At 68.3% G+C, this 55784-nt stretch carries 53 protein-coding genes and 4 tRNA genes (1 of these 57 running past the window's edge); 37 read left to right on the forward strand and 20 right to left on the reverse strand.

Features of this window, described 5'->3' with window-relative positions; translation table 11 throughout:
- Window positions 1–1201 precede the first annotated feature (1201 nt).
- From IFU19_RS07440 to IFU19_RS07450, 3 genes are all read right to left on the reverse strand, one after another.
- Window positions 1202–1274: transfer RNA gene (locus IFU19_RS07440), tRNA-Phe, on the reverse strand.
- Window positions 1275–1338: 64 nt separating this feature from the next.
- Window positions 1339–1412 (reverse strand) — tRNA-Asp (locus IFU19_RS07445).
- A 28-nt stretch (window positions 1413–1440) separates the two neighbouring features.
- A tRNA-Glu gene (locus IFU19_RS07450) sits at window positions 1441–1513 on the reverse strand.
- 214 nt (window positions 1514–1727) lie between these two features.
- Between IFU19_RS07450 and IFU19_RS07455 the strand changes: the two genes are divergently transcribed.
- A complete protein-coding gene (locus IFU19_RS07455) occupies window positions 1728–3173 on the forward strand; it encodes a peptidoglycan DD-metalloendopeptidase family protein (protein ID WP_192013358.1) in 1446 nt (481 codons plus the stop codon).
- Between the two features lie 72 nt (window positions 3174–3245).
- Here IFU19_RS07455 and IFU19_RS07460 read toward each other — a convergent pair whose 3' ends face one another.
- Complete coding sequence (locus IFU19_RS07460; protein WP_055833321.1) at window positions 3246–3779, reverse strand: inorganic diphosphatase; 534 nt, start codon at window positions 3777–3779, stop codon at window positions 3246–3248.
- Window positions 3780–3960: 181 nt separating this feature from the next.
- Here IFU19_RS07460 and tilS point away from each other — a divergent pair, with 181 nt between their 5' ends.
- The 13 genes from tilS to lysS all read left to right on the forward strand — a co-directional run bounded on the left by tilS (window position 3961) and on the right by lysS (window position 16058).
- Complete coding sequence (tilS, locus tag IFU19_RS07465) at window positions 3961–4962, forward strand: tRNA lysidine(34) synthetase TilS (protein ID WP_191916771.1); 1002 nt, start codon at window positions 3961–3963, stop codon at window positions 4960–4962.
- A gap of 22 nt (window positions 4963–4984) precedes the next feature.
- On the forward strand, window positions 4985–5536 hold the full coding sequence (gene hpt, locus IFU19_RS07470) for a hypoxanthine phosphoribosyltransferase (RefSeq protein ID WP_055833327.1): 552 nt from the start codon (window positions 4985–4987) through the stop codon (window positions 5534–5536).
- A 120-nt stretch (window positions 5537–5656) separates the two neighbouring features.
- Window positions 5657–7660: an ATP-dependent zinc metalloprotease FtsH gene (gene ftsH, locus IFU19_RS07475; protein ID WP_191916772.1), complete on the forward strand. Its 2004-nt coding sequence runs from the start codon at window positions 5657–5659 to the stop codon at window positions 7658–7660.
- A 6-nt stretch (window positions 7661–7666) separates the two neighbouring features.
- Entirely contained in the window at window positions 7667–8254 is a 588-nt protein-coding gene (gene folE, locus IFU19_RS07480; RefSeq protein WP_191916773.1) for a GTP cyclohydrolase I FolE, read from the forward strand.
- On the forward strand, window positions 8251–9054 hold the full coding sequence (folP, locus tag IFU19_RS07485) for a dihydropteroate synthase (protein ID WP_192013359.1): 804 nt from the start codon (window positions 8251–8253) through the stop codon (window positions 9052–9054). The genes folE and folP overlap by 4 nt, the downstream gene beginning before the upstream one ends.
- Window positions 9054–9422 (forward strand): dihydroneopterin aldolase, encoded by a 369-nt coding sequence (gene folB, locus IFU19_RS07490; RefSeq protein WP_191927015.1) that lies wholly within the window; start codon window positions 9054–9056, stop codon window positions 9420–9422. Before folP ends, folB begins: the two co-directional genes overlap by 1 nt.
- Window positions 9419–9943, forward strand: coding sequence for a 2-amino-4-hydroxy-6-hydroxymethyldihydropteridine diphosphokinase (folK, locus tag IFU19_RS07495; protein WP_055935735.1), 525 nt, complete (start codon window positions 9419–9421; stop codon window positions 9941–9943). Before folB ends, folK begins: the two co-directional genes overlap by 4 nt.
- Window positions 9940–10425, forward strand: a complete 486-nt coding sequence (locus IFU19_RS07500; protein WP_055833345.1) for a DUF3180 family protein — start codon at window positions 9940–9942, stop codon at window positions 10423–10425. The genes folK and IFU19_RS07500 overlap by 4 nt, the downstream gene beginning before the upstream one ends.
- Window positions 10379–11026 carry a PH domain-containing protein gene (locus tag IFU19_RS07505; protein WP_083285755.1) on the forward strand — a complete coding sequence of 216 codons (648 nt, stop codon included), beginning with the start codon at window positions 10379–10381 and terminating at the stop codon, window positions 11024–11026. Before IFU19_RS07500 ends, IFU19_RS07505 begins: the two co-directional genes overlap by 47 nt.
- Entirely contained in the window at window positions 11023–12717 is a 1695-nt protein-coding gene (locus IFU19_RS07510; protein ID WP_342343391.1) for a PH domain-containing protein, read from the forward strand. The genes IFU19_RS07505 and IFU19_RS07510 overlap by 4 nt, the downstream gene beginning before the upstream one ends.
- Window positions 12714–13436 carry a DUF2520 domain-containing protein gene (locus tag IFU19_RS07515; protein ID WP_191916778.1) on the forward strand — a complete coding sequence of 241 codons (723 nt, stop codon included), beginning with the start codon at window positions 12714–12716 and terminating at the stop codon, window positions 13434–13436. The genes IFU19_RS07510 and IFU19_RS07515 overlap by 4 nt, the downstream gene beginning before the upstream one ends.
- Entirely contained in the window at window positions 13433–14287 is an 855-nt protein-coding gene (gene panC, locus IFU19_RS07520; protein WP_191916779.1) for a pantoate--beta-alanine ligase, read from the forward strand. The genes IFU19_RS07515 and panC overlap by 4 nt, the downstream gene beginning before the upstream one ends.
- A gap of 250 nt (window positions 14288–14537) precedes the next feature.
- A complete protein-coding gene (gene lysS / locus IFU19_RS07525) occupies window positions 14538–16058 on the forward strand; it encodes a lysine--tRNA ligase (RefSeq protein WP_192013360.1) in 1521 nt (506 codons plus the stop codon).
- Here the strand turns inward: lysS and IFU19_RS07530 are convergent.
- Entirely contained in the window at window positions 16009–17169 is a 1161-nt protein-coding gene (locus IFU19_RS07530; protein ID WP_192013361.1) for a DUF4192 family protein, read from the reverse strand. The genes lysS and IFU19_RS07530 overlap by 50 nt on opposite strands.
- 134 nt (window positions 17170–17303) lie before the next feature.
- Here IFU19_RS07530 and IFU19_RS07535 point away from each other — a divergent pair, with 134 nt between their 5' ends.
- From IFU19_RS07535 to IFU19_RS07545, 3 genes are all read left to right on the forward strand, one after another.
- Window positions 17304–17501: a hypothetical protein gene (locus tag IFU19_RS07535; protein WP_055833357.1), complete on the forward strand. Its 198-nt coding sequence runs from the start codon at window positions 17304–17306 to the stop codon at window positions 17499–17501.
- Between the two features lie 64 nt (window positions 17502–17565).
- Entirely contained in the window at window positions 17566–19032 is a 1467-nt protein-coding gene (gene cls / locus IFU19_RS07540; protein ID WP_192013362.1) for a cardiolipin synthase, read from the forward strand.
- Between the two features lie 77 nt (window positions 19033–19109).
- Entirely contained in the window at window positions 19110–19847 is a 738-nt protein-coding gene (locus tag IFU19_RS07545; RefSeq protein WP_192013363.1) for a hypothetical protein, read from the forward strand.
- A gap of 9 nt (window positions 19848–19856) precedes the next feature.
- On the opposite strand, the gene IFU19_RS07550 is transcribed toward IFU19_RS07545, so the two are convergent.
- From IFU19_RS07550 to IFU19_RS07560, 3 genes are read right to left on the reverse strand one after another with little or no spacing between them, the layout of a single operon-like run.
- Window positions 19857–20090 carry a helix-turn-helix domain-containing protein gene (locus IFU19_RS07550; RefSeq protein WP_070408658.1) on the reverse strand — a complete coding sequence of 78 codons (234 nt, stop codon included), beginning with the start codon at window positions 20088–20090 and terminating at the stop codon, window positions 19857–19859.
- A complete protein-coding gene (locus tag IFU19_RS07555; RefSeq protein ID WP_156458687.1) occupies window positions 20087–20701 on the reverse strand; it encodes a hypothetical protein in 615 nt (204 codons plus the stop codon). Before IFU19_RS07555 ends, IFU19_RS07550 begins: the two co-directional genes overlap by 4 nt.
- A complete protein-coding gene (locus IFU19_RS07560; protein ID WP_192013364.1) occupies window positions 20701–21327 on the reverse strand; it encodes a hypothetical protein in 627 nt (208 codons plus the stop codon). Before IFU19_RS07560 ends, IFU19_RS07555 begins: the two co-directional genes overlap by 1 nt.
- Window positions 21328–21517: 190 nt before the next feature.
- Here IFU19_RS07560 and IFU19_RS07565 point away from each other — a divergent pair, with 190 nt between their 5' ends.
- The 3 genes from IFU19_RS07565 (at window position 21518) to IFU19_RS07575 (ending at window position 25331) form a co-directional block, all read left to right on the forward strand.
- On the forward strand, window positions 21518–24043 hold the full coding sequence (locus tag IFU19_RS07565; RefSeq protein ID WP_055833379.1) for an ATP-dependent Clp protease ATP-binding subunit: 2526 nt from the start codon (window positions 21518–21520) through the stop codon (window positions 24041–24043).
- Window positions 24044–24113: 70 nt separating this feature from the next.
- The gene (locus tag IFU19_RS07570; RefSeq protein ID WP_055937627.1) at window positions 24114–24623 is read left to right on the forward strand and encodes an amino-acid N-acetyltransferase; all 510 of its coding nucleotides are present in this window, start codon (window positions 24114–24116) and stop codon (window positions 24621–24623) included.
- A gap of 45 nt (window positions 24624–24668) precedes the next feature.
- Entirely contained in the window at window positions 24669–25331 is a 663-nt protein-coding gene (locus tag IFU19_RS07575; protein ID WP_192013365.1) for a hypothetical protein, read from the forward strand.
- Between the two features lie 61 nt (window positions 25332–25392).
- Here the strand turns inward: IFU19_RS07575 and IFU19_RS07580 are convergent, their stop codons facing one another.
- Complete coding sequence (locus IFU19_RS07580) at window positions 25393–26934, reverse strand: amino acid permease (protein WP_192013366.1); 1542 nt, start codon at window positions 26932–26934, stop codon at window positions 25393–25395.
- 147 nt (window positions 26935–27081) lie between these two features.
- On the opposite strand from IFU19_RS07580, the gene IFU19_RS07585 reads away from it, so the two are divergent.
- The 6 genes from IFU19_RS07585 (at window position 27082) to IFU19_RS07610 (ending at window position 32671) form a co-directional block, all read left to right on the forward strand.
- Complete coding sequence (locus IFU19_RS07585) at window positions 27082–28437, forward strand: glutamine synthetase family protein (protein ID WP_192013367.1); 1356 nt, start codon at window positions 27082–27084, stop codon at window positions 28435–28437.
- The gene (locus tag IFU19_RS07590) at window positions 28418–29212 is read left to right on the forward strand and encodes a gamma-glutamyl-gamma-aminobutyrate hydrolase family protein (RefSeq protein WP_192013368.1); all 795 of its coding nucleotides are present in this window, start codon (window positions 28418–28420) and stop codon (window positions 29210–29212) included. The genes IFU19_RS07585 and IFU19_RS07590 overlap by 20 nt, the downstream gene beginning before the upstream one ends.
- Entirely contained in the window at window positions 29209–30564 is a 1356-nt protein-coding gene (locus tag IFU19_RS07595; RefSeq protein ID WP_192013369.1) for an aldehyde dehydrogenase family protein, read from the forward strand. The genes IFU19_RS07590 and IFU19_RS07595 overlap by 4 nt, the downstream gene beginning before the upstream one ends.
- Before the next feature lie 81 nt (window positions 30565–30645).
- A complete protein-coding gene (locus IFU19_RS07600) occupies window positions 30646–31425 on the forward strand; it encodes a 3-oxoacyl-ACP reductase (RefSeq protein WP_192013370.1) in 780 nt (259 codons plus the stop codon).
- A gap of 25 nt (window positions 31426–31450) precedes the next feature.
- The gene (locus IFU19_RS07605) at window positions 31451–32167 is read left to right on the forward strand and encodes a FadR/GntR family transcriptional regulator (RefSeq protein ID WP_055833396.1); all 717 of its coding nucleotides are present in this window, start codon (window positions 31451–31453) and stop codon (window positions 32165–32167) included.
- A gap of 93 nt (window positions 32168–32260) precedes the next feature.
- Window positions 32261–32671: a hypothetical protein gene (locus tag IFU19_RS07610; protein ID WP_055833399.1), complete on the forward strand. Its 411-nt coding sequence runs from the start codon at window positions 32261–32263 to the stop codon at window positions 32669–32671.
- Between the two features lie 412 nt (window positions 32672–33083).
- Here the strand turns inward: IFU19_RS07610 and radA are convergent, their stop codons facing one another.
- Both radA and IFU19_RS07620 read right to left on the reverse strand, forming a co-directional pair.
- On the reverse strand, window positions 33084–34451 hold the full coding sequence (gene radA, locus IFU19_RS07615; protein WP_191916753.1) for a DNA repair protein RadA: 1368 nt from the start codon (window positions 34449–34451) through the stop codon (window positions 33084–33086).
- Between the two features lie 455 nt (window positions 34452–34906).
- Window positions 34907–35860, reverse strand: coding sequence for an L-lactate dehydrogenase (locus tag IFU19_RS07620; RefSeq protein ID WP_055833405.1), 954 nt, complete (start codon window positions 35858–35860; stop codon window positions 34907–34909).
- A gap of 258 nt (window positions 35861–36118) precedes the next feature.
- Between IFU19_RS07620 and IFU19_RS07625 the strand changes: the two genes are divergently transcribed.
- A tRNA-Ser gene (locus IFU19_RS07625) sits at window positions 36119–36208 on the forward strand.
- A gap of 545 nt (window positions 36209–36753) precedes the next feature.
- Here IFU19_RS07625 and IFU19_RS07630 read toward each other — a convergent pair.
- Window positions 36754–37392 carry an isochorismatase family protein gene (locus IFU19_RS07630; protein WP_192013371.1) on the reverse strand — a complete coding sequence of 213 codons (639 nt, stop codon included), beginning with the start codon at window positions 37390–37392 and terminating at the stop codon, window positions 36754–36756.
- A 128-nt stretch (window positions 37393–37520) separates the two neighbouring features.
- Here IFU19_RS07630 and IFU19_RS07635 point away from each other — a divergent pair, with 128 nt between their 5' ends.
- The gene (locus IFU19_RS07635; RefSeq protein WP_192013372.1) at window positions 37521–38492 is read left to right on the forward strand and encodes a GlxA family transcriptional regulator; all 972 of its coding nucleotides are present in this window, start codon (window positions 37521–37523) and stop codon (window positions 38490–38492) included.
- A 26-nt stretch (window positions 38493–38518) separates the two neighbouring features.
- Here the strand turns inward: IFU19_RS07635 and IFU19_RS07640 are convergent, their stop codons facing one another.
- Window positions 38519–39292, reverse strand: coding sequence for a DsbA family protein (locus IFU19_RS07640; protein ID WP_192013373.1), 774 nt, complete (start codon window positions 39290–39292; stop codon window positions 38519–38521).
- A 114-nt stretch (window positions 39293–39406) separates the two neighbouring features.
- Complete coding sequence (locus IFU19_RS07645; protein WP_191916758.1) at window positions 39407–40237, reverse strand: SDR family oxidoreductase; 831 nt, start codon at window positions 40235–40237, stop codon at window positions 39407–39409.
- Window positions 40238–40294: 57 nt separating this feature from the next.
- Here IFU19_RS07645 and IFU19_RS07650 point away from each other — a divergent pair, with 57 nt between their 5' ends.
- A complete protein-coding gene (locus tag IFU19_RS07650) occupies window positions 40295–40663 on the forward strand; it encodes a winged helix-turn-helix transcriptional regulator (RefSeq protein WP_191916759.1) in 369 nt (122 codons plus the stop codon).
- Here the strand turns inward: IFU19_RS07650 and IFU19_RS17000 are convergent.
- Entirely contained in the window at window positions 40640–41449 is an 810-nt protein-coding gene (locus IFU19_RS17000) for a M48 family metalloprotease (RefSeq protein ID WP_192013374.1), read from the reverse strand. The genes IFU19_RS07650 and IFU19_RS17000 overlap by 24 nt on opposite strands.
- Window positions 41446–41823 carry a BlaI/MecI/CopY family transcriptional regulator gene (locus tag IFU19_RS07660; protein WP_192013375.1) on the reverse strand — a complete coding sequence of 126 codons (378 nt, stop codon included), beginning with the start codon at window positions 41821–41823 and terminating at the stop codon, window positions 41446–41448. Before IFU19_RS07660 ends, IFU19_RS17000 begins: the two co-directional genes overlap by 4 nt.
- A 122-nt stretch (window positions 41824–41945) precedes the next feature.
- Between IFU19_RS07660 and IFU19_RS07665 the strand changes: the two genes are divergently transcribed.
- Genes IFU19_RS07665 through IFU19_RS07675 form a run of 3 tightly spaced genes read left to right on the forward strand, consistent with a single transcriptional unit; the run spans window position 41946 to window position 46461 of the window.
- Window positions 41946–42152, forward strand: coding sequence for a heavy-metal-associated domain-containing protein (locus tag IFU19_RS07665; RefSeq protein ID WP_191916762.1), 207 nt, complete (start codon window positions 41946–41948; stop codon window positions 42150–42152).
- Window positions 42149–44203 carry a cytochrome c oxidase assembly protein gene (locus IFU19_RS17005; RefSeq protein WP_191916763.1) on the forward strand — a complete coding sequence of 685 codons (2055 nt, stop codon included), beginning with the start codon at window positions 42149–42151 and terminating at the stop codon, window positions 44201–44203. Before IFU19_RS07665 ends, IFU19_RS17005 begins: the two co-directional genes overlap by 4 nt.
- Complete coding sequence (locus tag IFU19_RS07675; RefSeq protein WP_342030314.1) at window positions 44200–46461, forward strand: heavy metal translocating P-type ATPase; 2262 nt, start codon at window positions 44200–44202, stop codon at window positions 46459–46461. Before IFU19_RS17005 ends, IFU19_RS07675 begins: the two co-directional genes overlap by 4 nt.
- Here IFU19_RS07675 and IFU19_RS07680 read toward each other — a convergent pair.
- Complete coding sequence (locus IFU19_RS07680; RefSeq protein WP_244630819.1) at window positions 46441–46986, reverse strand: CGNR zinc finger domain-containing protein; 546 nt, start codon at window positions 46984–46986, stop codon at window positions 46441–46443. The genes IFU19_RS07675 and IFU19_RS07680 overlap by 21 nt on opposite strands.
- 47 nt (window positions 46987–47033) lie before the next feature.
- Here IFU19_RS07680 and IFU19_RS07685 point away from each other — a divergent pair, with 47 nt between their 5' ends.
- Window positions 47034–47969, forward strand: coding sequence for an AEC family transporter (locus IFU19_RS07685; RefSeq protein WP_191916765.1), 936 nt, complete (start codon window positions 47034–47036; stop codon window positions 47967–47969).
- Window positions 47970–47992: 23 nt separating this feature from the next.
- Here the strand turns inward: IFU19_RS07685 and IFU19_RS07690 are convergent, their stop codons facing one another.
- Complete coding sequence (locus tag IFU19_RS07690) at window positions 47993–49441, reverse strand: PepSY domain-containing protein (RefSeq protein ID WP_192013376.1); 1449 nt, start codon at window positions 49439–49441, stop codon at window positions 47993–47995.
- Between the two features lie 57 nt (window positions 49442–49498).
- On the opposite strand from IFU19_RS07690, the gene IFU19_RS07695 reads away from it, so the two are divergent.
- A complete protein-coding gene (locus IFU19_RS07695) occupies window positions 49499–50101 on the forward strand; it encodes a DUF5134 domain-containing protein (RefSeq protein WP_191916767.1) in 603 nt (200 codons plus the stop codon).
- On the opposite strand, the gene IFU19_RS17010 is transcribed toward IFU19_RS07695, so the two are convergent.
- Complete coding sequence (locus tag IFU19_RS17010; protein ID WP_192013377.1) at window positions 50102–51118, reverse strand: 2Fe-2S iron-sulfur cluster-binding protein; 1017 nt, start codon at window positions 51116–51118, stop codon at window positions 50102–50104. It abuts the gene before it with no gap.
- Window positions 51119–51271: 153 nt separating this feature from the next.
- Between IFU19_RS17010 and IFU19_RS07705 the strand changes: the two genes are divergently transcribed.
- From IFU19_RS07705 to IFU19_RS07715, 3 genes are all read left to right on the forward strand, one after another.
- Complete coding sequence (locus IFU19_RS07705) at window positions 51272–52360, forward strand: ABC transporter substrate-binding protein (protein WP_191916831.1); 1089 nt, start codon at window positions 51272–51274, stop codon at window positions 52358–52360.
- Window positions 52361–52445: 85 nt separating this feature from the next.
- The gene (locus IFU19_RS07710; RefSeq protein WP_441004771.1) at window positions 52446–53411 is read left to right on the forward strand and encodes a FecCD family ABC transporter permease; all 966 of its coding nucleotides are present in this window, start codon (window positions 52446–52448) and stop codon (window positions 53409–53411) included.
- A gap of 2 nt (window positions 53412–53413) precedes the next feature.
- Window positions 53414–54178, forward strand: a complete 765-nt coding sequence (locus tag IFU19_RS07715; protein ID WP_191916833.1) for an ATP-binding cassette domain-containing protein — start codon at window positions 53414–53416, stop codon at window positions 54176–54178.
- On the opposite strand, the gene IFU19_RS07720 is transcribed toward IFU19_RS07715, so the two are convergent.
- Window positions 54156–55784: the 3' portion of an excinuclease ABC subunit UvrA gene (locus tag IFU19_RS07720; RefSeq protein ID WP_192013378.1), read on the reverse strand. The gene runs 909 nt beyond the window's last position; the window shows 1629 of its 2538 coding nt (coding positions 910–2538); the start codon falls outside the window, past its right edge — the gene reads right to left on this strand; it ends in the stop codon at window positions 54156–54158. The two genes, IFU19_RS07715 and IFU19_RS07720, sit on opposite strands and share 23 nt — an antisense overlap.

Below are 55784 nucleotides of genomic sequence, written 5' to 3' on the forward strand. Positions count from 1 at the left end.
GAGGGGCTCACGGTCGTTTTGTCGACGGACCCGCTGATAAAGATCGGACCCGTGATATCCGCGCTGACTTTCGCGGCCGACGCGCTTGTCGCTGGTGCGGGGGATGGAATGGGTGTCGGCGTCACGAACGAAGCCGTGGGCTGCGGGGCTGCCGCAGGGGTGGACTGGAGTGGCAAGACCGCCGCAGCCTCCGAGGGGCTGAAGCTTGGTGTTGCCCAAGCCGTGCCCGCTCCTCCACCAATAGTCACGACCCCGAGAGTGATCGCCACTGTAATGAGCGCGCGCAGGCGCAGCGAAAGTCCGTTCACGTTTCCCCCCGGGGCGTGGCATCCATGCACACGCTCCAGGCTGAACGTAGCAGTGCTCAGGCAGGACCGAAGACACAAGAAGAAGGACACATGGGCCTCCCCAGGGGCTCTGAAGCGAGGCCGTTGCGACGGAGTGTATTGCGATAGGCGACGCTTGTGGGCGAGACGCTGTGCCACCGCCCGGACAAGATCGTGATCGTAACCAGCACCGATTATGAGACAGTCCTCAGCGCCGTGCGACATCGCGTGAAGCCCGGCGAAGCCGGGGAGGACTCCTATCGACTCGACGGGGCCTTTCGTGAACTGAGTGGATTGTCCGGACACGTAGGACTGAGGGTCCGAGTAGATGAGAGTGACCCTCGCGAAGTCGCACCTTCGGAGCATGAGCGGCAGGGTGACTAGGTGGGGGGCGCATCATGCCCGTTATATCGATCGCGATATCGAGGCTCGGGTCGAGTCGCTGAAGCATCGCTTCCACGCGTCGAACGCCCCCTCGCTTGCATCCATCGACGTTCGTGCCTCCGTGAGCGCATAGATCTCGGCCCGTCGGCGAAGTCGTCGCTTGGAAGCCTGCGAGGTCTTGTCCCGCGGACGGATGCCTCGGAGCCGTTGGGCGTCTACTGGGCCATCGTCGATGACCTCGTAGCGGGCTCACGGGCGGAAACAGCCGGGGCGGGCATATTTGAACCGCACGGAGCGTGCACGGGCCCATGCTCCATGCGGAGGGCGTCTCGTTTCGCCGCGCTCGCCAGATGGACGAGGGCTTCGCTCGCTCAGTGGTCGGCAAGAGTAGGTCGGGGGCGACGCGAAAACTGCCTCTCGCCGGGCAAGGCAAAACCCCCGCGGATAGAAGCTCCGCGAGGGTTTCTGGGATGACGTAATGATCATCCGTGTGGCTCCGACGGGCGTCGATCCCGTGACCTCACGATTTTCAGTCGTGCGCTCTACCAACTGAGCTACAGAGCCGAACGGCATGTCTGCCGCTTCCGAGACGAAAGGCCTTCTCGAAAGAAGGCCCGTCGCTGTGGAGCGACCCTGACGGGACTTGAACCCGCGACCTCCGCCGTGACAGGGCGGCACGCTAACCAACTGCGCTACAGGGCCATGCGTATTAAGTTATTCCACCGGAAAGTGACCCCAACGGGATTCGAACCCGTGCTGCCGCCGTGAAAGGGCGGTGTCCTAGGCCGCTAAACGATGGGGCCGGATGAGCCTGAAACCTTGCGATTTCATCCTCGCTTGCCGACGACCGAGCCTACTTCACAATCTCGGAGATTGCCAATCGAGGGCGTGGCGTCCGCGCCGACGGCGTGTCGTGGGCCCAGGATGGGGCGCGACAGCGGGAACTCGCCCTGTTGTACGTGTGACTCGTGTTGCTACTGTTGGCCGAGTTGCGAACCGGTGAGATGAGGTATTCCCGTGACGCTCGAGCGCCCCGACGAATCAGATGACTGCGGCTGCGCGCCCACTGCGAAGGAGCAGCGGCGCCTCTGGCCGTCGTTCGACCGACGCAGCGCGCTGAAGCTCGGAGCTTTCGGGGCTGTCGCCGTCGGCGCCTTCGGGGCTGCGGCGTCGAGCTTCGGTTCCCCCGCCTTCGCCGCCGACTACCCCTCGTGGGCCGATGTCGAGGCTGCGCGCGCGAACGAGTCGGCTAAGGCGGGTGAGATCTCGCGCATTCAGGGCCTCATCCAGGGTCTGCAGTCCGAGGTGGCGCGCACGCAGGCCGAGGTCATCGCGCGTTCCGACGAGTACTACGCGGCGCAGCAGGCGTACCTCGACGCCGACTACCGCGCTCAGCAGATCCAGTCGCAGGCCGACGCGAAGGCCGCCGAGGCCGTCGACGCCGCGAACAAGGCCGGCAAGGTCGCCGCGCAGCTGTACCGCGCGGGCGGTGACGACACCTCGCTCGACCTGTTCTTCTCGGGCTCGGCCGCGACGGCCGACGATCTGCTGGCCAAGCTCGGCACGATGGACAAGCTCCTCGACCGCAACCGTTCGGTGTACGCCGCGGCCATCACGGCGCGCGACTCCGCGCAGCAGCTGAGCAATCAGGCCGGCGACGCCCGCACCGAGCGCGACCGTCTGCAGAAGATCGCCGAAGAGAAGATGGTCGCCGCTCAGCAGGCCGCCGAGGCGGCTCAGGCCGCCCTCGCCGAGCAGCAGTCGAACCAGGTCGTGCTCGAAGCCCAGCTCGCCGCCCTGCAGGACACCACGGCCAAGACCGTCGCCGACTACCAGGCCGGTGTCGAGGCCGAGCGCAAGGCGCGCGAAGAGCGCGAGCGCCGTGCCCGCGAAGAGGCCGAGGCGCGCGACCGCGCCGAGCGCGAGCGCCGCGAGCAGGAAGAGCGCGACCGCCAGAACAACAACAACAACAGCGGCGGTGGCGGCGGCAGTAGCGGAGGCGGAGGCGGCGGAGGTGGCGGCGGCGGCGGCGATGTCGGCGGCTCCGGGTGGGCGCGTCCCTCGTCGGCGGGCACCACATCGGGCTACGGCCCTCGCTCCAGCCAATGCAACGGCAGCTACTGCGCCAGCTCGTGGCACCTGGGCCTCGACTTCGGCGCGGGATGCTACTCGCCGATCTACGCGGCTGCCGACGGGCGCGTCACGTACGCGGGCTACAACGGCGGCTACGGCAACTACATCCGCATCCAGCACGGCGACGGCTCGTCGACCGGCTACGCCCACATCGTCGACGGCGGCATCTACGTCTCGTACGGACAGAGCGTGGGCGCGGGGCAGCAGATCGCCGCCACCGGCCAGACGGGCAACTCGTTCGGCTGCCACCTGCACTTCGAGGTCTACCCGCCGTGGGGCGGCACGACCGATCCGGCGGGCTGGCTGCGCGATCGCGGCATCTACACCTGATCCGGTCCACCTCATCCGGTGAACGAGAAAACCCCCGGTCGATGACCGGGGGTTTTCTGCGTCAGACCGAGATCAGAGGGTGTTGGGCGCTTCGCCCGAGCCCTGCGTCTTGGTCTGGGCGTCGTGCTCCTCGAAGCGCGTGAACGCCTCGCCCACCAGGCGCTCGGCCTCGGCGGCATCCGCCCAGTCGTCGACCTTGACCCACTTGTTCGGCTCGAGGTCCTTGTAGTGCTCGAAGAAGTGCGTGATCTCCTTCTTGGTCCAGTCGTCGATGTCGCCGACGTCCTGGATGTGGTCCCAACGCGGGTCCTTCGCGAGCACGGCCACGACCTTGTCGTCGCCACCGGCCTCGTCGCTCATCTTCAGCACGCCCACCGGACGGACCTTGGCGAGGATGCCGGGGTGCAGGTCGCGGTCGAGCAGCAGCAGCACGTCGAGCGGGTCGCCGTCTTCGCCCAGGGTGTTCTCGAAGAAGCCGTAGTTGGCCGGGTAGCCGAACACCGTGTAGAGGATGCGGTCGAGGTACACACGGCCGGTGCCGTGGTCGACCTCGTACTTCACGCGGCTGCCGCGGGGGATCTCGATGACGGCGTCGTACGCGCCCATACTCGTGCTCCTTAGATCTGTGGATTTCAGCGCCCAGCCTATCCGGCACGCACCTCGCCGCACGGGCGTGCACGACTCCGGCGTAACGCGCGCTCTCGCGACCGGTGACGCCGCCGCGCGCACGGGCCCGCGGGTGCGCGCGACACCGCGCGACGGCCGAGCCCGCCGCTACCGTGGAGGCATGGACCACCGCCCCGGGCTCGACCCGTCCGTCGCCGAAGTGCGCCGCGCCGTGCGTGCGGTGCTCGACACGACTGACGGCGCCGTCGTCGTCGCCCTCTCGGGTGGCGCGGACTCGCTGGCTCTCGCGGCGGCGACCGCGTTCGAGGCCGGGCGCCGCGGCATCCGGGTCGAGGCGGTCGTCATCGACCACACCCTGCAAGCGGGATCGGATGCCGTGGCGGCTCGCGCCGTCGAGGTCGCGCGCGGGCTGGGCATCGGCGCGCGCGTCGTCGCCGTCGAGGTCGCAACGGAGGGCGAGGGGCCCGAGGCCGCGGCCCGCGCGGCACGCTACGCGGCCCTCGCCCGCGCGGCCGAGCAGGTCGGCGCCGACACCGTCCTGCTCGGTCACACGCTCGACGACCAGGCCGAGACGGTGCTGCTGGGGCTCGCGCGGGGCTCGGGGAGCCTGAGCCTCGCCGGCATGCCGGCGGAGCGACGCGACTCCACGGGCCCGCTGTGGGTTCGGCCTCTGCTGGGCGTGCGTCGGGGTACGACCGTCGCCGCGTGCGCCGCCGAGGGCCTCGAGCCGTGGGCGGACCCGCACAACGTCGACCCGGCGTACGCCCGCGTGCGCGTGCGGGAGCGCGTGCTGCCCGTTCTCGAAGCGGAGCTCGGCCCGGGGATCGCCGAGGCCCTGGCCCGCACCGCGGAGCAGCTGCGCGAAGACGCCGCGGCCTTCCAGGACATGATCGACGAGACGATCGAAGACATCGTCGAGCACGCCGAGGCCGGGATCTCGGTCTCGGTCGCCGCCCTCGCCGCGAACCCCGCGGCGCTGCGCAACCGCATCGTGCGCTACGTCGTCGAGAGCGAGTTCGGGGTGTCGCTGTCTCGGGCCCAGACGCTCGAGGTGGCCCGGCTGGCGACCGACTGGCGCGGGCAGGGGCCGATCGATCTGCCCGCGTGTCTCGCCCGACGCGTGGGTGCCCGCATCGAGATCGTCGCGCGGGCGGCATCCTGATTCCCCGACGTAGACTTTCGGAATGCGCGCGGCCGACATCTCCGACGACATCAGCGAAGTCCTCCTCACCGAGGAGCAGATCCACGGCAAGCTCGCCGAGTTGGCGACGCAGGTCGCCCGCGACTACGAGGGCCGCGACGTGGTGCTGGTGGGGGTGCTCAAGGGTGCGGTCATGGTCATGGCCGATTTCGCCCGGCACCTGCCGATCCACGTCTCGATGGACTGGATGGCCGTCTCGTCGTACGGCGCGAGTACGCGCTCGAGCGGCGTCGTGCAGATCCGCAAAGACCTCGACACCGACATCACCGGCAAGCACGTGCTGATCGTCGAAGACATCATCGACTCCGGTCTCACCCTGAGCTGGCTGCTCGAGAACTTCGCCTCGCGCGGAGCCGAGTCGGTCGAGGTGCTGGCGCTGCTGCGCAAGCCCGACGCCATGAAGGTGCAGGTCGACTGCCGGTACGTGGGCTTCGACATCCCCAACGACTTCGTCATCGGGTACGGCCTCGACTACGCCGAGCGCTACCGCAACCTGCGCGACGTCGCGGTGCTCGCGCCCCACGTCTACTCCTGACCGCGTCGAGAGCGGGCGTGTACGCCCATGACGAACGCACAGGCCCGGCATAGTTCGCGGGCGTTAGCCTAATTCGACCGCATTCTGCGGAGGATCACGAAAGGGCTGGGCTCGCCCACCATGAATTTCAAGAAGATCACGCGTAATCCGATCATCTACGTTCTGCTGGTCGGTCTGCTTCTGGTCATCGGCTTCTCGCTCATCTCCAACCTCAGCGGTGCGCGTCAGGTCTCCACCCAGGAGGGTCTGCAGCTGCTCAAGGGCGGGACGGTCACCCAGGTGGTGACCAACGACCCCGATCAGCGCGTCGATCTCACGCTGTCGCAGCCCTTCGAGGGCGCCGATGACGTGCAGTTCTACTACGGGCAGGCCCGCGCGAGCGAGGTCGCCAGCGCGATCGATTCCGCCGCCCCCTCCGACGGCTTCAACGACGTCGTGCCCAAGGCCAGCTGGTTCGACGGCCTGCTGGGTCTCATGCTCCCGCTCATCCTCCTCGGCCTGCTGTTCTGGTGGCTGCTCTCGAGCGCCCAGGGCGGGGGGAGCAAGGTCATGCAGTTCGGCAAGTCGCGCGCCAAGCTCGTGACCAAAGAGACGCCCACGGTCACGTTCCAAGACGTCGCCGGATCCGACGAGGCCATCGAAGAGCTCGAAGAGATCAAAGAGTTCCTGAAGGATCCGAAAAAGTTCGAAGAGGTCGGCGCCCGCATCCCGAAGGGCGTGCTGCTGTACGGCCCTCCCGGAACCGGCAAGACCCTGCTCGCCCGCGCCGTCGCCGGTGAAGCCGGTGTGCCGTTCTACGCGATCTCGGGCTCGGACTTCGTCGAGATGTTCGTCGGCGTCGGCGCGAGCCGCGTGCGCGACCTCTTCAACCAGGCGAAAGAGAGCTCGCCCGCCATCATCTTCATCGACGAGATCGACGCCGTCGGTCGCCACCGCGGCGCCGGCATGGGCGGCGGTCACGACGAGCGCGAGCAGACGCTGAACCAGATGCTGGTCGAGATGGACGGCTTCGACCCCAAGGTCAACGTCATCGTGATCGCGGCGACCAACCGCCCCGACATCCTCGACCCCGCTCTTCTGCGCCCGGGCCGTTTCGACCGCCAGATCGGCGTCGACGCCCCCGACCTCAAGGGTCGCCAGCGCATCCTCGAGGTGCACGGCCGCGGCAAGCCGCTGTCGGACTCGGTCGACCTCGAGGTCGTCGCGCGCAAGACGCCGGGCTTCACCGGCGCCGACCTGGCGAACGTGCTCAACGAGGCCGCGCTGCTCACCGCCCGCTCCAACGCGCAGCTCATCGACAACCGCGCGCTCGACGAGGCCATCGACCGCGTCATCGCCGGTCCCCAGCGCCGCACCCGCGTCATGCGCGACAAGGAGCGGCTCATCACGGCGTACCACGAGGGCGGACACGCTCTCGCGGCGGCGGCGATGAACCACACCGACCCGGTCACGAAGGTGACGATCCTTCCCCGCGGCAAGGCGCTCGGTTACACGATGGTGCTGCCCCTCGACGACAAGTACTCCATCACCCGTAACGAGCTGCAGGACCAGCTGACGTACGCCATGGGCGGCCGCGTCGCCGAAGAGATCGTCTTCCACGACCCCACCACCGGCGCCTCGAACGACATCGAGAAGGCGACGAGCATCGCCCGCAAGATGGTCACCGAGTACGGCATGACGAACGAGGTGGGCCCGGTCAAGCTCGGCTCGTCGTCGGGCGAAGTGTTCATGGGCCGCGACATGGGGCACGGCCGCGACTTCTCGGAGCGCATCGCCGAACGCATCGACGCCCAGGTACGGGCCCTCATCGAGCAGGCGCACAACGAGGCCTACCAGGTGATCAACGACAACCGTGCCGTGCTCGACCGCCTCGCCCTCGCTCTGCTCGAGAAAGAGACGCTCGACCACATCGAGCTCGCCGAGATCTTCACCGACGTCAAGCGACTGACGCCGCGCCCGCAGTGGCTGTCGTCGGGCGACCGTCCGGTCTCGACCCAGCCGCCGGTCGACGTGCCGCGTCGCGCGCAGCCCGCCGGTATCGCGGCCTCCACCGAGGCGCAGTCCCAGACGCAGGCTGCGACGCAGCCCCGTCCGAGCGGGCAGACGCGACCGGCCACCGCCTGAGGCGCCGTGGCCGTCGATCGGGAGCGCGTCGCCGCATTAGTACGCGAGTTGCTGGAGGCGATCGGGGAAGACCCCGATCGACCCGGCCTGCGTCAGACGCCCGCGCGGGTCGCGGAGTCGTGGGCGGAGTTCTTCGCGGGCGTGGATCAGGATGCCGGCGTCCCCCTGCAGCACACGATCTCGGTGTCGCGCGGACCGGCGCCCGATACCCTTCCCTCGGGCGCCGTCATGCTGCGCGACATCTCGTTCCGCTCGATGTGCGAACACCACCTGCTGCCCTTCCGCGGGCGCGCGCACGTCGCCTACCTGCCCGGTGAAGAGGTCGTGGGCCTGGGCGCACTGCCGCGGGTCATCGACATCCTCGCGGCGCGACCGCAGGTGCAGGAGCGCCTGGGCGAGCAGGTCGCTGACGCGATCGCCCACGCGCTCGACGCGCGCGGAGTGCTCGTCGTGCTCGACGCGACGCACGAGTGCGTGACCATGCGCGGGGGACGCCAGACCGAGGCCTCGACGGTGACCATCGCCGCCCGCGGCGCCTACACCGAGCCGACGGCCCGCGCGGAGCTGGTCGCGCTCATCGGAGCGCGAGCGTGACGCTCATCATGGGCATCGTCAACGTGACGCCCGACTCGTTCAGCGACGGCGGCCGCTACCTCGACCCCGACGCGGCCATCGCGCACGCGCGGTTCCTGTGCGACCAGGGCGCCGACCTGCTCGACGTGGGCGGGGAGTCCACGCGCCCCGGTGCCCAGCGGGTCGCGCCGCGCGTCGAGCAGCAGCGCGTGCTCCCGGTGGTGGAGGCCCTGGCATCCGAGGGCGCGTTCGTGAGCATCGACACGATGAACGCCGTCACGGCGGTCGCCGCCGTGCGCGCGGGCGCTCGGCTCGTCAACGACGTGTCGGGGGGACTCGCCGACCCCGACATGCTGGCGGCGGTCGCCGAGACCGACGCCGAGCTGGCGCTCGGACACTGGCGTGGCCCGTCGACCGAGATGTACGCCCGTGCCGACTACGCCGACGTCGGACGCGAGGTGGCCGCCGAGCTGGCCGCGCGCGTCGAGGCGGCCCTGGCGGCGGGCATTGCGCCCGCGCGCATCGTGGTCGATCCGGGGATCGGCTTCGGCAAGCGCGGGGCGCAGAATTGGCAGACGCTGCGGGCTCTGCCCGAGATCGCCGGCCTCGGACACCGCGTGCTGATCGGGACCAGCCGCAAACGATTCCTCGCCGAGGTGCTCGGCGACGACGCCGACCTCGGCCGCCGCGACCTCGCCACGGCCGTCACCAGCGCGCTCGCGGCCCGCGACGGCGCCTGGGCCGTGCGCGTGCACGATGTGCCGACCACACGCGACGCGCTCGCCGTCGCGCGCGCGTTCACAGATGCAGGGGAGTCCTGATGGATGCCGCCGACGAGATCACACTGACGGGGGTGCGCGCCTTCGGGTACCACGGCGTCTACGCCGACGAGAAGCGCGACGGTCAGGAGTTCGTCGTCGATGCGGCGCTGGCCATCCCGCTGCGGCGGGCGGCCGAGACCGATGACGTCGCCGACACGGTGCACTACGGCGAACTCGCCGAGCGCATCGTCGCCCTCGTCGAGGGCGAGCCGGTCGACCTGCTCGAGACCCTCGCCCAGCGCATCGCCGACGACGTACTCACCGACGAGCGGGTGGCATCCGTGCGCATCACGGTGCACAAGCCGCAGGCGCCGATCCCCGTGCCGTTCGGCGACGTCGCCGTGACCGTGCGGCGGAGCCGCGCGTGAACGTCCGACTGGCCCACGGCCTCGACGCCGCCCCGCGCGCGACCCCGGTCACCGCCGTCGTCGCCCTCGGCGCCAACCTGGGCGCGCGCGCCGACACGCTCGCGGCCGCCGTCGACGAGCTGCGCACCCTTGCGTTGACGGGCGAGGTGCGCGTCTCGGCGCCGCTCGAGACGGTGGCGGTCACGCTCACCGGAGAAGACGCCGACGCCCCCCGGTACCTGAACGCCGTCGCCCTCGTGCAGACGCGTCTCGCCCCGACCGAGCTGCTGGCCGCGCTGCACCGCATCGAGGCGCGGCACGGACGGGTGCGCCGCGAGCGGTGGGGCGATCGCACGCTCGATCTCGACCTCATCGCGTACGGCGACGAGACGATCGACCGCGACGACCTCACCGTGCCGCACCCCCGCGCCCACGAGCGCGAGTTCGTGCTGGCGCCGTGGCTGGAGGTGGATCCGGATGCCGAGATCCCCGGCCGCGGCCGGATCGACGCTCTGCTGTCGGGGCTGCGGGGCAGCGCGTGAAGCGCACGGGGGCGGGCATCCTCGTCATCGCCGCGGTCATCGGGGCCGTCGTCGGGTTCGTGACCGACACCCTGCTCACCGCCACGGGGCGCGCCACGTTCTCGCCCGCCGCGAGCCTGCCCACCATCCTGGCCCTGCTCGGCGTCGTCATCGTCGTCCTGGCCGTGCCGGTGTATCGGGCGACGCGCCGCCGCGGCGCCCGCCGGATCGACCCGTTCCGCGCGCTGCGCATCGCCATGCTGGCCAAGGCGTCGTCGCTCGTGGGGGCGGCGGCCACCGGGTTCGGTATCGGACTTCTGGCGTTCCTGCTGAGTCGTCCGGTGACGCCGTCGATAGGCTCGATGGGATCGATCATCGCGACGATCGTGTGCGGAGTCGTCCTCGTCGTGGCGGGGCTCGTGGCCGAGCAGCTCTGCACCATCCGGAAGGACGACGATGACGATACCCCCGGAGACACCCCCGCCGGTCCCGTCGGAGCCTGAGCACCCGCTCGCGGCGCCGGCGCCCGCGGAGCCGCATGAGGCGCCGGTCACCGCGACCGAAGCCGAGGCCGACGTGCTCGACGAGCGCACGTATCCGCGCATCCTCGAGCCGCGCGCGGCGGGCCGACTGCCGCTCGGCGATGGCACGTGGCACCAGCTGGCGCGGGCGTACGTGCGCGTGCAACTCATCTCGCAAGCGGCGGTGATCGTCGTCGTCGCGGCCGTCGCCATCGGCATCCAGGTGTTCACGCAGGTGCCGTGGCAGTGGATCCCCGCCGGGGTGATCCTGATCGTGACGACGATCGGCCTGATCATCACGCCGCGACAAGCGCGTTCGGTCGGCTACCAGCTGCGCCGCGACGACCTGGTCTTCCGCCGCGGCATCCTGTGGCAGCGGGTGGTGGCCGTGCCCTACGGGCGCATGCAGCTCGTCGACATCACCCACGGGCCGCTCGACCGCGGCTTCGGCATCGCGCAACTCAAACTCGTCACCGCCGCGGCCTCGACCGGTGTGACCATCCCCGGACTCACGCAGGAGGCGGCCGAGCAGCTGCGCGACACGCTCATCGCCGTCGCCGAGACCCGCCGGACGGGACTGTGAGCGACGACCGTTCCGCGGGTTCCGCGGAGTTCCCGGGCGAACCGGGGCCTGCCGACGCCGCGACGGGACCGGATGCCGATGTTCTCACCCCCGCGTCGGGCGTCCCGGAGGGGACCGCCGGGCCGGAGGCTGCCGAGGCCCCGGCCGGGCCGCCGCGGCGACCGGTCGTGCGCTCGCCCTACAGCGACGGCGAATGGCACCGACTTCACCCGCTGACGCCCGTGCTGCGCGGTGGACTGTCGCTGGTCGTGATCGTCGGTCTGCTCGTGGCCAACCTGCGGGAGCGACTGATCGAGTGGTTCTTCCCCGCCTTCACCGATCTGCCCCCGGGGGCGCTGCCGCCCGACCCGGTCGACTTCCTGTTCGCGAACAACCTCCTGCTGATCGCCGGCGGAATCGCCCTCGTGGTGGTGCTGGTCCTGCTGGGGATCTTCCGGCTGTCGTGGCGGTTCCACACCCTGCGCATCGGCGACGACGACGTCGAGGTGCGCTCGGGCGTGCTGTTCCGCACGCACCGACGGGCGCCCCTCGACCGGGTGCAGGGCGTCAACCTCACCCGGCCGATGGTCGCGCGTCTGCTCGGCCTCGCCAAGCTCGAGGTCGTGGGTGCGGGCCTCGACGCCAACGTGAAGCTCGAGTACCTCTCGGGCAAAGACGCCGAGGCGATCCGCGGTGACATCCTGCGTCTCGCTTCCGGTCGACGCCTCGCCGAGACGGGGGCACGCACCGCCGGGCGGTCGTCGGTCGCCCGCCAGGCCGCCCAGGCCGTGGGAGCGGGCCTGCAGGGACTCGTCGACGGGGAAGACCTCTCGGATGCCGAGCCCGAGAGCATCGTGCGGATCCCGATCGGGCGGCTCGTGGCATCCCGTGTCCTGAGCGGGTCGACGCTGGTACTCATCGCCCTCGTCGTGGGCATTGTGGTGGCGGCCTCGGTGTCGACGCTCTGGGTGCTGTTCACCGTCGTACCCATGTTCCTCGCCTTCGGCGCGTACTACGTGCGCTCGATCGCGAGGGGGCTGCGGTACTCGATCGCCCCGACGTCCGACGGCGTGCGCGTCACCTTCGGCCTGTTCACCACGGTGTCCGAGATCGTTCCGCCGGGCCGCGTGCACGCGATCGAGGTACGTCAGCCCCTGCTGTGGCGCCCGTTCGGCTGGTGGAGCGTGTCGCTGAACCGGTTGTCGGGGCGCGCGTCGAGCGACACCAGCAGCGATCAGTTCGCCGCGGTACTGCCGATCGGCACCCGCGCCGACGTGGAGCGTGTGCTGCGCATCCTCGCTCCGAGCCTGTCGAGCGCCGAATGGACACTCGTGTTCCGCGACGGCATCCTGGGTCCGGTGGACGACGACCCCTACGTGACGACCCCCGCTCGCGCGCGGCTGCTGCGGCCCCTGTCGTGGCGCCGCAACGGAGTGCGGCTGACCGACGACGCGCTGCTGCTCCGCCGCGGCTTCGTATGGCGCTCCCTGACCGTGATCCCGTTGGCGCGACTGCAGTCGATCGGTCTGCATCAGGGTCCGCTCGCCCGAGCGCTTCGGACGGCCACCGTGACGGGACACGTCATCGCCGGGACCGCGCAGACCGCGATCGGAGCGATCGACCGCGACGACGCCGTGCGCCTGTTCGAGCAGACCGCCCTGACGACCGTGGCGGCGGCGGCGGGCGACCGCAGCCACCGGTGGGCCGGATGAGCGGCGGGCGCGACGGTCGTCTCGGCGTCGGCATCATCGGGGCGGGCCGGGTCGGCCCCGTCATCGGCGCGGCGCTCGCCGGTGCCGGTCACGCGCTGACGGCGATCACCTCGGGATCTGACGACGACCGCGTCGAGGCCATCCTGCCGGGGCTACCCGTGCTGAGCGCCGACGAGGTGGTGCGCCGCAGTGAGCTGGTCGTCATCGCCGTTCCGCACGAGCAGTTGCCGGGCCTGGTCGCGGGCCTCGCCGATGTCGGCGCGTGGCAACCGGGCCAGCTCGTGCTGCACACCGACCCGGCGTACGGCGCCCGGGTGCTCGACCCCGCTGCCCAACGCGGGGCGATCCCGCTCGCGATCCATCCGGCCATCGTCTTCACCGGGGCCTCGTCGATCGATCTGCGCCAGCTCGCCCAGGCCTACGCGGCGGTCACAGCGCCCGGCCCCGTTCTGCCGATCGCCCAGGCGCTGGCCGTCGAGCTCGGGTGCGAGCCGGTGGTCGTGGCCGAGGAGGACCGGACTGTCTACGCCGAGGCCATCGCGACGGCGACCGAGTTCTCGCGTTCGATCGTGCGCCAGTCGTCGGACCTGCTGACGCGCGTGGGCGTGGACAACCCCGGGGGGTACCTCTCAGCGCTCGTGCGCTCCAGCGTCGACCAGGCTCTGATCGAGGGCGCGGGACTTCGAGGGCTCGACGGCGACGATACGATCGACGGATGATCCGCACCCTTCAGGATCTGCGCACCCGACTCGGAGAAATCCGAGGCGCAGATCGACCGGCGGGCGGCCCGCGCGTCGCCCTCGTCTCGACCCTCGGCGCTCTGCACGACGGTCACGTCGATCTGATCCACGAGGCCCGCTCGAACGCCGATGTCGTCGTCGTGTCGACGTTCGTGAACCCCCTGCGCTTCCGCACCGCGGAAGAGACGGCGAGCTACCCGCGTTCTCCGGACGCCGACGCGCGCGTCCTGGCCGAGCTCGGGGTCGACGTCGTGTTCGCCCCGACCGCCGAGGAGTTCCTGCCGCGGGGGACGGCCACCACCCGCGTCTCGGCGGGCGATGTCGGCCTGCGGTACGAGGGGCGCGTGCGTCCGTTCTACTTCGACGGCGTCCTGACCGTCGAGGCGAAACTCTTCCACCTGGTCGCCCCCGACGTGGCCGTCTACGGCGAGCGCGACGCGCAGCGGGTGTTCCTGGTGCGTCGCATGATCCGCGATCTGGACTTAGCGATCGACGTGGCCACCGTGCCGACGGTGCGCACCCCCGACGGGCTGCCCGTGTCGAGCCGCGTCGCGCTGCTCGACGACGCCGAGCGCCGCGCGGCCTCTCTTCTGCCGCGCGCCCTCGAAGCGGCCGCCTCGAACGCCGATCTGGGCGTGGACTCCTGCATCGCCGCGGCCCAGTCGTCGCTGATGGGTGAGCAGCGCATCACCCTGGAGTACCTCAACGTGGTCGACCCGGTCACGTTCCTGCCCGTCGACGAAGGCCACACGGGGCGCGCCCTCGCCCTCATCGCGGCGACGGTCGCGGGACACCGCTTCATCGACAACACCGAGATCTCGCTGCGCTGACGCGGAGGCGGTGGCCGCGCGGGGTCGGTTGCGCTGTCGTCGCCGGGCGACGTCTGGGCCGCGCCGCCGCGCATCGGTGCGGGGCGGCGGGCGCTCGCCGAGGTGTCTGTCGCAGGACACCGGGCGCGGGGCGCCGTGCGTGGGGCGCCGTGCGTGGGGCGCCGTGCGCTGCGCGCCGCGCACCGACCGACCGCCACGGCGCCGGTGATCCCGGCGAATAGACTGGAAGCGACCCCGAGGAGCATCCCTGATGACCGACGCGCCCGCGAACGACACCGCCGAACCGACCGAAGACGAGGTCTTCGAGCAGAAGGCGGTCCGCCTCGCCAAGCGCGAGCGCCTGCTCGCCGAGCGCGCCGACGCCGCCGGTGGGCCGTACCCCGTCGCGGTGCCCGTCACCACGACGATCTCGGCGTTGCGTGCACGGTTCGGCGATCTCGAGGCGGGTGCCGAGACCGGCGAGGTCGCGGGCGTCGCCGGACGTGTGGTGTTCAGCCGCAACACCGGCAAGCTCTGCTTCGCCTCGCTGCAGGCCGGAGACGGCAGCCGGATCCAGGCGATGGTCTCGCTCGCGAACGTCGGCGAGGAGTCCCTGCAGGCGTGGAAGGAGCTCATCGACCTGGGCGACCACGTGTTCGTCTCGGGTGAGGTCATCTCGAGCCGACGCGGTGAGCTGTCGATCATGGTGTCGGAGTGGACCATCGCGGCGAAGGCCGTGCTGCCGCTGCCCAACCTGCACTCCGAGCTGAACGAAGAGAGCCGCGTGCGCAGCCGGTTCCTCGATCTGATCGTCCGCGATCGGGCACGCGAGACCGTGCTCGCCCGGGCGAAGGTGAACGCGAGCCTGCGCCGCACGTTCACCGAACGCGATTTCGTCGAGGTCGAGACGCCCATGCTGCAGGTGCAGCACGGCGGCGCGAGCGCGCGTCCGTTCATCACGACCTCCAACGCCTTCGACACCGAGCTCTACCTGCGCATCGCGCCCGAGCTGTTCCTCAAGCGCGCCGTCGTGGGCGGCATCGACCGCGTGTACGAGATCAACCGCAACTTCCGCAACGAGGGCGCCGATTCCACGCACAGCCCGGAGTTCGCGATGCTCGAGGCCTACCAGGCCTACACCGACTACAACGGCATCGCCGATCTGACGCAGACCCTCATTCAGAATGCCGCTGTCGCGGTGGCCGGTTCGACCACGGTGACGTGGGCCGACGGCACCGAGTACGACCTGGGCGGAGAATGGGACCGCATCTCGATGTACGACTCGCTGTCGCAGGCCGCGGGTCGGACCATCACCCCCCAGGCCTCGCTCGACGAACTGCGCGTGCTCGGCGCCGAGGCCGGCGTCGACGCCCCGCCGCACGAGACGCACGGCAAGTGGGTCGAGGAACTCTGGGAGCACTTCGTCAAGGGCGGGCTGACCCGCCCGACCTTCGTCATGGACTTCCCCGTCGACACGAGCCCCCTGGTGCGCGAACACCGCTCGATCGCGGGCGTCGTGGAGAAGTGGGACCTGTACGTTCGCGGCTTCGAGCTGGCGACCGGGTACTCCGAGCTCGTCGACCCCGTCATCCAGCGGCAGCGTTTCGTCGAGCAGGCGAAGCTCGCCGCGCGCGGCGACGACGAGGCCATGCCGATCGATGAGGAGTTCCTGCGCGCGCTCGAGCACGGGATGCCCCCCACCGGTGGCATGGGCATGGGCATCGACCGCCTGCTCATGGCCATCACCGGCCTTGGGATCCGCGAGACGATTCTTTTCCCGCTGGTGAAGTAGGTCGGTCGAAGATCCACTCCGGCAGGCGTCCGGCGTCGAGCATGGTCAGCACGATCGCGCTGAGGCCGTGCGCACTGTCGATCTCGACGGCGGCCTGCGCGTAGGTGCCCGCGTGCGACGAGCGACCGGTGGCCCAGGCCAGCCAGGCGCAGGCCGATAACGCACCGGGACGCCGCTCGCGCGGAACTACCGACGCCACCCGTCGGCAGAGCTCCAGCGCGTGGCGGAGCCTGTCGGCGTCGGGAGCGGGGCCCTCGCCCCACATCGGCCGCGCCAGGTCGACCGGGAAGGGTTCACCGTCGCCGAAGGTCGTCTGCGCGTCGAACACGGCGTCGCCGACCGTGATGTCCCCCGCCCACTGCATGAGGGCGACGTCGCGCAGTGCGGGGCGCTCGAGGCAGAACGCGAGCGCGGCCAGCCGCGCCGGGGTGACCTCGTCGGGGCGGGTTCGGGCGGCGTCCTCGAGCAGCGCGGGAGGGTCGGCCAGGGCGGTGACGATGTCGTCGGCCGCCCCCTGGCGTGCAGCGCTGAGTCGCGCTCGGTCGCGGGGCCGGGCCAGCACCCGGTCGACGTCGTCGAGGAGGCGCGCGACCGCGCGGGCCAGTGCGGGGTCGGGGTCGGGGAGTTCTGCCGCCGAGAACTGGTCGGGCGCGACCAGCGTGTCGGGGGCGTCGGTCAGGGCGGATCCGATCTCGGCGAGGGGACGCCCGGCCGGTATCGACGGGTCGAGGTAGCTGTTCCAGGCGTTCGCGCCCACGACGAGCGCGTCGACGACCCTGAGCCCGCAGATGTCGGCGCGGGCCAGGACGGCGTCGACGAAGTCGCGGTGGGGGAGAGGGGCACCCCCGTTCAGCGTCTCGTCGGCGTAGACGGCGAGGGCGATGGCGTCGGTGCGGGCGACCTTGCAGGCGGTGCCGATGACGGTGGAGGCGATGCTGTCGAGCTCCGCCTGCCCGCGCCCGTGGGGCAGGTCGACGCGCAGAGCGCCGAGCGACCGGCCGTGGGCGAAGGGCACCAGCACGAGACTGCGGTGGGGCGTGCACTCCAGCAGGCGGGGGACGAGCGCGAGGAAGGACGACGAGGACGAGGCTCGGACGACGGTGGTGGTCATGGGTCGAGAGTGCCGCGGAGGGGGCGGTCCGCGCGGGCCGAAATGGCTCGACGGTGGACAGTTCCCCAGGGTGCAGGGGTGGGGAGGACGGGTGCGGCGACCGTTGATCCCGGCTGCCCGGGTATTCTGGGGGCATGGATGCCACCTGGGTCGCGATGCTGTGGGCGATCCTGCCGACCCTGGTCGTGTCGGTGGTGTTCTTCTTCATCCTCCGCAACGTCATCCGCATGGATCGCACGGAGCGCAAGGTGTACGCCCGCATCGAGGCGCAGGAGCGCGCGAAGCGCGGACTCCCGCCGGTCGCCGCGAGCAGCGAGGGTTCCGCGAACTGACGGACGCGCGGTCGATGTCGGACGCCGTCGCTACGCTGGGTCCACAACCCGTCCAGGAGGACCCGTGATCAACGCCGCGTTCGAAACGAGCTGGCTCGTCATCACGCTCTTCGTCGTCGACCTGGTGGTGCGCATCGCCGCGATCATCATCGTGCCGCGCAATCGGCGCCCCACGGCCGCCATGGCCTGGCTGCTCGCGATCTACTTCATCCCTTTCGTCGGCGTCTTCCTCTTCCTGCTGATCGGCAATCCGCGGTTGCCGCGCAAGCGCCGGCGCAAACAGGCCGCGATCAACGAGTACATCCACGACACCAGCGCCTCGCTCGAGTTCGGCACGCTTCAGCCGAACGCCCCCGACTGGTTCCGCGCGCTGGTGGGCCTGAACCGCAATCTGGGTGCCATGCCCCTCGCCGGTGACAACGCCGCAACGCTCATCGCCGACTACCAGAGCAGCCTCGACGCCATGGCCGACGCCATCCGCCAGGCCCGGCGCTACGTGCACGTCGAGTTCTACATCCTGCAGTCCGACGACTCGACCGACAATTTCTTCCGCGCCCTCGAAGAGGTCGCCGCCCGGGGCGTGGTCGTGCGCGTGCTGCTCGACCACTGGGCGAACCGGGGCAAGCCGTTCTACAAGCAGACTCTGCGACGGCTCGACGCGATGGGGGCGCACTGGCACCTCATGCTGCCGGTGCAGCCGCTGCGGGGCCGCTACCAGCGTCCCGACCTGCGCAACCACCGCAAGCTGCTCGTGATCGATGGCGACGTGGCCTACATGGGGTCGCAGAACGTCACCGACTCCTCGTACAACCTGCGCAAGAACATCCGCCGCGGCCTGCACTGGGTCGACCTCATGGTGCGCGTCGAGGGTCCGGTCGTGGCGAGCATCAACGCGGTGTTCCTGTCGGACTGGTACAGCGAGACCGACGAGACCCTGAGCGACGAGATCGACCTGTTCAGCGTCACCTCGGGTCCGGGCGAACTCGACTGCCAGATCGTTCCCTCGGGTCCGGGCTTCGACTTCCAGAACAACCTCAAGCTGTTCCTGGGGCTGCTCTTCGCCGCCCGCGAACGCATCATCATCGTGAGCCCCTACTTCGTGCCCGACGAGGCACTGCTGCTCGCCATCACCACGGCCTGCCAGCGTGGGGTGCACGTCGAACTCTTCGTCTCCGAAGAGGGCGACCAGGCGATGGTCTACCACGCGCAACGCAGCTACTACGAGGCGCTGCTGCGCGCCGGCGTCACGATCTGGATGTACCGCAAGCCGTACATCCTGCACAGCAAGAGCGTGACCATCGACGACGAGGTGGCCGTGATCGGCTCCAGCAACATGGACATGCGCTCGTTCGGTTTGAACCTCGAGGTGTCGCTCCTGGTGCGCGGCGAGGGTTTCGTGCACGACATGCGCGAGGTCGAGGGGCGGTACCGCGAACTCAGCCGTCAACTGACGATCGAGGAGTGGCGCACCCAGCCCCTGCGCTCCACGATCCTCGACAACCTCGCCCGCCTCACCTCCGCTCTGCAGTGACGCGATCGCGTCATTCGCCGCTGGCATCCAGGATCTTCGGCCATCATGAGCCGGAACGTCCCCCCGTTGGAGGTTCCATGTCTCGTCGCTCGCTGTCCCTCGCCGGAGTCATCGGTGCCGCTCTTCTCGCCGCCGGAGCGCTCACCGGCTGCGCGACCGGTGCCGCATCGTCGGCCGCGTCGGCCGATCCCTCGGTCTCGACCCCGGATGCCACGGCCACGGCGCCCGCCGGCGAGATCGGTGCCGCGTGGCTCGAGGGAGGCCGCTCGATCGCGCTGGTCACCCAGGGGAGCTCGTCGTGCCCGCCCGTGGTGAGCGGTGAACCGTCGGTGGCGGACGGCACGGTGTCCGTGACGCTCGAGGAGTCGGGCCGCGACTCCTGCACGCGCGACATGGCGCCGCGCGCGACGCTGGTGGGACTGCCCGAGGGGACCGACGTCACCCGCGCGTGGACCGTCTCGGTCGACGGTGTCGCGCAGGGCGAGGTGTCGCTCAACGGGCTGCCGTCGGCGGCCCCCGCGGGACTGACCGACTTCGCCCCCAGCGCCGGATGGGTCGACGACTCGCTCGTCGCGATCCTCACCTACGGCAGCTCGGGATGCCCGCCCACGGTCGAGTCGGTCACCACGTCGGCGAGTGACATCGCCGTGCAGTTCGCCACGCCCCCGAGCGATCAGATCTGCACGATGGACATCGCTCCCCGCGTCACGCTCGCCGATGTGGGCGGCAACGTCCCCTCGGGCGATGCGTCCGTCGTGCTGTCGGGGGGAAACGTCGAGACGACGGGCGCGATCGCGGTCATCGGCACCCGCTGACGGCGGGGGTCACCGCTCCACCACCAGCAGGTCGCCGACCTCGCACTCGAGCACCCGGCAGATGGCCGAGAGCGTCGAATAGCGAATGGCGCGAGCGCGGTCGTTCTTCAGGACCGAGAGATTCACGACCGAGACCCCGACGAGTTCGCTCAGACGGGTGAGCGTCATGCCGCGTGCCTCCAGGAGCTCGTCGAGGCGGCAGTGGATGCCGGTGGGGCCCTCGTCGCTCGCCGCGGGACTCATACCAGCCCCTCCGTGTCGCGCTGGAGGCGGATGCCGCGCGAGAAGACGAGCGACAGCGCCAGCACGCCGAGCCCCACGAGAGCCCACACCAGGTCGAAAGACGTGCCGACCACGAAGACTTCCCCCGCCGCCGGGTTGAGTTCATCCGCGGCCATCATGCGCCCGAGTCCGGACAGGCCCGCCGAGAGGATCCCACCCACCAGCAGAGCGCAGCCGGCGACCTGCGTGGCCAGGACGAGTGCACGGTGGAACGGCCGCCGCCACAGCAGCAGCAGGAAGAAGAGCACGACGGCGCCCACCGTGATCAGCACCGTGAGGGCGCCGAACGAGGCGCCCAGCACCAACAGGGTGCGCGCACCCGTGCTGAGCCCCGTGGCCACGACCCAGGCGGACTCGTACCGCGCGGACGCGATGCCCGCACCGCCCGCGGCGGCGGAGTGCTCGACCTCGGCATCGGTGAGAAGACTGAACCCGCCGTCGCCCGTCGCGATGCCGATCGCCGCCCGAACGCCCGGAAGCGCCAGGGTGAGGCCCATCACGGCGCCCGCCGCGACGAAGAGCCAGACGATGCCGCGCTCCATGCGCGGGGAGACCCAGGAGGGATTCGACATCAGACCAGCCCCTCGGTGTCGCGCTGTAGGCGGTCGCCCACGGCGAAGACCGTGCCGACGAGGGCCACGACGAAAGCGACCCCGATGAAGCTCGGCAGATCGATCTGCGACACGGTGCCGCGGTCGTAGGTGCGCTCCGAGAGCCAGGCGATGGCGCCGTTGGCGACCATGTTGTGGAGGAACGGCACACCGGCCACGCCGGCGAGGGCGATGATGCCCGCGGTCGACACGAGGACCGTCTGCCGCCGGCTGAAGATCCGCCCGCGCAGCACCGAGGTGGTGACGAGCAGCAGCAGCGTCACCACCGTGACCACCACCGCGGCGAACAGGCCCTCGGCGAGGAAGAGCGCCCACAGGGAGGGGGCGGGGAGGGACGGGGCGGTGACCACGCCGCCGGTCAGTTCGATCGGCACGGGGGCACCGGCGGGGCCGATGGGTGCCTGGGCGGCGGTGTCCACGAAGGGCATCGGCACGCGGACGTTGCGGTTGGGGATGGCCGCGACGATGTTCGCGACGCTGCGGACGACGGCCCACACGGCGATCGCGACGCCGACGACGATGAAGAAGACGTAGCCGGCGGTGTCGCTGGGGGAGAGGACACGGGAGGTCGGACGGGGGGAGGTCATGACAACTCCTTATCGATGATCGTTGTTATCGGTTGTCGATAAAGTACCGACTATCGATGTGTTGCGCAAGACCGGCCGTCGTCTCGGTATGCCCACGGCGAACATGGGTCCCCAGCATCCGGCCGCTGGTTACTCTCGATGTACGGCGCGCGGAGGCGTGCCTGTCAGCCCATTTTTGGAGGGACTGAGGATGTTCGAACGATTCACCGATCGTGCTCGTCGTGTAGTGGTGCTCGCCCAAGAAGAGGCGAAGATGCTGAACCACAACTACATCGGCACCGAGCACATCCTTCTGGGCCTCATCCACGAGGGTGAGGGCGTGGCTGCCAAGGCGCTGGAGTCGCTGGGCATTTCGCTCGACGCCGTCCGTGAGCAGGTGCAGGACATCATCGGCCAGGGGCAGCAGCAGCCGACCGGCCACATCCCCTTCACGCCGCGTGCGAAGAAGGTCCTCGAGCTGTCTCTGCGCGAAGCGCTGCAGCTCGGCCACAACTACATCGGGACCGAGCACATCCTGCTCGGTCTCATCCGCGAGGGCGAGGGTGTCGCAGCCCAGGTGCTCGTCAAGCTCGGCGCCGACCTGAACAAGGTGCGCCAGCAGGTCATCCAGCTGCTCTCGGGCTACCAGGGCAAGGAGCCCGCGGGCGTCGCCTCGGGTGCCGGTGAGCAGACCTCGACCGGCACGCAGGGCGGCTCGGCCGTGCTCGATCAGTTCGGTCGCAACCTCACGCAGGCCGCGCGCGACAACAAGCTCGACCCCGTCATCGGGCGCGAGAAAGAGATCGAGCGCGTGATGCAGATCCTTTCGCGTCGCTCGAAGAACAACCCCGTCCTCATCGGTGAGCCCGGTGTGGGTAAGACGGCGGTCGTCGAGGGCCTCGCGCAGGCCATCGTCAAGGGCGACGTGCCCGAGACGCTCAAGGACAAGCAGGTCTACTCGCTCGACCTCGGTTCGCTCATCGCCGGGTCCCGCTACCGCGGCGACTTCGAAGAGCGCCTGAAGAAGGTCACGAAAGAGATCCGCACGCGCGGCGACATCATCGTCTTCATCGACGAGATCCACACCCTCGTGGGTGCGGGTGCCGCCGAGGGCGCGATCGACGCCGCGTCGATCCTCAAGCCCCTCCTCGCCCGCGGTGAGCTCCAGACCATCGGTGCCACCACGCTCGACGAGTACCGCAAGCACTTCGAGAAGGACGCCGCTCTCGAGCGCCGCTTCCAGCCGATCCAGGTGGCCGAGCCGAGCCTGCCCCACTCGATCAACATCCTGAAGGGGCTGCGCGACCGGTACGAGGCGCACCACAAGGTGCAGATCACCGACGGCGCGATCGTCGCGGCGGCCAACCTCGCTGACCGCTACATCAGCGACCGCTTCCTGCCCGACAAGGCCATCGACCTGATCGACGAGGCCGGCGCCCGCCTGCGTCTGTCGATCCTGTCGTCGCCGCCCGAGCTGCGCGAGTTCGACGAGAAGATCGCCAAGGTCCGCGAGCAGAAGGAGCTGGCCTCCGAGGAGCAGGACTTCGAGAAGGCCGCGTCGCTGCGCGACGAGGAGAAGTCCCTCCTCGCCGAGCGTCTTCGCCTCGAGAAGCAGTGGCGCTCCGGCGACGTCGCCTCGCACGCGGTGGTCGACGAGGGTCTGATCGCCGAGGTGCTCGCCCAGGCGACCGGCATCCCGGTGTTCAAGCTCACCGAAGAAGAGTCCAGCCGCCTCATGTTCATGGAGAAGGCGCTGCACCAGCGCGTCGTCGGCCAGGAAGAGGCGATCGCGGCCCTGTCGCGCACGATCCGTCGTCAGCGTGCGGGCCTCAAGGACCCCAAGCGTCCCTCGGGCTCGTTCATCTTCGCCGGCCCCACGGGTGTCGGAAAGACCGAGCTCGCCAAGGCGCTCGCCGAGTTCCTCTTCGACGACGAGGGCGCGTTGATCTCGCTCGACATGTCGGAGTTCGGTGAGAAGCACACCGTCTCGCGTCTGTTCGGTGCCCCTCCCGGGTTTGTCGGGTTCGAAGAGGGCGGCCAGCTCACCGAGAAGGTGCGCCGCAAGCCGTTCTCGGTCGTGCTCTTCGACGAGATCGAGAAGGCCCACCCCGACATCTTCAACTCGCTGCTGCAGATCCTCGAAGAGGGTCGCCTGACCGATGGTCAGGGTCGCGTCATCGACTTCAAGAACACCGTGATCATCATGACGACGAACCTCGGTTCGTCGGCGATCGCCGGGGGCCCGGTCGGCTTCCAGGTCGAGGGCAACGCCCAGACGTCGTACGAGCGGATGAAGGGCAAGGTCGACGAAGAGCTCAAGCGCCACTTCAAGCCCGAGTTCCTCAACCGTGTCGACGACGTCATCGTCTTCCCGCAGCTGAGCAAGCCCGAGCTTCGCCAGATCGTCGGCCTGTTCGTCAAGCGCCTGGCCGACCGTCTGCTCGACCGCGACATGACGGTGGAGCTCTCGGACGACGCGAAGGACAAGCTCATCGAGATCGGCTTCGACCCGACGCTCGGTGCGCGACCGCTCCGTCGCGCCATGCAGCGCGAGGTCGAGGACCGTCTCAGCGAGAAGATCCTGCACGGCGAGCTCGAGGCGGGAGACCACGTCAAGGTCACCGTCGAGAACGGTCAGTTCGCGTTCGAGACCGCCCCCCGCGGCGAGAAGGTCGCGATCGGGGTCGGAACCGCTGGCGAGATCGCCGCGACGCCCGACACTCTGGCGGGCAGCTGATCGCATAACAGACGAGGGCCCGGATGCCATGGCATCCGGGCCCTTCGTCGTCGCGGCGTACGCTGGGTCGATGACCTCTTCCGCGCCGTTCGTCGTCCGCCCCGCCGGTACCGCCGACGTGCGACGCATCCACGAACTGCTCGAGCCGTTCGTGCAGAAGCGCATCCTGCTCGGCAAAGACCTCGTGGTGCTCTACGGGTCGGTGCAGCAGTTCGTCGTGGCCGAGGCCGACGGCGTCGTCATCGGCTGCGGCGCCCTGCACGTCATGTGGGAAGACCTGGGCGAGGTGCGCACCCTCATCGTTCATGACGAGTGGCTGCATCACGGCGTGGGGCGGGCCATCGTCGAGATGCTCGAGGAGCGGGCGCGCGAGCTGGGCGTCAGCCGCCTGTTCTGCCTGACCTTCGAGGTCGACTTCTTCACGCGTCGGGGGTTCGCCGAGATCGGCGAGCAGGTGGTCGACCCCGACGTGTACTCGCAGCTCGTGCGCAGTCCCGACGAGGGCGTCGCGGAGTTCCTCGACCTCGCGCACGTCAAGCCCAACACCCTGGGCAACACGCGCATGCTCAAGCAGCTCTGAGCGCGCCGTGGGCGGGGACTCAGCCGTGACGCCTACCCTGGAACCATGACCGATGCCCCCCGAAGGCGGAGGCAGTCCCCGGCGGTCTATCGTCGACGTCGTCTCGCGGCAGGGCTCTTCGCCCTGATCGTGATCGGCCTCGTCGTGTGGCTCGTCGCGGCTCCGCCCTGGCGCGCCGTCCCGACGGCCGAAGAGACGCCTGCCACCGCCGAGAGTGCCCCCGACCCCGCCGTCTCGTCGGCTGCTCCGCCGGCCGCGGTGACTCCGAGTTCCACCCCGACGCAGAGCGTGTCGTCGGGGCCCGTCGAGTGCACCGCCGCCGACATCTCGGTCGAAGCGCTGTCGGACAAGGCCGAGTACGCGCAGGGCGAGAACCCGCAGCTCTCGATCCGCCTCACCAACTCATCGGCGAACGCCTGCACCATGAACGTCGGAACGAGCGCGCAGTCGTTCACCGTGACGAGCGGCTCCGACGTGTGGTGGCGCTCCACCGACTGCCAGTCCGAGCCGAGCGATCTCGAGGTCACCCTCGCCGCCGGCCAGACCGTCACCAGCTCGGCTCCTCTCACCTGGGACCGCACGCGTTCCTCGGTCAGCTCGTGCGAGAGCGAGCGGCCGTACGCGCCGGGCAGCGGAGCCACGTACCACCTGAGCGTGTCGATCGGCGGCATCCCGTCGGCGGGGACGGCGTCGTTCGTCCTGCAGTGACGCGCACAGCGACGAACGGAGGGGTGGATGCCATGGCATCCACCCCTCCGTCATCACCGGGTCAGCTGCGCGGGGAATCCTTGCCGAACACCTCGCCCTGCAGGGCGTCGTAGCCCTCCTTCTGCGGGTCGCCGTGCAGACCGCCGGAGAGGGCGTACTCCTCCTCGGGCGAGAGCACGAGGCGGTGACGGCCGTAGACGGCGAAGGCGACGAAGATCACCGCGTAGACCACGATGATCGCGACGATCGCCAGCAGGTAGGCCGAGTTCAGCAGCAGGCCGAAGAACACGACGGCGGCGATGATCGCCGCGGAGTAGGCCCCGAACAGGCCCCACGGGCTCTTGTACGGACGCACCGCGTTCGGGAACTTCTTGCGGAGCACGATGAACGAGACCATCTGCAGGAAGTACGCGAGCACCGCGCCCCACACGGCGATGTTCAGCACGATCGCGCCGGCGGGGCTGGCGTCTCCTCCCGCGGCCTGCACGATCACCAGGGCGAAGAAGCCCAGCACCGCGCCGAACACGAGGGCCACCCACGGGGTCTTGCGGGCACCGGTGAGCGAGAGCCAGCGCGGGTAGTAACCGGCGCGCGAGAGCGAGTACATGTTGCGGCCGTAAGCGAACATGATGCCCATCAGCGACGCGAGGAGCCCGACGAGGGCGAGCAGCGACAGGAGTGCCGCGGCCTGGTCGCCGACCATCGCGCGGAAGCCGTCGAGCAGGGGTTCGACGGAGGTCCCGGTGTCTTCGGCTCCCAGCACCCCGGTGTTGAGGAACAGCACGATGAGACCCGTGACGATGAGCGTGCCGCGGGCCCAGAGGCCGGCCCGCGGGATGTCGCGAGCGGGGTCGTGCGACTCTTCGGCGGCCAGCGGCAGCTCCTCGATGCCGAGGAAGAACCACATGGCGAAGGGGAGGGCCAGCAGGATCGCGCCGACGCCGTGGGGGAGGAACTCGGTCTGCCCCGCATCGGGGACGATGTTCCACAGTGAGGCCCAGTCGAACGCGCCCGTGACCAGGGACATCACGCCGAAGACCACGATGATGCCGATCGAGATGATCGACACGACGATCGCGAAGCCGAACGAGATGTTCGCGCCGGCGGCGTTGAGGGCGATGAAGAGCGCGTAGAGGATGATCCACCACACGAACGCGGGCAGGCTCACGCCGGTGAGCAGCTCCAGCGCCGAATCGGCGTATTGGCCGGAGAAGTAGACGACGACCGCCGTCGTGGCGACGTACTCGATGGTCTCGGCGAGGCCCGTGGCCAGGCCGCCCCAGGGGCCCATCGCGGATCGCGCGAACGAGTAGGCGCCACCGGTGTGGGGCATCGCGGCGGCCATCTCGCCGATCGAGAACGTCAGCCCGTAGTACATGACCACGAGCACCACGAAGGCGATGAGCATGCCGCCGAAGCCGGCGTTGGCGACACCGAAGTTCCACCCCGAGAAGTCGCCCGAGATGACGGCGGCGACCGCGAGGCCCCACAGCCCCCAGACGCCGGCCGAACGTTTCAGGGTGCGTTTCTCGAAGTACGTGGAGTCGGTCGCCGTATAGGTGGCGCCGGCGACCTTTCTGCGGGAACTGCTCGAGGTGGACATAGGGCCTCCAGACGGTAACGGGCAGGCTTCAGGAGCGCCTGCGCAGAATCATGGCCTTCTATTGGTCGACCTGTCTACCTTTGGCGTGTAAGTTCCTCGTTACGACCTCCGCACGCGAGGTCGCGACGAGCAGGCGAGAGGGACACCATGGCGGGCAATCTCACCACCGCAGAACTGGATGCCGCGATCGAGGCCGGCGAGATCGACACGGTCGTCGTGGCTTTCCCCGATGCGCAGGGCCGCCTCGTCGGCAAGCGCGTCGCGGCGCGTTTCTGGCGCGACGAGGTGCTGCCCCACGGGGCCGAGGCCTGCAACTACCTGCTGTCGGTCGACGTCGACCTGAACACCGTCGACGGCTACGCCATGTCGAGCTGGGAGACGGGCTACGGCGACATGCTGCTGGTGCCCGACCTCGACACGCTCCGTCGCCTCCCCTGGCAGCCGGGCACGGCGCTGGTGATGGCGGATCTCGCGTGGGGGGACCGTCAGCACGTCGGGCAGTCGCCCCGCGGCATCCTGAACGCCCAACGCGCGCGTCTGGCGGAGCGCGGACTCACCGCCTACGCGGGCACGGAGCTGGAGTTCATCGTCTTCGACGACTCCTTCCGTGAAGCCTGGGCCAAGGGGTACACGGGCCTGCGCGCCTCGACCGACTACAACGTCGACTACAACCTGCTCGCCACCACGCGGCTCGAGCCGCTCCTGCGCGACATCCGCCTCGGCATGGACGGCGCAGGCATGTACTGCGAGGGCGTGAAGGGCGAGTGCAACCTCGGCCAGCAGGAGATCGCCTTCCGCTACGCCGAAGCGCTCGAGACCGCCGACAACCACACGATCTACAAGAACGGCGCGAAAGAGATCGCCGACCGCCACGGCAAGTCGCTGACGTTCATGGCCAAGTTCAACGAGCGCGAGGGCAACAGCTGCCACATCCACCTGTCGGTCCGCGGCGACGGCGGCGACGCGGTGATGGCGGGCGACGGCGCGCACGGCTTCAGCCCCCTCATGGAGCACTGGATCGCCGGCATTTTGGCGACCCTGCGCGAATTCACGTTGCTGTACGCGCCGACGATCAACTCGTACAAGCGTTTCGCGCTGGGCTCGTTCGCCCCCACCGGGGTGGCCTGGGGCGTCGACAACCGCACGTGCGCGCTGCGCGTCGTCGGCCACGGCTCGTCGCTGCGGGTCGAGAACCGCGTGCCCGGCGGAGACGTGAACCCCTACCTCGCCATCTCGGCGATCATCGCCGGCGGCCTGTACGGCATCGAGAACGAGCTGCCGCTTCCCGAGCCCCTCTCGGGCAACGCCTACACCTCGGGCGTCGACACGCTGCCGACGACCCTGCGGGAAGCGGCGGAGCTGTTCCGCGCGTCGACGATCGCCCGCGCCGCCTTCGGCGACGACGTCGTCGAGCACTACCTCAACCAGGCGCGCATCGAGGTCGAGGCCTTCGACGCGGCCGTGACCGATTGGGAGCGGGTGCGTGGTTTCGAGCGCCTCTGATCCGACCCGGACACCCGTCGTCGGGCTCACGACCTACCTGGAGCGAGCGAAGCAGGGCGTGTGGGACGTGCGGGCATCGTTCCTGCCGCAGCAGTACTTCGACTCCGTCACCGCCTCGGGGGCCAGCGCCGTGCTGCTGCCGCCGCAGCCGCGCCCCGAGCGGGCGGCCGCCGCCGTGCTCGACGGGCTCGACGGACTCATCCTCACCGGGGGCCTCGACGTGCAGCCCGAGCTCTACGGCGCCGAACGTCACCCGCTCACCGACCCGGCGCGCGCAGACCGCGACGCCTGGGAACTCGCTCTCCTGGCGGGGGCGCGGGAGCGCGGCATCCCCATCTTCGGCATCTGCCGGGGGCTGCAACTTCTCAACGTCGCCCTCGGCGGCACGCTCCACCAGCACCTTCCCGAGGCCCTCGGCACCGAGCGGTACCGCGTGGGCGGAGGCGTCTTCGCCGAGAACGTCGTCGAGGTGGATGCCTCGACCCGACTCGCCGGTCTCGTCGGCGCCGGATCGCTCACCGTCCACAGCTACCACCACCAGGGCGTCGACCGACTGGGCGCGGGCCTGCGGGTGACGGCGCGCACCGACGACGGACTCGTGCAGGCCGTCGAGGCCGAGGGCGACGACTACCTCGTGGCCGTCCAGTGGCATCCCGAAGAGAACGCCGAAGACCGGCGGCTGTTCCTGGGACTCGTCGCCGCGGCGGCGGCGTATCGCGCCGCGCGTTCCGGCGCCGACATCTCCACCTCCGAGCACCAGGGAGCTCTCGCATGAGCACGTTCACCGTCACCGACCCCTCGACCGGGTCGCCGATCACGACCCTCGAGCGCGCCGATCTCGCCCAGGTGGATGCCGCCGTCGCCGACGCCGTGCGCGCTCAGCGCGCGTGGGCAGCCCTCGCCCCCGTCGCCCGCGCCGACGCGCTGCGGTCGTTCGCCCGGGTCGTCGAGGCGCACGTCGACGAGCTCGCCGCGCTCGAGGTGAAGAACTCGGGCCACCCGATCGGCTCGGCCCGCTGGGAGGCGCAGCACGTCGCCCAGGTGCTCAACTACTACGCCGGGGCGCCGGAACGCCTGATCGGGTCGCAGATCCCGGTCGCCGGAGGACTCGACGTGACCTACCACGAGCCCTACGGCGTGGTCGGGATCATCGTGCCGTGGAACTTCCCCATGACCATCGCCGCCTGGGGTTTCGCGCCGGCGCTCGCCGCGGGCAACGCCGTCGTGCTCAAGCCGGCCGAGCTCACCCCGCTGACGGCGATCCGGCTCGGCGAGCTGGCGCTCGAGGCCGGGCTGCCCGAGGGGCTCTTCCGCGTCGTGGTCGGCTCGGGCTCGGCCGTGGGCCAGCGCTTCGTGTCGCACCCCGACGTGCACAAGGTCGTCTTCACCGGCTCGACCGAGGTCGGCACCGAGGTGGCCGCCGGGTGCGCGCGAATGCTCAAACCGGTGACCCTCGAGCTCGGCGGCAAGAGCGCGAACCTCGTCTTCGCCGACGCCGACCTCGAGAAGGCGGCGGCCGGCGTCCCGGGCTCCGTGTTCGACAACGCCGGGCAGGACTGCTGCGCCCGCAGCCGCCTGCTCGTGCAGCGGAGCGTCTTCGACCGGTTCCTCGAGCTGCTCGAGCCCGCCGTGTCGGCCTGGAAGGTCGGCGACCCGACGCGCGAGGACACCCAGATGGGGCCGCTCATCTCGGCCTCGCACCGCTCCAGCGTGCAGGGGTTCCTCGACGGGGCCGACGTGGCGTTCCGGGGATCCGCGCCCGAGGGCGACGGCTTCTGGTTCGCCCCGGCCGTGGTGCTGGCGCAGCCCGGCGACCGCGTCGCCCGCGAGGAGGTGTTCGGCCCCGTCCTGGCCGTGCTGCCCTTCGACGACGAGGCGGATGCCATCCGCCTCGCCAACGACAGCGCGTACGGCCTCGCGGGCTCGATCTGGACCGAGAGCCTGGGCCGTGGCATCCGGGTGTCCCGCGCCGTCCGCAGCGGCGTGCTGTCGGTGAATTCGCACTCCTCGGTGCGGTACTCGACGCCCTTCGGCGGCATGAAGGCATCGGGCCTCGGTCGCGAGCTGGGTCCCGATGCCGCCGAGCACTTCACCGAGGTGAAGAACGTGTTCTACGCCACCGAGTGAACCCGTCGTCCTGACCCCCATTCCCCACTTGCCCCCGAACACACAGGGGGACGCGGTACCGCTCGAAAGGAACCACCCGCAATGACCATCGACCTCACCCAGCGTCTCGGCGGCCGCGTCGCCATCGTCACGGGCGGCGCGAGCGGCATCGGCCTCGCCACCGCGCGCCGCTTCGCCGCGGAAGGCGCGCGCGTCGTGATCGCCGACCTCGACGAGACCACCGGCACCGCGGCCGCCGCCGAAGTCGGCGGCGTCTTCCGTCAGGTCAACGTGGCCGACGAGGCATCGGTCGACGCCCTCTTCGACGGCGTGGCCGCCGAGCTCGGCAGCGTCGACATCGCGTTCAACAACGCCGGCATCTCGCCCGCCGACGACGACTCGATCGAGACGACCGAGCTGCCCGCCTGGGACCGCGTGCAAGACGTCAACCTCAAGAGCGTCTACCTCTGCTCCCGCGCCGCCCTGCGGCACATGGTCCCCGCCGGCCGGGGGTCGATCATCAACACGGCGTCGTTCGTGGCGCTGCTCGGCTCGGCGACCTCGCAGATCTCGTACACGGCATCGAAGGGCGGCGTGCTCGCCATGACCCGCGAGCTCGGCGTGCAGTTCGCCCGCCAGGGCATCCGCGTGAACGCCCTGTGCCCCGGACCCGTCAACACCCCGCTACTGCAGGAACTGTTCGCCAAAGACCCCGAGCGGGCGCAGCGTCGGCTCGTGCATGTGCCGATGGGGCGGTTCGCGGAGCCCGACGAGATGGCCGCGGCGGTGGCCTTCCTGGCATCCGACGACGCGTCGTTCATCACCGCGACGGCGTTCGTCGTCGACGGGGGGATCACCAACGCCTACGTCACGCCCCTGTGAACCGGTGACATGACAGGCTGAGACGGTGACAGACGCGCCGCTCGACGACCTGCGCCGAGCCGTGTACCGGCCGGTGCGCAGCGGCAACGCGCTCGAAGACACCACGGCGCGCATCGTGCAGACCGTTCGTCTCGGCCTGGTCGCTCCCGGGGAGTCCCTTCCGGCGGAGCGCGAGCTCGCCGCGCTGTACGGCGTGAGTCGCGACACCGTGCGCGAGGCGATCCGCGAGCTGGCCGACGCCGGGTGGCTCGAGACGCGGCGCGGACGCTACGGCGGCACGTTCGTGATCGACCCCGTGCCGCGTCCGTCGGAGCCCGCGGTGGTGGCGCCGACCGAGCTCGCCGACGTGATCTCGCTGCGCGGCGTGCTCGAGACCGGGGCGGCGTGGGCCGCCGCGGGCCGCGCGCTGTCGGCCGACGAGCGCGATGTGCTCTGGGCTCGGCACGAGGCGGCGGCCACGGCCTCCGGCGCGGACTACCGGCGCCTGGACACGCTGCTGCACCTGACGATCGCGGAGTTCGCCGGCATCCCCTCACTCGTGCCCCTCGTCGCCGACAACCGGGCGCGCGTGAACGCCTGGCTCGACACGTTCCCCCTGCTGCCGCGCAACATCGATCACTCGACCTCGCAGCACGCGGCGATCGTGTCGGCGATCCTGGCCGGGAGACCGGATGCCGCCCACGCGGCGATGCGGGATCACCTGGCCGGGTCGGAGGCCTTGCTGCGCGGGTTCCTGGCGTAGCGAGCGGGGCTTCGGCCTCGAGTCGCCCGGCCGCGCGGTGCGGTTCTGCGACGCGTCGCCGCGGAGCCGAGAAGCCGCGGTTAGGCTCGGAGGATGGCCGGAGGCAAGAAGCGCAAGGGGAAGAAGGTCGCCGTGGACTTCAAGAACACCGCGCTGACCGATGCGTTGCAGACCCAGGACATGGCGGCGATCGCCTTCGCCTTGCGGCACGGCCCGACGGTGGTTCCGCTGATGAGCGCGGGAGACCCCGACAACCCGCTCGACGTCGGCGAGGTGTGGACGTACCGCGACCCAGACTCCGGCGAGATCGCACTGCTGCTGTTCAGCGACGCCGCCCACAAGCCCGAGACGCTGCCGCCGCACGTGGCGCTGCAGTCGCCGCAGTGGCTGCGCGCGTTCCTCGGAGCGCACCAGGATGCCATCACCTCGGTGTTCCTCGACATCGCGGGGCCGCACCCGATCCAGGCGTCGCCCGCCGATCTGATCGCCGCGCTCGACGCCTGAGACCCGACCGCGGACCGGCCCGCGCTCGAGGGTGAAGTATCAGACTCGCGCGGGTGAAGGACGCGTGCAAGACTCGGGGACATGGAGTTCCTGATCGCCGGTGCCGTGTGCGCCGCCGGACTTGTCATCCCCGCGGTTCTGGGCATGACGTCGCCGCACCGCCGCCGGCGGGCCGCTCCTCCCGGTCGCTGATCGACCACGCGGGTTTATCTTCCGGGGGATCTTTCACGCCCTCACCCGGCCCGGTTCGGGTCGTCCGCTGCTCAGCGCAGCGTGACCCTGCCGTCGCGGGACCTCGACCGCGGCGCCTGAGCGCGGCGTCGAGATCGCGGCGCCTCGACCACGGCACTTTGACGGAAGCACCTCGACCGCGGTGCCGCGACCGCGGGGTCGCGGCGTCGGTCCGAGTGGCTCAGAACCCCGGTTCGCTGTCGTCGCGCGGCATGCCGCGCACCTGCAGTTCGTTGAGCGCCTGCGCGAGCTTGCGCGACGAGGCGTCGAGCACCGTGTGGTAGCCCAGGCGCTTGGCTTCGGACGCCCGTTGCGCGGCCTGCGTGACGTTGCGGATCTCGCCGGTGAGCGTCAACTCGCCGATCGCGGCGAGGCGTTTCGACACCTTGCGGTTCTTCACGGCGTTGGCCACCGCGATGGCGATGGCGAGGTCGGCCGCGGGCTCGACCAGGCGCACCCCTCCGACGGTCGAGACGTACACGTCGCGGTCGGACAGGGTGAGGCCCATGCGGCTCTCGAGCACGGCGAGGACCATCGCCACGCGCGACGAGTCGACGCCGTTCACGATGCGCCGCGGGTTGGGTGCCGTCTGGCGCACGGCGAGTGCCTGGATCTCGACGGGCAGGGCGCGGCGGCCCTCCATCGCGATGGTGACGCACGTGCCCGGCTCGGGTTCGCCGTGCCCGAGGAACAGGGCGCTCGGGTCGGACACCTCGGAGATGCCGGTGCCGGTCATGTCGAAGCAGCCGACCTCGTCGGTGGGGCCGAAGCGGTTCTTGAGCGCGCGCACGAAGCGCAGCGACGTCTGCCGGTCGCCCTCGAAGTGGCACACCACGTCGACGAGGTGCTCGAGGATGCGGGGTCCGGCGATCGAGCCGTCTTTGGTGACGTGGCCGACGAGGATGACAGGCAGCCCGCGTTCTTTCGCGACACGGATGAGCGCCGACGCGACCTCGCGCACCTGCGCCGGCTGACCCGCGGCGCCGTCGCTGTGGGAGGAGGACACCGTCTGCACCGAGTCGACGATGAGCAGGCCGGGCTCGACCTGGTCGATGTGCCCGAGGATCGTGGCCAGGTCGGTCTCGGCGGCGAGGAACAGCTCTTCGTGGAGCGCGCCGGTGCGCTCGGCGCGCAGCCGCACCTGGGCGGCGGATTCTTCACCGCTGGCGTAGAGCACGCGGCGACCCGCGCGGGCGCTTTGCGCGGCGACCTCGAGCAGCAGCGTCGACTTGCCGACGCCGGGTTCGCCGCTGAGCAGGATCGCCGCCCCCGGAACGATGCCGCCGCCCAGAACGCGGTCGAACTCGCCGACGCCGCTGGTGCGCCGGGGGGCGTCCTGCGTGTCGATCTCGGTGATGCGCCGGGCCATCCGGGCCGCGCCCGGAGCGACCGGAGCGATCGATCGGACGATCCCCGTCTGCTCGGCGGCCTCGACCACGGTGCCCCACGACTGGCACTCCCCGCATCGGCCGACCCACTTCAGCGTCGTCCACCCGCACTCGGTGCAGCGGTACGGAGCAGGGGCTGCAGCGGGACGTCGGGATGCCATGGCATCAGGCTACGCGGGGCCTCCGACATCGCCGGTGCCGGGCCGCGGCATCCGGGATCTGCTGTCGGCCGGCCGCTCGCGCATAAACGCCCTTCCTGCGCATAAACGCGGTGAGAGAGCGTTTATGCGCAGGAACAGCGTTTATGGGTGAGTCACCGTGCCGCGCCGGGCTCGAGGTATAGCGCGGCCGGGTGCGACCGGGCGGGGGTGCGGCCAGGCGGGGCGTGGGCTCGGCTGGGCGGCGGTGTGGCCGGGGCGGGTGTGGCCCGACCGGGCGCGGCGGCGAGCTGGGCCGGGGCGGCATCCGGGCCCCGCTGCCGGCGGCCCCCACGCATAAACGCCAATCCTGCGCATAAACGCGGTGAGAGAGCGTTTATGCGCAGGGACAGCGTTTATGCGCGAACCGCCGCGCCGCGCCGGACCCGGCGCCCGGCCCCGCCGTGCAGAGCCCCGCGTCAGTCGCGCAGCGACTCCGCCACCGTTGTCAACGCGTCGGCCGAGCGGCGAAGAAGCCCGAGCTCGGCGTCGGAGAACGGCGTGCCGGCGAGGGGCACCGCGCCGCGGGCCGAGACGATCGACGGCACCGACAGGGCCATGCCGTCGATGCCGTGGAAGTCCTGCAGCACGGTGCTCACGGGGAGGATGGCGTGCTCGTCGCGCAGGATCGCCTCGACGATGCGCGCGCTCGACAGGCCGATCGCGTAGTTCGTCGCCCCCTTGCCCTTGATGACCTTGTACGCGGCATCGCGGACGTCGACGGCGATGGCATCCAACTCCTCCGTGGTGAAGCGGCCCCCTCCGGGCAGCTCGAACTCGGTGATGGGGACGGATCCGATCGTGGCGGTCGACCACAGGGGGAACTCGGTGTCGCCGTGCTCGCCGACGATCCACGCATGCACGCTCGCGGTGCTGACCCCCGCCCGCTGGGCGAGCTGCCACCGCAGACGCGAGGTGTCGAGCACCGTGCCCGAGGCGAAGATGCGGCGCGTCGGCAGGCCGGTCGCCTGCTGCGCGAGCACCGTGAGCACGTCGCAGGGGTTCGTGACGATGACGTAGACGGCGTTCGGCGCGACCTCGAGCAGCTTCGGCATCATGTCGCGGATGATCCCGGCGTTCGTGGCGGCGAGCTCGGTACGGGTCTGGCCCGGGTTCTGCTTCGCGCCGGCCGTGATGACGACGACGTGCGACCCCTCGGCCACCGACACGTCGCTGCCGCCGGTGATGTCGCTGGTGCCGGTGAACTGCGTGCCGTGGGCGAGGTCGAGCACCTCGGCCTCGACCTTCTCGGTGGCGATGTCGTAGAGCGCGACGTGCCGCGCCGATCCGCGGATGAGGGCCGCGTACGCCACGCTCGCCCCCACGCTTCCCGCGCCCACGACCGTCAGCTTGGAGTTCTCGATCACGCTCATGCTCCGATCCTGGCAGCGGTCGCGAACCGGTTCCAGGGGGGTGCTTCGACGGTGGACGAACGGATGCCGGGGGCTCGGCGGTGCGGGCGGTGCGAGCCGGGCCGAAGTCCTGAGATGTGGGGCGCGGTGGGCTCCGCATCGCCGTAGCGGGCGTCGGCGGCCCGGTTTCTCAGGAGTTCGGCCGCGCGGGTGGCCGCCGAGGGCCCGTCGACCCGCTCGGATTCGCGGCATCCCGTCGAGTGTCGTAAGCTGTTCGGCGGTGACGTGTCCGAGCGGCCGAAGGTGCAACACTCGAAATGTTGTGTAGGTTCACCCCTACCGTGGGTTCAAATCCCACCGTCACCGCCAGTTGAGAAGCCCCGCGAGCCCTTGTGAACGACAGGGATCGCGGGGCTTCCTTCTTTGCTTCGACTGCGCGAGCTGCTTTCGCACATGCCTTTGCCGTTACGGGGGGAGTCGAGGTATTGGAAGGGTCAGTCGCCCCCTCGCTGGCCCTGATACCGCTTTTCTGGGTCGAGTCGATCGGGTCTCGCGAGAGTCGGACGCCGGAACTGGACATTGCCGTGGATTGAAGTACGCGAGCGCCCAAGCGAGCCCCGCTGGTTCGACGGCAATCCCTTCTACCGAACGACGGTTGTTTGGTTGGTCATGGCTGCGGCGGTGAGGTTCGCGACCGTCATCCGGGGCGCATCGGGAGCGATCACCTCACCACGGCGGAGATCATCGACGTGGGGGTTCGGGGCTGAGCATCGAAACTCGGCGTGTGCTCAGCGCCGCGGGTGCGCGCTCTGGGATGACGTCGTACTCGACCAGTACGGCTCGGTGTGTCGCCGCTGCGCGGCGCGCGATGCCTGTGGCAGTGGCGAGCAGCAAGCGCAACGAGCGTCGACCGGTCATCGCTTCGCCGCCTGCTGCGCGCCCATCTGAGCGGACTGACCGAGGTTGCCTACCGGGACAGACGCTCCAACCGACACTGCGTCGATCCAGTGCTGTGTGGTTGCGACAGCGGCGAAGTTGGAATGGAGGAGGATCATCAGGGTTGTGTGTAAAGTCTCGGCGTCCACGAAGCCCGCGTCGTTTGAGATGTGGATTGCGCCCGTGGCGTCCGAGAGGACTTCGGTGGCGAGCCCGTGGGTCTCGGCCTCTGCGGCCGACGCAATGATGCAGTTGTTGGTCATGTAACCCACGAGCGTGATCGTGTCGACGTCTTGGGCACGAAGCCAGTCGAGCAGATCCGTCCCGCTGAACACGGCCGCATGTGCTTTGACGATGCGCTTCCACTCTGTGTTGGCGCGGCTTTCGACTTCGGGGTGAAGAGCGAAGCGATCTCTTATGGGGTCGAAAGCAGGAGCGCCCTCGCCTGCACTGTGCTGGATGGCCGCGATCGGGAGGCCGGCGGCGATGGCGGCATCAATTGCCGCCGTGATTCGGGGGAGAGAGTCGGCGTGTGGCGGGAACTGGATCTCCAACGGGCCGTCGAAGTACTCCTGCTGCACATCAACCAAGATCAAGGCGCGATGCGGGTTTGTCATGGTGATTCACTCCTGGACGACGGGCAGCCTGGATGCTGCGCGTCATCAATGCTCGCCTCAAGGCCCGCGCTATGCCATTGGCGCAAAAGACTAATTACGATGGGAAAAGGCCAAGGGCGGGAGTGCAGATGAAGATCGCCATCTACGCGTTCGACGGGGCGACAATGTTCCATCTGTCGACTCCGCAGGTTGTTTTCGATGAGGTGGCACGGCATCGTCTCGCGCCATGGCATACGACGCTCTTCTCTGACATTGCCGGCTCGATACGCACGGCTGAGGGTTACTCTGTCTCCGGAATTGAGGGACTGTCGGCGACCGAGGACGCCGACATGGTTGTCCTCCCCGCGTGGGAGCGGCGGGGGAAGGAGATCAGCCCTGGCCTCGGGCAAGCGCTGCGCGCGGCCCACTCCCGCGGCGCGTTCATCGCTGGCCTCTGTCTGGGGGCGTTCGTCGTAGCGGACGCGGGCCTGCTCGCCGGGCGCCGCGCCGTCACTCACTGGCGCGCGGCGGACGAGCTCGGAGCTAGGCACCCTGACATCGAGGTCGATCCATCGTCGTTGTACGTGGACCTCGGCGATGTGCTCACCTCTGCGGGCACAGCCTCGGGCCTCGATGCTTGTCTCCATATCGTGCGCTCCAGGCTCGGCGCAGAGGCAGCCAATCGACTGGCGCGGTCACTGGTCATCGCGCCGCACCGTGAGGGTGGTCAGGCCCAGTACATCGAGCACCCGGTTCAGGTAGACCTCACCGGTGATCCGATCGGAGAGGCGCTGGAATGGGCGCTCGCTCACCTGGGCGATGATGTCGATGTCGACGCGCTCGCGACCCAGGCGCACATGAGTCGCCGCTCCTTTGTGCGTGCGTTCCGCGTGGCCACCGGCACAACCCCCGCGGCATGGGTGCGCTCGCGGCGCCTCGACGAATCCCGACGCTTGCTCGAGACGACCGACCTGACGGTCGATCAGATCGCGGCTTCCTGCGGATTCGGAAGTCCCGTTACGCTACGCCAGAACTTTCTGGTGGCTTTCGGCTGCACGCCGTCGAGCTATCGGCGTCGCTTCGATGCGCGCGGCTCTGGCGCGGCGATGATGGTCAGTTGAGAAGAAACCACTCGCCCGGCGATTGATTACTGTTCGGCAAGAAGGCCCTCGACGACACGTCGCAGTTCGGAGGCGTCGAGCATCTCGGAACGTTCGCCGTTGATCATGAGCGTCGGTGTCGCCGTCACCCCTGCGGCGAGGGCCGCGTCAGTGTTGGCATCGATCCAGTTCTCATATCGCCCCTCCTCGACGCACTCGAGAACCGAGGGGGTCGTCACGCCCTGTGAGACGAGATAGTCGCGGAGCTGATCGTTGCTCCACCCGTCCGTCGTTGCATCGTGGAGAGCGAAGAGGCCAGCGTGTGCCGTGGGCCACATATCCGGATCGCCTTCAGCGACGCAGGTTGCAGCGCTCCCCGCTCGGTTGCCGTAGTTCGTGACCACACGAATCGGGTGGTAGACGACTGCCACCTCGCCCGTCGCGACGAGTTCATCGAGGGTCGGTCCGACAGCCGTTTCGTACTCTTGGCAATGCGGGCAGGAGAAGTCTTCGTACAGCGAGAGGGTGACGCTGGCATCCGTGGCACCCACTCGGACGAAGTCGGGGCCGATGGTCAGCGGCATGTCCGCGAGCGAGAGCACCGATGCCGCCGGCGGTGAGGACGGCGGTACTACGTCGTTCATTGCGCGCTGCGTCAGGACCACGGCCGCGATGGCCGCCACGCCCACGATCAGCGTCCCGCCAGTCACGGCAATCTGAATGGTGGCACGTCTGCGACGAAGTGCCTTCGCCTCCGTTGCGTGCATTATGTCGCTCTGCAGACGTTGTGACGCGACAGAAGGTCGCTTCTTATTCGCCATGTCGTGTAGTCCTTTTCTCGCCCGATGTCTAATCTACGTCACGTAGAGATGTGGGCTCGGTGGGAGGGGTGAAGGGTCGTGCCGACGTGGCACCGACACGACCCTTCACCGTGCTCAGACTCCGAGGTCGCGAAGCCACTGCTCCACGGAGCGGGGGCGAACGCCGAGCCGCCGCTGGGCGCTGCTGTCACTCTCGATGGTTTCGTCAGCCTGGGTCGCTCGCCAGTGGTACGAAGCCACGACGGCGTCCGTACCGTCCTGGCCAATGAGGGGGGCGAGGAGCGTCCCGAATGCGTCCGGATCCTGCGCCTCGAATGTGACATCGCGGTCGAAGTAACGCGCGAACGCCGCCGCCAGGTCGTCGCCGACGAGGCCGGGCAATGCGCCGACCCCGACTGTTCCCGTCACGTCGGGGCGCACGAGCAGGCCCGCGATGACGTCGGCCACATCGAGATGCGAGCTCCACGACACGGCGTAATCGCGACGGATCGGGTACAGCAACACGCCCTGGTCGCGAACGGATGCCACGACGAACGGCAGCAGCAGGTTCTCGAGAAACAGGCGAGGTGCGACTGTAGCGAAGGAAACGCCGGTTCCCTTCAGGCCCTCGATGAGGGCCGCAACTGCACCGTCGCCCTCGGTCGAGTAGCCGCTGGTCGACACGACGACGCGTTGGGGGCGTGCACGATCGACAGCGGCGACGGCCGCCTGAGCGTGCGCGAGCTGCTGGTCCGGGCTGCCGATCGGGAGATGGATGAAGACGCCCTCTTTGCCGCTGTACGCAGCAGCCAGCGAGCCGACGGAGGAGAAATCGACGGCCACGGCGTCGCCGTCGAAGGCGGCGGGGTCACGAACGGCGGCGACAACAGACGCGCCCGAGCGGGCGAGCGCGGCATGAACGGGGGCACCTTGGGCGCCGGTGGCGCCATGGATGAGGTAGGTCATGCTCCCATTAGTGCATAGGATGCACTGGTTACGTCAAGTGCACTAATGGGATGCCGCATGACCTTCTCAGATGAACCCTGGCCGGAGTGCGGAGTCGCGAGATTCCTCACGTTGCTCGATGGTCCCTGGGCGACGCTCATCGTGCGTAATCTGCTCGCGGGCCCTGCGCGATTCTCTGAGCTGCGCAACGGTCTCATCGGCATCAGTGCGCATACCCTTTCGAATCGGTTGCGCCGGTTCGAGGAGTACGGACTGGTCACGCGCACGGTCTTCGCTGAGGTCCCGCCCCGGGTTGTCTACGAGCTGACGGAATCAGGACAGCGGCTTCGGCCGGTGCTCGAAGCAATGAACCACTGGGCGCTCACAATCCCGCGCACCGAGGGGCTCGACGAGCTCAGGGGTTCAGGGGCGAACGAGCGCGCCTGACGTCGTGAGCTTGCGTGACGGCGTCCACTGGCGGGTAGCCAGCCGCTCGGCGCGAAGCTCCATCGTCAGATCCTGTGTCTGATCGGCGACGTGCACGAGCGCGTTGGCGAGATGAACCGCGCCGACTCGGCGGGCGGCCGCGTCGTCGGCGATGAGCTCGACGAGGAAAGTTGTTGCCCGCAGAAGTTGTCTACCTCGTCGGGAGGAAGGCAGACACGCACGGTGGAGTTCGGCAATGCGCAGCGCCATGTAATGGCGCCCGCGCAAGTGAGCCAGCTCGTGAGCGACGACGGCGCTGAGCTGGGCGGGGGTCAGGATTTCGCGTAGCGCGGATGACACGACGACCGCGGCGTCACGTCCAGGGATGGCACATGCGAACGGCTCGTCGCTGCGGCACGTCAACAGCGACACTCGTCCATCGAGTGTTGCCTTGGTGTGGGGGAGCGCCAGTACTTCGCCGAATGTACGCTCACCGGCGCCGACGAGGCCGTCGGATCCCGCGCCGACGATGAGAAGTACCGCCCCCAGGGCAGCGAGGGCGCCCCATCCGGCAACGTGATAAATGACGCCTGCGACGGCGTCCTGCGTGTGCTGGGCCTGCAGGGCCAATGCCACCGTGCATCCGACGGCACCCAGTGCTGTCAGAAGGCCGAATCCGAGAGCCGCATGCCACGCCGCCAGAGCAATGCTCGGGTATCGGACCTGCCATCGGCCCGATGTCAGCAGTCGCGGGCCTGCCCACCACGCCAGGATGGTCAGGAGTGCGCAGGCGCCGAGCGCGATCACGTCGCGCGACGCTTCTTGCCCAGTGCGGAGCGCAGCATGTCGACGTCGTCAGCGTCCAAGTCGCCGGCGAACTGCAGCAAGGCGGCACGGCGATCGTCTGTGCTCTTGAGCGCGCGATGCATTGAATCGCTTGCATTCTCGGCGGCCGACAGCCGCGCGGCGAACCGTACCTTGCGAGGCGACTCGGCGTGGCGGGTTACCTCGCCCTTCTCGATCATCCGATCGAGGGCGGTGAGGATCGTCGTGTATGCGGGGGTTGGCTCCGTGAATGCCGACTGGATGTCGGCGGCTCCGGCGGGCTCCGCATGGGTTCGCAGGATCGCCAGCACTTCCGCTTCCAGTTCCCCGCGCCCGCGGTTGCGTGTTCCGCTCATGATCGGCCTCCGGCAGAAATTCTACCTGTGGTGGAGATCGAGATGCGAGCATCACCGCTTTATTCGACCGGATGTAGAGTTGATCTGAGCTCGTCGCCTGACGACCAGAGAGGATGTGCGCCATGACGCAGAGTCGTTTTTCGATCGAGGGGATGACGTGCGAGCACTGTGAGCATGCCATCCAGAGCGCTGTGAGCTCGCTGGAGGGAGTGGTCGCCGTGAGCGCGAGCGCTACCGACGGTCAGGCCATTGTTGAGCATGACGACCGCCTGGTCGTGGAGGACGTCGTCTCTGCCGTGGCAGAGGCCGGCTACTCCGTTCGCATGTGACCGAGGCCGCCTCAGCGCTGGCCGCATACGACGAGCCGCGGATCAGGAGATCGTCGGCGAGCATTGGCGTCGTCATGACGGTCGCGGCGGTACTGGTCGCTGCTCCTCCCATAGTGACCGCGGCCGCCATGGGTTCAGCCAGCTACGAGAAGCTGTCGCGAGGCTACCCCGGTGACTTCACCGCGCTCCTTTCGACCTCTCTCAGGGTTGTTGCCGATGGGGCATCCTGGACGGCGATCGGGGCGCTCGTGGTCGCTCTGTTTGTCCTCGCAGCACCCCGGTCGCGTGCTCTCGAGAGCGTCGCCGGGCTCGAGCTGCGCGTGCTGAGGTATGCGCTGCTGACCTGGATGGTGGCGGCGGCAGCGCTCGTCCCTGTCGATGCAGCCGACGCGAACGGTGTGAGCATCGTGCGGCTCGCAGAACCGGGTGCGCTCGCCTATCTCGTTGAGGGCGCCTACCTGCCGAAGGCGTGGTTCTTCGTCTTCATTGCGATGACGGTGGCTTCGCTGATCGCGCTGTTCGCGCAAAAGTGGGCGTCCCTCCTGCCTATCGCCCTGCTCTGCGCGCTTTCGGCATTGGCGCCGGTGTTGGTCCATCAGGTCCAGGTGGGGGCAGATCACGATTTCGGTTCGGACGCGGCCATTTTTCAAACCCTCGCCGCTGCGGTGCTCTTCGGTACGGCCATCATCCTTGCGGTCCGTGTTTCTACCGGCCGACTGCTGCGCCCGCGGGCACTGATTCGGGCGGGGTGGTTGAGTGGCATCTGCTGGGTTGTCCTCGTCGCCAGCGAGACGATCCTGGCGTTCTTCAAAATGGCGGGCCCCTCGGAGGCGAATCCCACCGGAACGCTTCTGCTGCTTCGCGCCGCCGTGCTTCTGGCCGTAGGGGTCGTCATCAGCCTTCTCTGGCTGCGGCGAGGGCGATGGACTGATCGGCGGATCGTCAGCGTGCTGGGCGGACTCGTCCTCCTGGCGGGAGCGTACATCGGCATCAGTGGCGCGATGACGCGCGTGCCGCCGCCTCAGTACTTCGTGACGACCAACATCTCGCAGATCTTCTTCGGTTTCGACATTCTCGACAAGGCGCCGACTCCGATGATGTGGCTCACGCAATGGCGGCCCAACATCCTGTTCGTGGTGATCTCCGTCGTCGCCGTGGTGCTCTACCTCGCTGCGGTGAGACGACTACACCGTCGAGGCGATCGTTGGCCCGCGGGGCGGACGGTGGCCTGGATCCTGGGTTGGATCGTCGTCGTCGTATCTACGAGCTCGGCGCTCGGACAATACGCCGGGGCGCAATTCGGCGTCCACATGATCGTTCACATGAGCCTGAACATGCTCGCACCCGTGCTGCTCGTCCTCGGCGGTGTCGTCACGCTTCTACTCCGCGCCACGACACCGCATCCGCGGGGTGAGCCAGCGGGCCCGCGGGAATGGATCACCGCCGTCCTTCACTGGCCAGGCACGCGCGTCATCTACAGTCCCGTGCTCGTCTTCATCGTCTACATCGGCTCGTACTATGCGCTGTACCTCTCCCCGCTCTTCGAGGAGATCATCCGGTTCCACTGGGCGCACCAGGCAATGAACCTGCACTTCCTGGTCGTCGGCTACCTCTTCTATGGCCTCGTGATCGGCGTCGACCGTCCGCCCAGGCCGTTGCCCGCTATCGGCAAGCTGGGCTTTGTGTTGGCGGCGATGCCCTTCCACGCGTTCTTCGGCATCATCCTCATGACGGCAACGGTGCCGATCGCGGAAAACTTCTACCGAACCCTGAACTTCCCATGGATGGGTGACCTGCTGGCTCAGCAGTACCTCGGGGGCGGTATCGCCTGGGCCGGCGGTGAGCTGCCGTTGGTCTTTGTCGTGATCGCGCTAGGCATCCAATGGGCGCGCCAGGATAGCCGCGAAGCCCAGCGCGTCGATCGTCACCTTGACTCCGGCGTCGACGACGAGTTCGACATGTACAACCACATGCTGAACGAACTCGCCCTTCGCTCGGCACGGTCTAACGGCCCGGCTTTGACGCCCGCGCAGAAAAAGGAACCTTCGTGAGCCCTACTGAACCCACTGTTGCTGCTTCCCCGCTTGAGCTGAATGTCTCGGGAATGACGTGTGCTGCGTGCGCGGGACGCGTGGAACGCGCGCTCAACCGGATCGATGGCGTCGAGGCCGTCGTCAACTATGCGACCGAACGCGCTGTGGTGAAGGGGCTGGATGCTGCGCGCGGGGCCGATGCCATCGATGCTGTCGTTCGCGCCGGGTACCACGCCGAGGTGCGCGGCGAGGCAGACGACGAATGGACCAAGCGCAGCAACGACACGCGGATCACGGGGCTCAGACGACGGCTGGTGGTGGCGGCTCTGCTCACCATTCCGCTGATGGACCTGACGCTGATATTGGCGCTGGTGCCGGCGTGGAGGTTTCCGAACTGGGAGCTTCTTTGTATCGCGATCGCTGTGCCCATCGTTACCTGGGCGGCCTGGCCTTTCCACCGAGCCACACTTCGAAATCTCCGGCACGGTGCCGTCAGCATGGACACGCTAGTGTCGCTCGGGATCGCCGCATCGTTCGGATGGGCGCTGGTCACGGTGCTGATCGGTGACGGCACGCCGGGTTACTGGATCGGTTACGGTCCCACGCCGGCCGGGGCGAATGCCATCTACCTGGATGTCGCGGCGGGCATGACCACTTTCCAGCTCGCGGGACGCTACTTCGAAGCGCGGTCGCGGCGCAAGGCAGGCGACGTTCTGGACGCCCTCTCAGCGCTCGCACCCACGACCGCGCGCGTGCGCCGAGACGGCGTCGATGTGGTGGTGTCGATCGATGAGGTGCGTTTCGGCGATACGGCCATCGTCCTTCCGGGCGAGACTCTGCCGATCGACGGCGAGGTCACGGAGGGGTGGGCGGCCGTCGACACGAGCGCGATGACCGGCGAGCCTTCGCCGCGCGAAACCGGTCCGGGAACAGCGGTCATGGCGGGAACGGTCAATACCGACGGCCGACTCGTGATCCTCGTCACAGCTGTGGGGACGCGCACCCAGCTCGCTCAGCTCGCCACGATGGCAGAACGCGCACAGGAATCGAAAGCACGTATCCAGTCCCTCGTCGATCGCATCGTCCAGTGGTTCGTGCCGACGATCGTCGTCCTGTCCGCCGTCGTGACGGTCGTGTGGCTGTTTGCCGGCGCCGATCCGTCCCATGCTGTCTCTGTCGGCGTAGCGGTGTTGATCATTGCCTGCCCCTGCGCACTCGGGCTAGCGACCCCCACGGCGCTTATGGTGGGCGTCGGGCGGGGCGCGCAACTGGGCATCCTCATCAAGGGACAGGGAGCGTTGGAAGCGTCGGGGCGAATCGACACCGTGGTGCTCGACAAGACCGGAACGCTGACGGAAGGCGCTATGCGCGTCGTTGAGCAGACCTTCGCTGATGCAAGATCCTCCCACGAGGCGGTGCGTATCGCCGGAGCCCTGGAATCGGGCTCGACTCATCCCATCGCCGTGGCAATCGTCGATCATGCTCGGAACAGTGTGCAGGATCTACCGGCGGTAGAGGACTTTCGTGTGCTCGCAGGGCTGGGTGTCGAAGCGCAGCTCGACGGTGCGCAGGTGGCCATCGGCGGTCCCCGACTCAGCGCTCATCTGGACGTGCAGTTGCCGCCCGAGCTCCATCAGGCAGTTGACCGCGCACGCGCGGTGGGAGCCTCGCCCATCGTGCTGGTCCGGGACCGAACTGCGGTCGCGGTCTTCGCCGTCGAGGATCGCATCCGTGAGAGCGCCGCCCGTTCGGTGGCGGCCCTCTCGGCGCTCCGTATGCGGACTATTCTTCTCACCGGCGATGACGATGCCGCCGCTCGGCGGGTCGCCGATGCTGTCGGCATCGACGAGGTGCGCGCCCAGGTGACCCCTGTCGAGAAGGCGCAGGTCATCGCCGAGCTGCGGGCTTCCGGTCGCCACGTCGCGATGGTCGGAGACGGGATCAACGACGCGGCGGCGCTGGCGGGAGCGGATCTCGGGATGGCTGTCGTCACCGGCACCGACGTTGCCCTGAAAGCCGCGGACATCATCTTGGTGCGTGATGATCTCTCGGTCGTTCCCGACGCGATTGGTCTTTCGCGGCGCACGCTGAACACCATCCGCGGAAACCTCGTGTGGGCGTTCGGGTACAACATCGCCGCGATTCCTCTGGCCGCAGCCGGACTGCTGAACCCGCTGATTGCCGCAGCGGCCATGTCGCTGTCGTCGGTCTTCGTTGTCTGGAACAGCCTGCGGCTTCGCAACTACACTCCGCGCTCACAGCGTCCCCGGCAGTGACCGGCGGCGGCTGTGCGTCCTGGTGATCGTCTCCGCGTCGCGGTGGCGTCGGACGGCCACGTAGTTGCCGCAGGTTGTCGAACAGTAGCTGCGTAGCCCGTTCCGGCTCGTGTCGACGAACGCCACGGTACATCCCGATCGAGCGCACATCCCGAGTCTTTTCCCGCCCGCCTCTACAGCGAAGAGTGCCAGCCCGCCGGCGGTGACCGCTGCGACCCTCGCGACGACGTCGTCGTCCTCAGCGGCGAAATGCAGATGAGGTCGAAGTCCGTCGTGAGCGGTGAGGTACGGCTGAGCCGTGCCTTCGGTGAGCAAGGCGTTGATGGCCGCGCATCGAGCATCGACGCCATGTGTCGCGAACACAGGACGAAGGCGAGCCGACCAAGCGGCGAGTCGGTGCGAAGCGTCGGCGTCGAGGTCGATGCGCCGGATGTGGTGGCGGGTGAGCACGCTGGTCGCCCTCTCGTCGTCCCATCCCCGTCCCACCAGGGTGACCAGATCGGCGGCGAGGGCAGGTCCGGTCATGTTGTCATGGTTGAACTGCATAAACCCATTGCACCAGAGTCGGCGGTGTGGATGTGGTCATTGTCGCTATCGTGCCAATTCTTCTTCTGTTGGCCGGGGGGAGCATCGTGCGTCGATGGTTTCTCCCGCACCCCGAGTTCTGGAGCGGCTTGTCGTGGATGACCTACTGGGTGTTCACCCCGGCCCTCTTCGTTGCCTCGATCTCTCGCGCCGATCTCGACGTGGTGCCGGTGGGCTCGCTGCTTGTCTGCCTGGTCGCGCCGATCGTCGTTGTCGCGGCGTCTGCACTTGCGCTCGGGCGAGCGATTCGAGCTGATGGGCCACAGGTGACATCGCTGGTCCAGGGTTCTATCCGTGTGAACACTTACATCGGGTTGATCTTTGCCTCCGCAGTTCACGGTGCGACCGGTGTTGCCGTGTTCGCCATTGCCAGCGCGATTGTTGTCCCGCTGGTGAACATCATCTGTGTGAGCGTTCTCTCCTCCTGCGGAAGGGTGGACGCGGCCGTGAGGAAGCCCCGGGTGTGGCGCGACCTCGCCTTCAACCCGCTCATCCTCTCGTGCCTCGCGGGGACCGGGCTCAACGTGCTCCAGGTGCCCTTGCCGACGGTGTTGAGTTCGTCGCTCACCCTGTTGTCAGCGCCCGCCCTCGCGGCGGGCACGCTCATCGCCGGCGCGGCATTGCGACTCACCTTCGAGCGGAGAGATCTCGTGGATGTGGCTCTTGCCAGTGCGCTGAAACTCGTTGCGCTGCCGCTAGGCGCCGGGGCCCTCGCGGCGTGGCTGGGCGTGTCTGGGGTCGAGCTGTTCGTCGTCGTTCTGATCTGTGCGGTGCCGACGGCGCCGAGTGCGTACATCCTCGCAACCAAGATGGGTGGTGACGCCCGGCTGATGGCGACGATCACAGGCGTGCAGACGGTGCTCTCGATTGTCTCGATTCCCGCGTTGCTTGCGTTCGTCGGGTCGTTCACGCCGACGGCGTGAATGACCCGACGAACGCGCCGCTGTCACATCACACTGAGCCGAAGTACTTCCGAGCCGCCGGTATGCGCCGGATCAAGAAGTGGTCGATGGCAAGGATCACCAGCACCGACAGGCCGAACAGCGGCAGGAAGAACCCGAGAGCGACTACTGCGACGAGCAGGATCCGATTGGCGACGATGGGCAACCGGGCGCGGGGGGGCGGCGAGTCCCGATGCATTTCCGCGGCGGCTCCACCACATCATCGGCGCTGAGACGCACATGAAGATCACGGCGAGGCAGAAGAGTGTTGTCAGGAGCATGTTGATCGGCCCGAACCGACGCCCCTCGTGGATGGCGATGCCGTTCGCGACGGTTTTGGATAGCAGCGAGAGATCGTCATAGCTGTAGACCTCGAGCGCATCCCCGCTGTACTGGTCGACGTGCACCGTCTTTTGCAGCGAGACATCGGACTCGGCCGGGTTGCCGTTGTTCGCCCACTGGTAGCCGTACACGCTGTACACGCCAGTCACACCCTCCGGGTACGTGACGAAGTACGGCTCCGGTGCTCCTTCTGCCCGCGCGGCGGCGGTTGCAGAGTCGATCGAGATCGGTGTTCCACTGCCTGTGCTGTTCGCGGTCGGAAGGTCCGCAATCTCCCAGCCGGCGGGGCTGGAGGATCCGTTGCTCGCCTCGATCTGCTCCTTCACCGTCGACTCCGCGCCGGGGTCGTCGCCCCAGAGCGAGTCAGACGAGCCGGAAGCGATGCTCGACGCGAGGTTGCCCCAGACCCCGGTCCACGGGAGGCCAGACACGACCAGCATGAGGATGCCGAGCCCGACGGGTAGCCCGACGATCGCGTGCGCTTGGCGAAGTCGAGAACCTTTGACTTTCTTGCGCACGGCGATGCTGCGGGGCCTTCGTCCGGTGAAGAAGAGGATGAACCCCGTGATCGTGAGGACGATGGCCCAGCTAGCGCCGAGCTCGACGATACGATCGCCGACCTCGCCGTCGCCCAGGAGGAGATCCCCATGAACGCGCTCGGCCCACGTTGAGACCAGGTCGTCCAGGTGTAGATCGCCCGTGATTGCTGCCGTGTAGGGATCGACGTAGACGTTTCGGCTCTCTGTGGCGTCCTCCGTAACGAAGACAGTCGCTCGGTCGCCGGAGTTGTCGGTGACCGAGAGGACCTCGCGATCCGGGAATGCTGCGCGCACGGCCGATTCCTGGTCGGATAGGGGGAGTCGATCAGCTTCGGTGGGAACGGTGACGGTGAGCACCCCGGGGTGCGTCCACGCGTCGACCTGGGCTCGGAACATGTAAGTCATACCCGAGACCGATAGTGCGAAGAGAACGGGGATCACGATGACTGCACCGTAGAAGTGCCATCTCCAGAAGGCGCCGAACCAATTCGTCCGGCGCCCAGGGGGCGCCGATGTCGACCTTGCGGCGTCGGCGGGCGGCGGTGGCGTCGATGCGGTTTCGGTCGTGGTCACGGCAGCTCCCTTGTGAACGTGGATTATCTCTACACAGTGTAGTAATAGACTGCCTGGGTGCTGACCTCTCCTTGGGACCTCATTCTCACCGCGCTTTTTGCTGCCACTGGTCTGTGGTGTGCGATCGACCTTGCGGCACATCGTGGGCAAGCGAGGCGTGCAGATGGTTCGCTCACGGAGCACACCGTCATCCACGTGAATCACCTGGTGATGAGCATCGCCATGATCTTGATGGTGTGGGTGCCCATGATCGATGCCGCCAACTGGGCTCAGGTCGCGATCTTCGCGATCTTCGCGGCAGCGTTGACTCCAGCCCTCGCCACCGGTGGTGTCGCGAACCGCGTGTCGGCACTCGGCCACATCACCATGAATGCGGCCATGATCTGGATGGTGCTGGCCATGCCGCTGCTGATGGCAGGGATGATCGTCGGTGGCGACGAATCCTCGGCGCATCATCATCACGGCGGTGATGACTCCGGATTGCCGACCAGCACGCCTGTGTGGGCCGATGTCGTGAACGGCATCTTCGTGATCGTCAGTGCATTGGCGGCACTGTGGTGGATCTTGGCTCTCCTTCGCCGGAACCGGCATTGGCACGATCTCTGCTACGCGGCGATGTCGGCGGGAATGGGGATCATGCTGGTGCTCATGAACGTCTGATCACACCTCGAGTTCGAGCACTGGGCTGAGCGACCGAGAGACGCAGACGTTGATCAGACCGCCGGAGATGTGTTCCTGTGCGGTCTGAGACGCATCCCGGTGGTCTGGGTTCCCGGACCTCACGGCCATCACGCACGACCCGCAATAGCCCTGACCGCACGAACGGTACGTCTCATAGCCGTGACGCTCGAGCACGTCCGCGATCGACTCATGAGACGAGATCGTCATCCGTTCGCCGGTCGATGTCGCCACGACGTCGAACGAGCTGTCGGCGTCACGAACGACGTTGCCCACGGTGAACTGCTCGCTCCGCACCTGATCATTGCCCCAGCCGGACGTCGATGCACGGCGTCGCGCGAGTTCGACGAACCCCTCTGGGCCGCACACGTAGATCATCCGGCGGCGGTCGGGGGCGCTCAACGCCGCGGGGGCGGCGGCGCGAAACGAGTCGCCCTGCTCGCTGAAGTGGGTGTGCAGTCGATCTGCCCACGGCCGCTCGAGAAGGTGTTCGCGAAGAGGCAACGCGGCTGCGGATCGCGCATACACGTGAAGCTCGAACTCCGCGTCGTTGGCGTGCAGAGTCTCGGCCATCGATACGAGGGGAGTGAGGCCGATCCCGCCGCCGAGCAGCAGAGCCGTCGTATCGGGGATCAGGCTGAACGTGTTTCGCGGTGGGGAGATCTGAAGCCGCGCGCCCGAAGAGACGTCATCATGAATGACGATAGAGCCGCCACGTCCTCGAGAATCGCGCCGAACGCAGATCAGATAGCTATCGCTCGCGCCCGGCGCGCCGATCAACGAATACTGGCGGGTCATGCCGTCGCCCAGATGGACGTCGATGTGCGCGCCGGCGCTGAAGGGGGCGAGCGGCTGGGGGCCGACGGGCTCGAGGCGGAGGAGCATGGTCGCCTCGGCGACGAGCGAGGTCGCGGTGACGCGGACGAGCTGTCGCTCCTCAATGGAGCGTTGCACGCGTTGCGTTCCCGCGTTTGTTCTGCGCGGGCGCCAGAGCGTCACGATCGAGTCCTCCCCTTCATGCCGGCGGGACCGTCGGCGTGATTAACTCTACGACATGCCGAGTTCCAGTGAGGTCGGAGCGGGGGTGGATGGTCCTAATTACTCTGCATCTTGTAGAGTAAAGGTGATTCGACTCCCAGGAAAGGCTCACCCATGCCCGTACAAAGATCTCGCGCAGCTGCGACCCTCGCCGCGGTCGTCGTGGCTGGCGTCCTCGCCGGTTGTTCCGCGGCCCCCGCTCCGACTGCCGAGGTCGAAGGGGACGCCCAAGCCGGAGGCTCGACGGCGTACCCGCTCACCGTCGACAACTGCGGATACGAGCAGACCTTCACCGAAAAGCCTTCCCGTGTCGTGCTTCTGAACAGCATGTCCGTTGCCGAGGTGGAAACTCTTATCCTGCTCGGGCTCGAGGACACGATCCTGGCGAACGCTCAGAACTATGGAATCTCCGATCACCCGGACATGGTCGAGAAAATCGACGCCCTTCCCACCGGTGACGTGGAGATGGCGGGCCTCTTCGAGATTCCCGCCGAGCAGCTCTTTGCGCTCAAGCCGGACCTGGTGATCGCGACTGCCTCTGGAGGATTCGATCCCAGCATGGGGCAGGCCTCGCGGGAAGAGCTGGCAGAGCTCGGCATCAATACGCTCGTCAGCCCCGCCAACTGCGCGATGGGCAAAGAGAATCCCACGGACGCCGAGATCGTGGCGCTGGAAGATGCCACCGTCGAGTCATCGTTCGAGTTCGTCACCCTGGTCGGCGATGTCTTTGATAAGCAGGCCGAAGCGGAAGCGCTCGTAACCGACCGTCGAGCTCGAATCGACGCGGTGTCGGCCGCGGTGGAGGGACTCGACAAGCCCAAGGCGCTCATCGTTGTTCCCTCGATGTCGATGATGATGCCGAGCGGCATGCCCGCCGTGTTCTTGGGCGGAATCTTCGATGACCTTCTCGCCCGGGCCGGAACCACGGGATCGCTCGACGGCATCGGGCTCGATCTCAGATCGTCCCTCAATATCAACCCGGAACATCTGTCATCTGCAGACGTAGATCTGCTTGTGATCGTGGGATTCATGCGGGACGAGGATCTCGATGCGGAGGCCGCAAAGCTGTTCGAAGAGTATCCAGAGTGGGACGCAGCCAAGACGAACAACTACGTCAGCGTTTCTGATGGGGTGTACGTGGGGCCGACGAACGCCGAGGCGATCGAGAAGATCGCGGAGGCCGCTCATCCTGACGCCTTCTAGCGCCGGGGCTGCGGGGTTTGCCCGGACGGCCAAGCCCCGCAGGTCGCTCGCCGCATGGCTGGTCTCGCTGGCGATCGCCACGGTAGTGGCCTCGGTTTTCGCCGTGATGATCGGGAGCGTGTACCTGAGCCCCTCGGTCGTCATCGGCACAGTCGTGGGAAATCTCACGGGCGACCTGAGCGCGGTAGATCCGCTGGACCAGAAGATCGTGTGGCAGCTGCGCGTTCCTCGTGTGCTCCTGGCGGGGGTCGTCGGAGCGGGCCTGTCGCTCGCTGGCGCTGCTCTGCAAGGGCTGCTGCGCAACCCCCTCGCCGACCCGTACATCATTGGGGTTTCGTCCGGCGCCTCCCTCGGCGCGGTGCTAGTAATGACCCTCGGCTCGGGGGCGCTCCTCGGCCTCACTACCTCGACCGCCGCCTTCGCGGGTGCGATCGCTGTCCTAGCTCTCGTGTACGCCTTCGCTCAACGCTCCGGTTCCTTCACCGACATGCGACTCGTGCTCTCGGGTGTCGCGTTGGGCTATGTGGCGATGTCCGGTACGAGTTTCGCGCAGCTGCACGCTGAGCCTGGAGAGATTCGCGGGATGCTGTTCTGGATGATGGGCAGCGTCGGCGGAGCGCGGTGGGAGACCTTGCTCATCCCCGCGGTCACGTTGGTGCTGGCGGGCGGATGGCTGCTCACGCAAGCGCGGGGCTTGAATGCGCTCGCCCTCGGAGATGACGACGCGGTTGCCGTGGGGGTGGATTTGCGGACCTTTCGGCTCGGTCTCCTTCTGACCTCAGCCGTGCTTACCGCTGTGGCAGTGAGCGTCGCGGGAGGAGTGGGGTTCGTCGGCTTGATCATCCCGCACGCGATGCGTCTGATCGTCGGAGCGGACTACCGGCGGCTGCTGCCGGTGACCGCGGTCGCCGGTGCGCTCTTTCTGATCATCGTCGATCTGATAGCCCGCACCATCGGAAGCCCCAACGAGTACCCGCTCACCATCTTCACTGCACTTATCGGCGGCCCTTTCTTCCTTTGGCTGATGCGATCCTCCGGCGGCCGATCGTGAGGGTGCGGCTGGAGAACCTCGGGATCAGCCTCGGTGGACACCGATTCATCGACGGGATGAACCTTGAGATCCCAGAAGGCTCCTTCACGGCGATCGTCGGTCCGAACGGCTCAGGGAAGTCCACCGTTCTGAGGGCCATGTACCGTGCGCTCACGCCCGACTCGGGGCAGGTGCTCATGGGGGAGACGGATGTCGCGACCATCAGACCTCGCGCGGCCGCACGGCTGCGCGCTGTGGTCACCCAACATCAAACGGCCAACGAATCCCTTCTTGTCCGTGACATCGTCGCCACCGGTCGTCATGCGCATCAGAAGTGGTACATGTCCGAATCTGCCGCAGACCGGGACATAGCTCGCAGAATGCTCTCGCAGTGCGGAGCCGGACACCTCCTCGACCGGCAGTACATCACGCTCTCCGGTGGCGAGCGGCAGCGTGTGTTGCTGGCGCGGGCCCTATCGCAAGACGCAGCCGTGCTTCTTCTCGATGAACCCACCAACCATCTCGATGTCACCGCGCAACACGAACTACTCGCGCTGCTCGACTCTGTCGCTCTGACGCGGATTGTTGTCCTCCATGACCTGGACCATGCGGTCGCCCACGCAGATCATCTGGTGGTCATGCATAAAGGGGAGATCCGTGCCGCGGGTCGTCCCGTGGAGGTGTTGACGACGGAGCTTACCGAAGAGGTGTTCGGATGCCGATCACGAGTGATAGAACATCCTCTGACCGGACGTTCGCTCGTCGTCACGGCGCCGCTTGACCGTTGAGCGCCGCCGCAAGGTATCGACCAGTGGCGCTGGCGGAAGAACTCGCCACCTGCTCGGGCGTGCCGCATACGACGATGTGTCCGCCGGATGTTCCTCCGCCAGGGCCCATGTCTATGACGTAGTCGGCGTTTGCGATCACGTCGAGGTCGTGCTCGATCACGATCACGGTGGCGCCCCTCGAGCGCAATCGCTCGAGCACGTCCAAGAGCACTCGCGTGTCGAGAGGATGCAATCCGATGCTGGGTTCATCGAGCACGAACAGAGTGTCAGATTGATTGCGGGAGAGCTCAGTGGCCAACTTGAGGCGCTGTGCTTCTCCGCCCGATAGTGCCGGAGTGTTCTCCCCGAGTGTGAGGTACCCGAGCCCTAGATCGATCAGCGTCTGCAGCTTGGTGCGGACTTTGGGTAGATCGGGAACCCGCTCCGCGGCCTGTCTAACGGTGAGCTCGAGCAGTTTCGGCAGTGAAAGCGCGTCGCCTCCTGCTGCAGGGCGGATGAGAGTGTGGGCGTGCGGTGAATACCGACTCCCGTGACAGTCGGGACAAGGGATGTCCACATCGGGCAGGAATTGCACGTCGAGCACGACATGTCCGGTGCCCTCGCACCTCGGGCAACGCAGCGACCCGGTGTTGTAAGAGAAGTCTGCCGCGGCGAGTCCTTTCGCCACTGCTTCGGGCATTGCAGCGTAAGCGCGCCGTAGCTCGTCGAGCACGCCGCTGTAGGTGGCGATGGTCGATCGAGCGTTCGTGCCTATGGGCGTGGAGTCGACGACGTTCACCCGTTGGATCCCTGGCGCCTCCACGGCGGCCACATGCTCGGGCAGGCTATGGGATTCGTACGCAGCGCGAAGCGCGGGGACGAGACTGTCGAGGACGAGAGTGGTCTTGCCCGACCCTGACATGCCCGTGACGGCCGTGATTCGTCCCAGGGGAACACTCGTGTCAAGGGCGTGAACTGTATGGATGGGAGTAGTGAGGAGAGTGATGCGCCCTCGGTCGAAAATGTTCTCCTCGGGGCTGCGTTGACGCACGACAACCGGTTCGCGACCAGACAGAAAACCGCCGATGAGAGATCTGCGATTCGCGCTCACGTCGGCCACAGTGCCAGAGGTGACGAGGGATCCTCCGTTCGTGCCCGAGCCCGGCCCGACCTCTATGATCCAGTCCGCTTCCCGGAGAATCTGTACGTCGTGGTCGACGAGGACGACCGAGTTTCCGTCTGAAAGCAGGTCGCGGATCACCCCGAGGAGGCCATCCACATTGGCTGGGTGCAGGCCCACCGAAGGTTCGTCGAGAACGTACAGCACCCCCGTCGTTTCGTTCCGCACTGCCCTCGCAAGTTGCACGCGTTGTCGCTCGCCGGTCGAGAGGCTGGAGCTGGTGCGGTCAAGCTGTAGGTAGCCGAGACCGAGTTCGATGAGCCGGCGCGCCATCTGCCCGTACTGATCAACGATGAGATGAGCCATGGGACGCATGTCCGCGGGGAGCGCGTCGGCGACAGTGGTTACCCAGCTGACGCTCTCGTCGAGACTCATCGCCGCGATCTCGGCGAGATCGAATCCGCCCACGTGCGTTCCGCGCGCTTCCTCACTGAGCCGGGTGCCGTG

This window comes from Microbacterium sp. CFBP 8794 (genome assembly GCF_014841235.1).
Classification (GTDB): Bacteria; Actinomycetota; Actinomycetes; order Actinomycetales; family Microbacteriaceae; genus Microbacterium.

Excerpts from the sequence above, each read along its gene's own strand:
- IFU19_RS07505 (WP_083285755.1), top strand. The coding sequence starts at position 10,379 with ATGACGATACCCCCGGAGACACCCCCGCCGGTCCCGTCGGAGCCTGAG.
- IFU19_RS07600 (WP_192013370.1), top strand. The coding sequence starts at position 30,646 with ATGACCATCGACCTCACCCAGCGTCTCGGCGGCCGCGTCGCCATCGTC.
- IFU19_RS07575 (WP_192013365.1), top strand. The coding sequence starts at position 24,669 with ATGACCGATGCCCCCCGAAGGCGGAGGCAGTCCCCGGCGGTCTATCGT.
- IFU19_RS07635 (WP_192013372.1), top strand. The coding sequence starts at position 37,521 with ATGAAGATCGCCATCTACGCGTTCGACGGGGCGACAATGTTCCATCTG.
- IFU19_RS07530 (WP_192013361.1), bottom strand. The coding sequence starts at position 17,169 with ATGACCACCACCGTCGTCCGAGCCTCGTCCTCGTCGTCCTTCCTCGCG.
- lysS (WP_192013360.1), top strand. The coding sequence starts at position 14,538 with ATGACCGACGCGCCCGCGAACGACACCGCCGAACCGACCGAAGACGAG.
- IFU19_RS07550 (WP_070408658.1), bottom strand. The coding sequence starts at position 20,090 with ATGAGTCCCGCGGCGAGCGACGAGGGCCCCACCGGCATCCACTGCCGC.
- IFU19_RS07660 (WP_192013375.1), bottom strand. The coding sequence starts at position 41,823 with ATGAGCGGAACACGCAACCGCGGGCGCGGGGAACTGGAAGCGGAAGTG.
- IFU19_RS07555 (WP_156458687.1), bottom strand. The coding sequence starts at position 20,701 with ATGTCGAATCCCTCCTGGGTCTCCCCGCGCATGGAGCGCGGCATCGTC.
- IFU19_RS07645 (WP_191916758.1), bottom strand. The coding sequence starts at position 40,237 with ATGACCTACCTCATCCATGGCGCCACCGGCGCCCAAGGTGCCCCCGTT.
- IFU19_RS07650 (WP_191916759.1), top strand. The coding sequence starts at position 40,295 with ATGACCTTCTCAGATGAACCCTGGCCGGAGTGCGGAGTCGCGAGATTC.
- IFU19_RS07565 (WP_055833379.1), top strand. The coding sequence starts at position 21,518 with ATGTTCGAACGATTCACCGATCGTGCTCGTCGTGTAGTGGTGCTCGCC.
- tilS (WP_191916771.1), top strand. The coding sequence starts at position 3,961 with ATGGACCACCGCCCCGGGCTCGACCCGTCCGTCGCCGAAGTGCGCCGC.
- IFU19_RS07620 (WP_055833405.1), bottom strand. The coding sequence starts at position 35,860 with ATGAGCGTGATCGAGAACTCCAAGCTGACGGTCGTGGGCGCGGGAAGC.
- IFU19_RS07460 (WP_055833321.1), bottom strand. The coding sequence starts at position 3,779 with ATGGGCGCGTACGACGCCGTCATCGAGATCCCCCGCGGCAGCCGCGTG.
- IFU19_RS07630 (WP_192013371.1), bottom strand. The coding sequence starts at position 37,392 with ATGACAAACCCGCATCGCGCCTTGATCTTGGTTGATGTGCAGCAGGAG.
- panC (WP_191916779.1), top strand. The coding sequence starts at position 13,433 with ATGATCCGCACCCTTCAGGATCTGCGCACCCGACTCGGAGAAATCCGA.
- IFU19_RS07665 (WP_191916762.1), top strand. The coding sequence starts at position 41,946 with ATGACGCAGAGTCGTTTTTCGATCGAGGGGATGACGTGCGAGCACTGT.
- IFU19_RS07640 (WP_192013373.1), bottom strand. The coding sequence starts at position 39,292 with ATGGCGAATAAGAAGCGACCTTCTGTCGCGTCACAACGTCTGCAGAGC.
- IFU19_RS07585 (WP_192013367.1), top strand. The coding sequence starts at position 27,082 with ATGGCGGGCAATCTCACCACCGCAGAACTGGATGCCGCGATCGAGGCC.
- folB (WP_191927015.1), top strand. The coding sequence starts at position 9,054 with ATGGATGCCGCCGACGAGATCACACTGACGGGGGTGCGCGCCTTCGGG.
- hpt (WP_055833327.1), top strand. The coding sequence starts at position 4,985 with ATGCGCGCGGCCGACATCTCCGACGACATCAGCGAAGTCCTCCTCACC.
- IFU19_RS07545 (WP_192013363.1), top strand. The coding sequence starts at position 19,110 with ATGTCTCGTCGCTCGCTGTCCCTCGCCGGAGTCATCGGTGCCGCTCTT.
- IFU19_RS07535 (WP_055833357.1), top strand. The coding sequence starts at position 17,304 with ATGGATGCCACCTGGGTCGCGATGCTGTGGGCGATCCTGCCGACCCTG.
- IFU19_RS07610 (WP_055833399.1), top strand. The coding sequence starts at position 32,261 with ATGGCCGGAGGCAAGAAGCGCAAGGGGAAGAAGGTCGCCGTGGACTTC.
- ftsH (WP_191916772.1), top strand. The coding sequence starts at position 5,657 with ATGAATTTCAAGAAGATCACGCGTAATCCGATCATCTACGTTCTGCTG.
- IFU19_RS07680 (WP_244630819.1), bottom strand. The coding sequence starts at position 46,986 with ATGACCGGACCTGCCCTCGCCGCCGATCTGGTCACCCTGGTGGGACGG.
- IFU19_RS07560 (WP_192013364.1), bottom strand. The coding sequence starts at position 21,327 with ATGACCTCCCCCCGTCCGACCTCCCGTGTCCTCTCCCCCAGCGACACC.
- radA (WP_191916753.1), bottom strand. The coding sequence starts at position 34,451 with ATGGCATCCCGACGTCCCGCTGCAGCCCCTGCTCCGTACCGCTGCACC.
- IFU19_RS07705 (WP_191916831.1), top strand. The coding sequence starts at position 51,272 with ATGCCCGTACAAAGATCTCGCGCAGCTGCGACCCTCGCCGCGGTCGTC.
- IFU19_RS07595 (WP_192013369.1), top strand. The coding sequence starts at position 29,209 with ATGAGCACGTTCACCGTCACCGACCCCTCGACCGGGTCGCCGATCACG.
- IFU19_RS07570 (WP_055937627.1), top strand. The coding sequence starts at position 24,114 with ATGACCTCTTCCGCGCCGTTCGTCGTCCGCCCCGCCGGTACCGCCGAC.
- IFU19_RS07515 (WP_191916778.1), top strand. The coding sequence starts at position 12,714 with ATGAGCGGCGGGCGCGACGGTCGTCTCGGCGTCGGCATCATCGGGGCG.
- IFU19_RS07580 (WP_192013366.1), bottom strand. The coding sequence starts at position 26,934 with ATGTCCACCTCGAGCAGTTCCCGCAGAAAGGTCGCCGGCGCCACCTAT.